At 54.2% G+C, this 55,954-nt stretch carries 54 protein-coding genes and 3 pseudogenes (1 of these 57 cut by a window edge); 25 read left to right on the top strand and 32 right to left on the bottom strand.

What is annotated here, in order from left to right; translation table 11 throughout:
• Positions 1-219 carry the 3' portion of a DUF3828 domain-containing protein gene (locus ACOT0L_RS08570; protein WP_003857021.1) on the top strand. It extends 207 nt beyond the left edge of the window, so 219 of the gene's 426 nt are visible here — the last part of the coding sequence; its start codon lies beyond the left edge, outside the window; its stop codon occupies positions 217-219.
• Positions 220-286: 67 nt separating this feature from the next.
• Here the strand turns inward: ACOT0L_RS08570 and fusA are convergent, their stop codons facing one another.
• Entirely contained in the window at positions 287-2,389 is a 2,103-nt protein-coding gene (fusA, locus tag ACOT0L_RS08565) for an elongation factor G (protein ID WP_063853470.1), read from the bottom strand.
• 161 nt (positions 2,390-2,550) lie between these two features.
• On the opposite strand from fusA, the gene ACOT0L_RS08560 reads away from it, so the two are divergent.
• Positions 2,551-2,853 (top strand): ArsR/SmtB family transcription factor, encoded by a 303-nt coding sequence (locus ACOT0L_RS08560; RefSeq protein WP_022648218.1) that lies wholly within the window; start codon positions 2,551-2,553, stop codon positions 2,851-2,853.
• Here ACOT0L_RS08560 and ACOT0L_RS08555 read toward each other — a convergent pair.
• Positions 2,848-3,783 (bottom strand): LysR family transcriptional regulator, encoded by a 936-nt coding sequence (locus ACOT0L_RS08555; protein ID WP_022648219.1) that lies wholly within the window; start codon positions 3,781-3,783, stop codon positions 2,848-2,850. The two genes, ACOT0L_RS08560 and ACOT0L_RS08555, sit on opposite strands and share 6 nt — an antisense overlap.
• An 85-nt stretch (positions 3,784-3,868) precedes the next feature.
• Between ACOT0L_RS08555 and ACOT0L_RS08550 the strand changes: the two genes are divergently transcribed.
• Positions 3,869-4,345, top strand: coding sequence for a GNAT family N-acetyltransferase (locus tag ACOT0L_RS08550; RefSeq protein ID WP_022648220.1), 477 nt, complete (start codon positions 3,869-3,871; stop codon positions 4,343-4,345).
• A gap of 140 nt (positions 4,346-4,485) precedes the next feature.
• Here the strand turns inward: ACOT0L_RS08550 and ACOT0L_RS08545 are convergent, their stop codons facing one another.
• The 12 genes and pseudogenes from ACOT0L_RS08545 to ACOT0L_RS08490 form a co-directional block, all read right to left on the bottom strand.
• The gene (locus ACOT0L_RS08545; protein ID WP_126502982.1) at positions 4,486-5,121 is read right to left on the bottom strand and encodes a helix-turn-helix domain-containing protein; all 636 of its coding nucleotides are present in this window, start codon (positions 5,119-5,121) and stop codon (positions 4,486-4,488) included.
• A 90-nt stretch (positions 5,122-5,211) separates the two neighbouring features.
• Positions 5,212-6,213, bottom strand: coding sequence for a Kdo(2)-lipid IV(A) acyltransferase (locus ACOT0L_RS08540; RefSeq protein WP_126502981.1), 1,002 nt, complete (start codon positions 6,211-6,213; stop codon positions 5,212-5,214).
• A gap of 185 nt (positions 6,214-6,398) precedes the next feature.
• Complete coding sequence (gene pptA / locus ACOT0L_RS08535) at positions 6,399-6,629, bottom strand: tautomerase PptA (RefSeq protein WP_022648223.1); 231 nt, start codon at positions 6,627-6,629, stop codon at positions 6,399-6,401.
• 37 nt (positions 6,630-6,666) lie between these two features.
• A complete protein-coding gene (locus ACOT0L_RS08530) occupies positions 6,667-7,284 on the bottom strand; it encodes a glutathione S-transferase family protein (RefSeq protein WP_022648224.1) in 618 nt (205 codons plus the stop codon).
• A 166-nt stretch (positions 7,285-7,450) separates the two neighbouring features.
• The gene (locus tag ACOT0L_RS08525; RefSeq protein WP_126502980.1) at positions 7,451-8,338 is read right to left on the bottom strand and encodes an ABC transporter substrate-binding protein; all 888 of its coding nucleotides are present in this window, start codon (positions 8,336-8,338) and stop codon (positions 7,451-7,453) included.
• A 9-nt stretch (positions 8,339-8,347) separates the two neighbouring features.
• A complete protein-coding gene (locus ACOT0L_RS08520) occupies positions 8,348-9,121 on the bottom strand; it encodes an amino acid ABC transporter ATP-binding protein (RefSeq protein ID WP_022648226.1) in 774 nt (257 codons plus the stop codon).
• Complete coding sequence (locus tag ACOT0L_RS08515; RefSeq protein ID WP_022648227.1) at positions 9,105-10,031, bottom strand: amino acid ABC transporter permease; 927 nt, start codon at positions 10,029-10,031, stop codon at positions 9,105-9,107. Before ACOT0L_RS08515 ends, ACOT0L_RS08520 begins: the two co-directional genes overlap by 17 nt.
• Positions 10,032-10,040: 9 nt before the next feature.
• The gene (locus ACOT0L_RS08510; protein ID WP_126502979.1) at positions 10,041-10,550 is read right to left on the bottom strand and encodes a GNAT family N-acetyltransferase; all 510 of its coding nucleotides are present in this window, start codon (positions 10,548-10,550) and stop codon (positions 10,041-10,043) included.
• Positions 10,551-10,559: 9 nt separating this feature from the next.
• Positions 10,560-12,823: pseudogene (locus ACOT0L_RS08505) on the bottom strand (NtaA/DmoA family FMN-dependent monooxygenase).
• Between the two features lie 16 nt (positions 12,824-12,839).
• On the bottom strand, positions 12,840-13,961 hold the full coding sequence (locus ACOT0L_RS08500) for an amidohydrolase (RefSeq protein WP_017382285.1): 1,122 nt from the start codon (positions 13,959-13,961) through the stop codon (positions 12,840-12,842).
• Positions 13,958-14,959 (bottom strand): MsnO8 family LLM class oxidoreductase, encoded by a 1,002-nt coding sequence (locus tag ACOT0L_RS08495; RefSeq protein WP_022648232.1) that lies wholly within the window; start codon positions 14,957-14,959, stop codon positions 13,958-13,960. Before ACOT0L_RS08495 ends, ACOT0L_RS08500 begins: the two co-directional genes overlap by 4 nt.
• 108 nt (positions 14,960-15,067) lie before the next feature.
• Positions 15,068-15,466, bottom strand: coding sequence for a (R)-mandelonitrile lyase (locus ACOT0L_RS08490; protein WP_022648233.1), 399 nt, complete (start codon positions 15,464-15,466; stop codon positions 15,068-15,070).
• Between the two features lie 112 nt (positions 15,467-15,578).
• Here ACOT0L_RS08490 and ACOT0L_RS08485 point away from each other — a divergent pair, with 112 nt between their 5' ends.
• Positions 15,579-16,469, top strand: coding sequence for a LysR family transcriptional regulator (locus ACOT0L_RS08485; RefSeq protein ID WP_126502977.1), 891 nt, complete (start codon positions 15,579-15,581; stop codon positions 16,467-16,469).
• A gap of 327 nt (positions 16,470-16,796) precedes the next feature.
• A complete protein-coding gene (gene ansP, locus ACOT0L_RS08480) occupies positions 16,797-18,293 on the top strand; it encodes an L-asparagine permease (protein WP_022648235.1) in 1,497 nt (498 codons plus the stop codon).
• Positions 18,294-18,385: 92 nt separating this feature from the next.
• Here ansP and ACOT0L_RS08475 read toward each other — a convergent pair whose 3' ends face one another.
• Positions 18,386-19,447 carry a YncE family protein gene (locus tag ACOT0L_RS08475; RefSeq protein WP_022648236.1) on the bottom strand — a complete coding sequence of 354 codons (1,062 nt, stop codon included), beginning with the start codon at positions 19,445-19,447 and terminating at the stop codon, positions 18,386-18,388.
• A 247-nt stretch (positions 19,448-19,694) separates the two neighbouring features.
• Here ACOT0L_RS08475 and pqqU point away from each other — a divergent pair, with 247 nt between their 5' ends.
• Positions 19,695-21,812: a TonB-dependent receptor PqqU gene (gene pqqU / locus ACOT0L_RS08470; protein ID WP_126502976.1), complete on the top strand. Its 2,118-nt coding sequence runs from the start codon at positions 19,695-19,697 to the stop codon at positions 21,810-21,812.
• 132 nt (positions 21,813-21,944) lie between these two features.
• Here pqqU and ACOT0L_RS08465 read toward each other — a convergent pair.
• The 3 genes and pseudogenes from ACOT0L_RS08465 to ACOT0L_RS08455 form a co-directional block, all read right to left on the bottom strand.
• Positions 21,945-22,613: pseudogene (locus ACOT0L_RS08465) on the bottom strand (GntR family transcriptional regulator).
• Between the two features lie 256 nt (positions 22,614-22,869).
• On the bottom strand, positions 22,870-23,904 hold the full coding sequence (locus ACOT0L_RS08460; protein ID WP_063145853.1) for an NADP-dependent oxidoreductase: 1,035 nt from the start codon (positions 23,902-23,904) through the stop codon (positions 22,870-22,872).
• A 66-nt stretch (positions 23,905-23,970) separates the two neighbouring features.
• Positions 23,971-24,546, bottom strand: coding sequence for a helix-turn-helix domain-containing protein (locus ACOT0L_RS08455; protein ID WP_017382277.1), 576 nt, complete (start codon positions 24,544-24,546; stop codon positions 23,971-23,973).
• 148 nt (positions 24,547-24,694) lie between these two features.
• Between ACOT0L_RS08455 and ACOT0L_RS08450 the strand changes: the two genes are divergently transcribed.
• Both ACOT0L_RS08450 and ACOT0L_RS08445 read left to right on the top strand, forming a co-directional pair.
• A complete protein-coding gene (locus ACOT0L_RS08450; RefSeq protein WP_063145852.1) occupies positions 24,695-25,213 on the top strand; it encodes a GNAT family N-acetyltransferase in 519 nt (172 codons plus the stop codon).
• Positions 25,210-25,659 carry a DMT family transporter gene (locus ACOT0L_RS08445; RefSeq protein ID WP_022648242.1) on the top strand — a complete coding sequence of 150 codons (450 nt, stop codon included), beginning with the start codon at positions 25,210-25,212 and terminating at the stop codon, positions 25,657-25,659. The genes ACOT0L_RS08450 and ACOT0L_RS08445 overlap by 4 nt, the downstream gene beginning before the upstream one ends.
• A 3-nt stretch (positions 25,660-25,662) precedes the next feature.
• Here the strand turns inward: ACOT0L_RS08445 and ACOT0L_RS08440 are convergent, their stop codons facing one another.
• A complete protein-coding gene (locus ACOT0L_RS08440) occupies positions 25,663-25,896 on the bottom strand; it encodes a YdcY family protein (protein ID WP_022648243.1) in 234 nt (77 codons plus the stop codon).
• Between the two features lie 99 nt (positions 25,897-25,995).
• Positions 25,996-27,594, bottom strand: coding sequence for an ABC transporter substrate-binding protein (locus ACOT0L_RS08435; RefSeq protein WP_126502975.1), 1,599 nt, complete (start codon positions 27,592-27,594; stop codon positions 25,996-25,998).
• 282 nt (positions 27,595-27,876) lie between these two features.
• Here ACOT0L_RS08435 and ACOT0L_RS08430 point away from each other — a divergent pair, with 282 nt between their 5' ends.
• The 3 genes from ACOT0L_RS08430 to ACOT0L_RS08420 are packed head-to-tail and all read left to right on the top strand — an operon-like array spanning position 27,877 to position 34,371.
• Positions 27,877-29,214 (top strand): SrfA family protein, encoded by a 1,338-nt coding sequence (locus ACOT0L_RS08430; protein WP_126502974.1) that lies wholly within the window; start codon positions 27,877-27,879, stop codon positions 29,212-29,214.
• Positions 29,215-29,218: 4 nt separating this feature from the next.
• Positions 29,219-32,200 carry a virulence factor SrfB gene (locus ACOT0L_RS08425; protein WP_126502973.1) on the top strand — a complete coding sequence of 994 codons (2,982 nt, stop codon included), beginning with the start codon at positions 29,219-29,221 and terminating at the stop codon, positions 32,198-32,200.
• A complete protein-coding gene (locus ACOT0L_RS08420; RefSeq protein WP_126502972.1) occupies positions 32,197-34,371 on the top strand; it encodes a virulence factor SrfC family protein in 2,175 nt (724 codons plus the stop codon). The genes ACOT0L_RS08425 and ACOT0L_RS08420 overlap by 4 nt, the downstream gene beginning before the upstream one ends.
• 33 nt (positions 34,372-34,404) lie before the next feature.
• On the opposite strand, the gene ACOT0L_RS08415 is transcribed toward ACOT0L_RS08420, so the two are convergent.
• Positions 34,405-35,163: an alpha/beta fold hydrolase gene (locus tag ACOT0L_RS08415; RefSeq protein WP_126502971.1), complete on the bottom strand. Its 759-nt coding sequence runs from the start codon at positions 35,161-35,163 to the stop codon at positions 34,405-34,407.
• Positions 35,164-35,249: 86 nt separating this feature from the next.
• Positions 35,250-35,423 (bottom strand): GhoT/OrtT family toxin, encoded by a 174-nt coding sequence (locus ACOT0L_RS08410; protein ID WP_003856960.1) that lies wholly within the window; start codon positions 35,421-35,423, stop codon positions 35,250-35,252.
• A gap of 243 nt (positions 35,424-35,666) precedes the next feature.
• Here ACOT0L_RS08410 and ACOT0L_RS08405 point away from each other — a divergent pair, with 243 nt between their 5' ends.
• From ACOT0L_RS08405 to ACOT0L_RS08395, 3 genes are read left to right on the top strand one after another with little or no spacing between them, the layout of a single operon-like run.
• Positions 35,667-35,993: a DUF1971 domain-containing protein gene (locus ACOT0L_RS08405; RefSeq protein WP_022648249.1), complete on the top strand. Its 327-nt coding sequence runs from the start codon at positions 35,667-35,669 to the stop codon at positions 35,991-35,993.
• 27 nt (positions 35,994-36,020) lie between these two features.
• Positions 36,021-36,374, top strand: coding sequence for a DUF1971 domain-containing protein (locus tag ACOT0L_RS08400; protein ID WP_022648250.1), 354 nt, complete (start codon positions 36,021-36,023; stop codon positions 36,372-36,374).
• Positions 36,375-36,377: 3 nt separating this feature from the next.
• Positions 36,378-36,560, top strand: coding sequence for a DUF1869 domain-containing protein (locus ACOT0L_RS08395; RefSeq protein ID WP_003856955.1), 183 nt, complete (start codon positions 36,378-36,380; stop codon positions 36,558-36,560).
• Between the two features lie 35 nt (positions 36,561-36,595).
• Here the strand turns inward: ACOT0L_RS08395 and patD are convergent, their stop codons facing one another.
• The 3 genes from patD to ACOT0L_RS08380 all read right to left on the bottom strand — a co-directional run bounded on the left by patD (position 36,596) and on the right by ACOT0L_RS08380 (position 39,855).
• A complete protein-coding gene (patD, locus tag ACOT0L_RS08390; RefSeq protein ID WP_126502970.1) occupies positions 36,596-38,020 on the bottom strand; it encodes an aminobutyraldehyde dehydrogenase in 1,425 nt (474 codons plus the stop codon).
• A 139-nt stretch (positions 38,021-38,159) separates the two neighbouring features.
• Entirely contained in the window at positions 38,160-39,584 is a 1,425-nt protein-coding gene (locus ACOT0L_RS08385; protein WP_126502969.1) for a PLP-dependent aminotransferase family protein, read from the bottom strand.
• An 82-nt stretch (positions 39,585-39,666) separates the two neighbouring features.
• Positions 39,667-39,855: a hypothetical protein gene (locus ACOT0L_RS08380; protein ID WP_017693360.1), complete on the bottom strand. Its 189-nt coding sequence runs from the start codon at positions 39,853-39,855 to the stop codon at positions 39,667-39,669.
• A 393-nt stretch (positions 39,856-40,248) separates the two neighbouring features.
• Between ACOT0L_RS08380 and ACOT0L_RS08375 the strand changes: the two genes are divergently transcribed.
• The 4 genes from ACOT0L_RS08375 to hslJ all read left to right on the top strand — a co-directional run bounded on the left by ACOT0L_RS08375 (position 40,249) and on the right by hslJ (position 43,349).
• Entirely contained in the window at positions 40,249-41,643 is a 1,395-nt protein-coding gene (locus tag ACOT0L_RS08375; protein WP_126502968.1) for a cytochrome ubiquinol oxidase subunit I, read from the top strand.
• A 5-nt stretch (positions 41,644-41,648) separates the two neighbouring features.
• Positions 41,649-42,659 carry a cytochrome d ubiquinol oxidase subunit II gene (cydB, locus tag ACOT0L_RS08370; protein ID WP_126502967.1) on the top strand — a complete coding sequence of 337 codons (1,011 nt, stop codon included), beginning with the start codon at positions 41,649-41,651 and terminating at the stop codon, positions 42,657-42,659.
• A complete protein-coding gene (locus ACOT0L_RS08365) occupies positions 42,659-42,787 on the top strand; it encodes a DUF2474 domain-containing protein (protein ID WP_017693358.1) in 129 nt (42 codons plus the stop codon). Before cydB ends, ACOT0L_RS08365 begins: the two co-directional genes overlap by 1 nt.
• Positions 42,788-42,911: 124 nt before the next feature.
• Positions 42,912-43,349 (top strand): heat shock protein HslJ, encoded by a 438-nt coding sequence (hslJ, locus tag ACOT0L_RS08360; protein ID WP_023300211.1) that lies wholly within the window; start codon positions 42,912-42,914, stop codon positions 43,347-43,349.
• A 1-nt stretch (position 43,350) separates the two neighbouring features.
• On the opposite strand, the gene ACOT0L_RS08355 is transcribed toward hslJ, so the two are convergent.
• Positions 43,351-43,617: a DUF333 domain-containing protein gene (locus ACOT0L_RS08355; RefSeq protein ID WP_003856935.1), complete on the bottom strand. Its 267-nt coding sequence runs from the start codon at positions 43,615-43,617 to the stop codon at positions 43,351-43,353.
• 271 nt (positions 43,618-43,888) lie between these two features.
• Between ACOT0L_RS08355 and nifJ the strand changes: the two genes are divergently transcribed.
• On the top strand, positions 43,889-47,413 hold the full coding sequence (nifJ, locus tag ACOT0L_RS08350; protein ID WP_126502966.1) for a pyruvate:ferredoxin (flavodoxin) oxidoreductase: 3,525 nt from the start codon (positions 43,889-43,891) through the stop codon (positions 47,411-47,413).
• A 387-nt stretch (positions 47,414-47,800) separates the two neighbouring features.
• Complete coding sequence (gene ompC, locus ACOT0L_RS08345) at positions 47,801-48,928, top strand: porin OmpC (RefSeq protein ID WP_126502965.1); 1,128 nt, start codon at positions 47,801-47,803, stop codon at positions 48,926-48,928.
• Between the two features lie 33 nt (positions 48,929-48,961).
• On the opposite strand, the gene ACOT0L_RS08340 is transcribed toward ompC, so the two are convergent.
• The 3 genes from ACOT0L_RS08340 to ACOT0L_RS08330 all read right to left on the bottom strand — a co-directional run bounded on the left by ACOT0L_RS08340 (position 48,962) and on the right by ACOT0L_RS08330 (position 49,922).
• A complete protein-coding gene (locus ACOT0L_RS08340) occupies positions 48,962-49,384 on the bottom strand; it encodes a GFA family protein (protein ID WP_023300213.1) in 423 nt (140 codons plus the stop codon).
• A 3-nt stretch (positions 49,385-49,387) separates the two neighbouring features.
• Positions 49,388-49,585: a hypothetical protein gene (locus ACOT0L_RS08335; protein ID WP_022648260.1), complete on the bottom strand. Its 198-nt coding sequence runs from the start codon at positions 49,583-49,585 to the stop codon at positions 49,388-49,390.
• Between the two features lie 205 nt (positions 49,586-49,790).
• Positions 49,791-49,922, bottom strand: a complete 132-nt coding sequence (locus tag ACOT0L_RS08330; protein ID WP_255248590.1) for a hypothetical protein — start codon at positions 49,920-49,922, stop codon at positions 49,791-49,793.
• An 81-nt stretch (positions 49,923-50,003) separates the two neighbouring features.
• Between ACOT0L_RS08330 and ACOT0L_RS08325 the strand changes: the two are divergent.
• The 5 genes and pseudogenes from ACOT0L_RS08325 to ACOT0L_RS08305 all read left to right on the top strand — a co-directional run.
• A pseudogene (locus tag ACOT0L_RS08325) lies at positions 50,004-50,189 on the top strand (tyrosine-type recombinase/integrase); the annotation flags it as partial.
• A gap of 418 nt (positions 50,190-50,607) precedes the next feature.
• Positions 50,608-51,285: an SOS response-associated peptidase gene (locus tag ACOT0L_RS08320; RefSeq protein ID WP_058652221.1), complete on the top strand. Its 678-nt coding sequence runs from the start codon at positions 50,608-50,610 to the stop codon at positions 51,283-51,285.
• Positions 51,286-51,462: 177 nt separating this feature from the next.
• Positions 51,463-52,308: a ParA family protein gene (locus ACOT0L_RS08315; RefSeq protein WP_032734475.1), complete on the top strand. Its 846-nt coding sequence runs from the start codon at positions 51,463-51,465 to the stop codon at positions 52,306-52,308.
• On the top strand, positions 52,301-52,699 hold the full coding sequence (locus ACOT0L_RS08310; protein ID WP_058652222.1) for a hypothetical protein: 399 nt from the start codon (positions 52,301-52,303) through the stop codon (positions 52,697-52,699). The genes ACOT0L_RS08315 and ACOT0L_RS08310 overlap by 8 nt, the downstream gene beginning before the upstream one ends.
• Complete coding sequence (locus ACOT0L_RS08305; protein WP_058652223.1) at positions 52,699-53,364, top strand: hypothetical protein; 666 nt, start codon at positions 52,699-52,701, stop codon at positions 53,362-53,364. Before ACOT0L_RS08310 ends, ACOT0L_RS08305 begins: the two co-directional genes overlap by 1 nt.
• Positions 53,365-53,397: 33 nt before the next feature.
• Here the strand turns inward: ACOT0L_RS08305 and ACOT0L_RS08300 are convergent, their stop codons facing one another.
• From ACOT0L_RS08300 to ACOT0L_RS08290, 3 genes are all read right to left on the bottom strand, one after another.
• A complete protein-coding gene (locus tag ACOT0L_RS08300; protein ID WP_126502964.1) occupies positions 53,398-54,666 on the bottom strand; it encodes a Y-family DNA polymerase in 1,269 nt (422 codons plus the stop codon).
• Between the two features lie 2 nt (positions 54,667-54,668).
• On the bottom strand, positions 54,669-55,088 hold the full coding sequence (locus ACOT0L_RS08295; protein WP_126502963.1) for a translesion error-prone DNA polymerase V autoproteolytic subunit: 420 nt from the start codon (positions 55,086-55,088) through the stop codon (positions 54,669-54,671).
• Between the two features lie 172 nt (positions 55,089-55,260).
• Positions 55,261-55,818: a recombinase family protein gene (locus ACOT0L_RS08290; protein ID WP_068795477.1), complete on the bottom strand. Its 558-nt coding sequence runs from the start codon at positions 55,816-55,818 to the stop codon at positions 55,261-55,263.
• Positions 55,819-55,954: the final 136 nt, after the last annotated feature.

Below are 55,954 nucleotides of genomic sequence, written 5' to 3'. Positions count from 1 at the left end.
GACAGTAACGACAAAGATATGCCCGATGCGGATATGTTTATCAAAGCGCAGGACTGGGATGATGACTGGAATCAGATAACCGTCTTACATTCTGATTTTGACGCCGTTTGCACAAACGTCTATGTCGCATTTGGTAAGAAGCAAGATCATGTTATTGCAGATTGTCTCGTTGAAGAGCAAGGAAAATGGAAAGTGCGCTCAGCGACGCTAATTAAGTAACAGGCATAAACTCCCTGTCGTAATAATAAAAACACATGGTAGCCAAATGACTACCATGTGCAATTAATTAACTCTTCACGCGCTTCGCAATAATCTCATCCGCCACATTCCGCGGAGCTTCCGCAAAATGATGGAACTCCATCGTATACGTCGCGCGCCCCTGGGACATCGAGCGCAGCGTGGTGGCGTAGCCAAACATTTCAGCCAGCGGGACGTCAGCGCGAATAATCTGGCTGCCGTACTGCTCTGCCATCCCCTGCACCATGCCGCGGCGGGAGGAGAGATCGCCCATAATGTTCCCGGCATACTCTTCCGGCGTTTCCACCTCAACGTGCATCACCGGCTCAAGAATAACCGGATCCGCCCGCCGCGCGCCCTCTTTGAAGCCGAGGATCGCCGCCATGCGGAAGGCCATCTCCGAGGAGTCAACGTCATGGTAGGAACCAAACGTCAGGGTCGCTTTCACATCGACAACCGGATAGCCCGCCAGCACCCCCGTATTCATGGCTTCTCTCAAGCCTTTTTCCACCGACGGGATGTACTCCCGTGGCACTACCCCGCCTTTGGTGGCATCTTCAAACACAAAACCACTTCCGGCTGCTATCGGCTCCAGACTCAGGACCACATGACCGTACTGCCCTTTCCCGCCGGACTGTCGGACAAATTTACCTTCAATATCCTTCACCGCTTTACGCAGGGTTTCACGGTAGGTGACCTGCGGACGACCAATGTTTGCCTCAACGCCAAACTCACGCTTCATGCGGTCAACGATGATTTCGAGATGCAGTTCGCCCATCCCGGAGATAATGGTCTGACCGGACTCTTCGTCCGTGTGCAGACGGAAAGACGGATCCTCCGCCGCCAGGCGCTGTAGGGCGATCCCCATTTTCTCCTGATCGGCCTTGGTTTTCGGCTCAATCGCCAGCGAAATAACCGGGTCCGGGAACTCCATCCGTTCAAGGGTGATCACCGCATTCGGGTCGGTCAGCGTGTCACCGGTGGTGACGTCTTTCAGCCCGACACAGGCTGCGATATCCCCTGTGCGCAGCTCGTCCACCTCATGGCGGTCGTTGGCATGCATCAGCACGATGCGCCCGATTCGCTCTTTTTTGCCCTTTACCGGGTTATAAACCGCGTCGCCTTTGCGCAGTATGCCGGAATAGACACGAATAAAGGTCAACTGTCCGACGTACGGATCGCTCATCAGCTTGAAGGCCAGCGCAGAAAATGGTTCATCATCGCTTGGGTGGCGCTCAGCGTGCTGTCCGTCTTCGTCTACCCCATCAATAGCGGGCACGTCCAGTGGAGACGGCATCAATTCAATCACCGCGTCGAGCATGCGCTGCACACCCTTGTTCTTGAAAGCGCTGCCGCACAGCATGGGCTGTATTTCACCGGAGATCGTCCGGATCCGTAACCCTTTGATGATTTCCGCCTCATCCAGTTCGCCCGTCTCAAGGTACTTATCCATAAGCTCATCGCTGGCTTCTGCCGCAGACGAGACCATTTTTTCTCGCCACGTCTGCGCGGTGCTCAGCAGATCGTCGGGCACCGGCGCGTAGGTGAACGCCATGCCCTGGGTCGCATCATCCCAAAGAATGGTGCGCATCTTGATGAGATCAACCACGCCGGTGAAGTGTTCCTCTGCGCCCACGGGGATCACAATCGGGACCGGATTAGCTTTCAGCCGCTCCTGCATCATCCGCACCACGCGGAAGAAATCCGCACCCGGGCGGTCCATTTTGTTGACGAATGCCAGACGCGGGACGTGATATTTATTCGCCTGACGCCAGACGGTTTCCGACTGCGGCTGCACGCCGCCGACGGAGTCATAAACCATCACCGCGCCGTCGAGCACACGCATGGAACGTTCCACCTCAATGGTGAAATCCACATGCCCGGGGGTGTCGATAATATTGATGCGGTGCGGTTCAAAGCCTCTGTCCATGCCGGGCCAAAAACAGCTCACCGCCGCCGACGTAATGGTGATCCCGCGCTCCTGCTCCTGCGCCATCCAGTCGGTGGTTGCCGCGCCATCGTGTACTTCACCCAGCTTGTGGCTCATCCCGGTGTAAAACAGGATGCGCTCAGTGGTGGTTGTTTTGCCCGCATCGATATGCGCGGAGATACCGATGTTGCGATAACGTTCGAGTGGAATGGGTCGGGGCATGATATTTCCTTACGTCTTCATGACGGGTTTGTGACGACCAGGATAGTCGCGTGTTTGTTCGTTTGTTATAATAGTCCTATTGTACGAGTATTATCGAACTATTTTTTAACGGTTGACCTATTGTTGATATAGCTCAATCTCACGCGAGACGCAGGAAAACGATGATCCCAAACCACCCGGAACCTGAACAAATACTGCTGGAAAATGTGCTGTTCGCCCTCGGCAATCCGCTGCGGCTGGCGATTATTCGACGGCTGGCCGACGGCAGTGAGCTGAGCTGCAACGCGCTGCGCCCGGACGAGGTGGTGAAATCAACCATGACTCACCACTGGCGTGTACTGCGCGACAGCGGCGTGATCTGGCAGCGCCCGCAGGGGCGCGAGAATATGATTTCACTGAGAAGAGAAGATCTGGACGCCCGCTTTCCGGGGCTGATGGCGATCCTGTTACAGTCGAAATCATAAGCGCTCTGACTGTTGCCCTTCGGCCAGCGCGCGCAGCGTAGCTTTGAGCCAGTTCGTGACGCCTCGTTTCCCGCTGCGCTTGTGCGAATAAATTTTTACTTCAAACGGACTGATGTGGAACGGTAAATCAAAAATTTTAATACGGGTAGCTGGCAGCAGCTTTTCAGCGGCGAATCGCGGTAACGCCATCAGCAGATCGCTTTCTGCAATAACAAACGGGGCGCTGAGCATAGACGGGGTTTTGATCGCAATGTGTCGGGTATAACCCATGCGTTCCAGCTGCAAATCCAGCACCCCCTGCTTCTCATTCCACGGCGTAACCACAAGATGCCGGGCGGCGAGATAATCCTCCAGCGTGAGCGCGCTCCGGCTCGCATTGCTAATCACCACATATTCATCTTCGAACCAACTGATCTCTTCCAGCTCCGGGTACCGGCGATCCTCAATGGTGCTGAATCCCAGGGCCAGATCCACCTCTCCTGCCAGTAATTCCGTCAACGCCGGGCTGTGCGGCAAATATCGTAATTCCAGACGCAAGCCAGGCGCCGCATGTTGAAGCGTATTCATGAGCGCAGGGAATATGCAGAACGCGGTAAAGTCCGTTATCGCGATCTGCAAACACGCTGTACTGATAGCAGGATCAAATTCCGGCTGCGGCGACAGCTCCTGGTCGAGATATTTCAGGGCCGATGCAATAACTGGCGCAAGCTGGGTGGCATAGACGCTGGGACACATTCGATGTCCTTCCCGGTAGAACAGCGGGTCGTTGAGCGAAACACGCAGCCGTGACAGGGCATGGCTGAGCGCCGAGGTGCTCATCGCCAGCTCATCTGCCGCAAGTCGAACGGAACTGTGGCGATAAATCGCGTCAAAAACCGGCAGAAGGTTTAAATCAAGGCGCCTTAAGGCTGGATGCATAATATTCATCATTTATTGATTTCATTGCACTTAATTCTTCTGACATTAGCCTTTATGCTTATCCCCATCAACTACAAACAAAGATAAAGGGAAAGGAATGAGCATTACGATTCGTCAGGCGCGACCTGAAGATGCAGCGGCAATATACGATATGATTTACGAACTCGCAGTCTATGAAAAAGCGCCAGAAGAAGTGGTCACCACGCCGGACGAAATCCGTAAAACGCTGTTTGGTGCAGACAGTAAAACCGAAGCGCTGGTTGCCGAATATGCAGGCCATGCTGTGGGGTATGCCGTTTTTTTCACCAGCTATTCCACCTGGCTTGGTCGCAACGGCATCTATATGGAAGATTTGTATGTCTCCCCGGAATACCGCAGCAAGGGTGCGGGAAAAGCACTGCTTAAAAATATCGCGCAATGCGCAGTGGAACGTCACTGCGGCCGGCTGGAATGGAGCGTGCTTGACTGGAACCAGTCTGCAATTGATTTTTATCTGAGCATCGGCGCGGTACCGCAGTCCGAATGGGTACGCTATCGTCTTGATGGCGAGGCATTGCGGGCATTTGCTGAGTAGCAATGCCATCGCGTGAAACGCCCCTCTTTCTAAGGGGCATAATGTCAATGAAAGCGTTGCTGAAGCACGGTATATCTGAGAAAGAGTTTACCGTCTTTTTTTGTTTTCTCTGAGACGTTCGACGATTCAGCGACCGAGGCTCATTCCGGCTGCGTCAGGCTGTAGACGGGGATCCGCCGGGTTGTCATCGTTAGCGTATCAAACACCTCAGTCTCTGACGTCACAATCCTCGTGCCCGTTTTTCTTAGCCTCTGCACATCGGCCGCGATGCGCTGAATGCCAAACCAGAAAAGCCCGTCGAGCGCCGTTACAGATAGTCCATTTTCGAGTGCCAGTTTGAGTCGTTCCCTGGGCGCTTTCACCTGCTGTGCAATTTGCCGGTAAGGTACTTCACTTCCGCCAGTGCTGTCGCTTCGCTGGATCCGCGTTTTCAGGTGATAGGTAAATTCGTCAGGAACGCCTTCCAGGTCCTGTTTAAGGCTGTAAACGCAGCCAAACCGCTTGCCGTTGAACAGGACATTTTTTTGACTGAGCTGGAACTCATTTCTGATCCCATCAATCAACTGCGGGGCGCGGGTGAGGAGTAACCGGAAGGGAAGCTCAAAGCTGGTCACATAATCCACATTCAGCAGCGCGTGACGCAAACGCTCTTCCGCACCGGATTTTTGCTCGCGACACTCGCGCATCACTTCTGCCCACTGGCGGGTCAGACGTTCTGGCTCGGCGACTTCGGTGAGGAGATATTTTTCAAGGTGATAGTCGACTCTTCCGGTCATATTTTGCATCCCGACAAGGTGGATGCGGTAATTCTATCCAGCGGCGCAGATTTTATAAAGGGCGGAGCGCAACGGCATCCGCCCCCTGTGTTACTGCTGGATACTCGACCGATCCGACATATCGCTGGCAGCGAAAGTTCTGACTGAGGACTGGACCTGTTTTTTTCGCGCATACCGGTCCGGTTGCCCTTCAGGACGCGTTTTGAAGCGACGATGCAGCCACATATATTGCTCGGGTGCCATCATCACCGCACGCTCAATCGCCCTGTTCATCTGCGTAGCCACGGCCACTTTATCGCCTCCCTGCAAGGTATCGCTAATATCGTCCAGGATAATCAGCTCATACCCTGTGCCGTCTGCTTTTCTGCGTGGTACAAACGGGATCACGGCCGGTCTGGCACTTTTCACCAGCATATAGCTCCCGGCAGTTGTCGCGGCGTCCGGGACGGCAAAAAACGGCACAAACACGCTATTCGTTTTTCCATAGTCGTGATCCGGGGCATACCACAGGATCTCGTTTTGCTTAAGCGCGCGGATCATGCCCTTCAAATCGTAACGGTCGAGCATGGTTTTATTGGAACGCAGACGACCGCGCGTCTGTAGCCAGTCGAGCAACGCATTGTTGTTGGGACGATAGACGCCAATACCCGCGTTGAGCATGCCAAAGATGCGTGCGCCTAATTCCAGCGTGAGAAAATGCATGCCAATGAGCACCACGCCCCTTCCTTGCGCCCTTGCCTGTTCCATATGTTCGTAGCCGGTCACGCTGAAGTGTTTGCGCACGCGCCAGTCAGGCCAGAACCACGCGATGCCCGTTTCGATGACGCCCATTCCAACCGATTCAAAATTACGCTCAAGCAAACGCTCGCGCTCACCCTCTTTCATCTCCGGAAAGCAAAGCTCAAGATTTCGTCTGGCGATTTCCACGCGGCGTGGAAGCAGACGCATGGCCAGACGCCCGAGTCCGTGCCCTGCTTTTAACAGAAGCGAATATGGGAGCTGGACCGTACACCAGAGTGCGGCGATGCCTGCCCAACTGAGCCAGTAACGAGGATGAATATAGGCGAGTGAAAACCGAGGTAATTTTGTCATGAAAAAATTATCCTTTTATTATCTGTACTTAATCTGGTGCAGTTGTAGTGCTTACCTGCTGATTTAACGAATATTGTTCGGAGGAGTGAATTGTAGCGGAAACGTTGTGCTGTTTATTATCGATTTTTGCGAAAGGAATGAAAGGCGGGGATCGCCGGGTGATACTGCACCACCCGGCAGGCGAGTTACATCGAATAGCCGGGCTTCTTAATCAGTTCATCCAGTTTAGGTCCAATCTCGGTATCCCAGACCTGCGCCTTCCAGTCAGCTTCCTGGACTTCGTGAAGCGCCACGGAGATTGAGCGATCTTTGCTGTTCAGATGACGGACTATCGTTTCGGCGATATCCGCCGCCAGGGCCGTTTTTTGTTCGTCAGTCAGATCGCGTGGAAAACATTTGATATCAACGTGAGGCATGGGCAGGGCTCCTTTTATAGGTTAGCGTTCCACGTTATCAGATTATGTCGTTAGCTTTTAGCACCTTGTGCAGTTCTGGCAACGCGCAGACGGCATCCGCGATGGCGGTGATATTAGGTGCGTTGGTGGTAAACCACTCATGACCTGGACCCCAGGTACGCACGACGGCAATATAGACGTCAAGCAGCGTAAGCTGTTGGCCAAAGGCATAAGGCGAGGCGCTGAGCTGGCTGTCAAACCACAGATAGAGGGATTTCCGGTACTCAATACAGTTTTTCTTCAGCTGTTCCGGGGCATCAGGCACCCAGCGTTCCGGGTAATCTGCATACGTAAAGGTGGGATAGACGTTCGCCACAAACCAGATGAGCAGGCGCTGAAACTGCTGGCGCTCGGCCTGCCCAACGGGCGGCGCGAGGTCGGGTCGTCTGTCGAGCACCATCAGGGCGATCGCCGCGGTTTCCGTCACGATCGCCCCGTTTTCCAGCTCCAGCGTCGGCACCTGGCACAGCGGGTTCAGTTTCAACAGCAATTCGCGCTGCGGGCCGGGCTGGTCAAACCCATCCACGTTGACGAACTGATACGGGATGTCTGCCAGAGTCAGCATCACTTCACTGATTGCCGATCCCCAGCCGGGTACGCCATAGAGTTTGATCATGTTGCCTCCTCAGGGATGAAAACCCTAAGTGTATACCCGTCATACTTCAAGTTGCAGGTGCGTTGGCTGCATTCACTCACCCCAGTCACGTACTTATGTACGCTCCCGGGGATTCGTTCCCTTGCCGCCTTCCTGCAACTCGAATTATTTAGGGTATAGAGCACCATTAGTAGGTTATCCCGGGTGGATTAACGTCTGAAGACGTCACCGCTTCGCCCGCTTCCCCCCAGCGCGCCAGCACCTTTTGATAATCCCCGCGCTTAATCGCACCGTCCAGCGCAGCCTGCAACGCATACACCAGCCCATTGCCTTTTTTGGTTGTGGTGGCGACATAGGCTTTCTTCGGGCCTAATCCCACGACGCGGGTTTTGCCGGTTAACGCGGCTTTGTAGGCCGAAACGGACTGCGGTCCAAAGAAGACATCCGCCCTGCCGGACTGAATATAGAGATTGCCTGAGGCGTCGTCGGTCAGATAAACCGGCAACGCAGGCTCGCGCCCGGCCTTTTTATTCTCTTCGTTCCAGCCCAGCAGAATACGTTCCTGATTGGTGCCTGACCCGACAATCACCTTTTTACCGGCCAGATCTTTCGCACTGGTGATCGACTGTACGTTGCTGGTGGATTTCACCGAGAAGGCCAGGGAATCGACGCGATAGGTTGCAAAATCGAACTTCTCCTTACGTTGCTCGGTGACGGCGATATTCACCATCGCCACGTCATAGCGCCCGGAAGTGATCCCCAGCGGCCAGTCTTCCCACGCCGTTGGCACCAGCTTCAGCTTCAGCCCCAGACTGCCCGCCAGCAACCGGGCGATATCCGGGTCGCTGCCAATACGGGTGCGGTTATCACTGGCCAGCAGCGCCAGCGGCGGAGAATTCAGGGCTGAAATCGCCACCGTGAGGGTACCCGGCTCAACAAATTTATAGTTCGCCGGGATTTTCGCCACTGCCTGTTGATCAACCGTCACCGGCAGCGGCTGTTCGTTGGCCTTTAAATCAATGCTGGCGTGACTCGCCGTCGTGAAGACCAGCCCCGCCAGGAGTCCATATTTCATCTGCGCTCCTTACAGCACTTTTGAGAGGAACTGGCGCGTTCGCGGATGCGACGGTCGGTTTAACACGTCGTCGCTGCTGCCCTGCTCCACAATTTTACCGTCGACCATAAATACCACCTGGTCCGCCACTTCCCGGGCAAAGCCGATCTCATGGGTGACCACCACCAGCGTAGTGCCGGAGCGGGCGAGCTTTTTAATCACGTCCAGCACTTCGCCAACCAGTTCCGGATCCAGCGCCGAGGTTGGTTCATCAAACAGCATCACGCGCGGGCGCAGCGCCAGCGCGCGGGCAATGGCGATGCGCTGCTGTTGGCCGCCGGAGAGGTGACGCGACCAGGCATCGGCTTTATCGCGCAGACCTACCACATCCAGAAGGCTGTAGGCGTTTTCAATAGCCTCTTTTTTACTGAACTTTTTATGCGCGATGGGTGCTTCAACCAGGTTTTCCAGCACCGTAAGATGCGGAAAAAGATTGAAGTTCTGAAACACGTACCCAACGTTGACGCGCTGTTTGAGGATCTCTTTCTCTTTGAGCTCGTAGAGTTTGTCACCCTGACGGCGATAGCCGATGTAATCCCCGTCAATCTGAATAAAGCCTTCGTCTACGCGCTCCAGATGGTTAATAGTGCGCAGCAGCGTCGATTTTCCCGAACCAGAGGGTCCGAGGATCACCGTCACGGAGCCCGGTGGGATCTCAAGCGTGACGTTATCGAGCGCTTTATGTCGGCCAAAAAACTTACTGACGCCGGTTATGGAAATGTGTCCTTCAGGAGAGGCTTGCATGAACGGGCTCCTGTGCTGACGAAGTGGTGACGGAACGCGCGCGGCTGGTCGCCCGGCTCTGGTTTACGGCGGAGCGGCGCTCGCTGCGGGCGAGTCCACGCTCAATAACATGCTGGATGGCAGACAGTACGGTGGTGATCACCAGATACCAGACGGCCCCCACCATCAACAGCGGGATCACCTCCTGGGTGCGGTTGTAGATCATCTGGATCGTGTAGAACAGTTCCGGCATCGCCAGCACGTAAACCATCGCCGTCCCTTTGGCGAGGCTGATGATTTCGTTAAACCCGGACGGCAGGATGGTACGCAGCGCCTGGGGGAGAATTATGCGCACGGTGCGACGCCACGCCGGCAGACCCAGCGCAGCGGCCGCCTCATACTGACCGTGGTCGACCCCAAGGAAGCCCCCGCGAATGATCTCCGCCGTATAGGCGCTCTGCACCAGCGTCAGCCCCACGATGGCGGTAGAAAACTGCCCGAGAACGTTGATGGTTTCAAAGCTGCCCCAGGTAATGCCGGTAAAAGGCACGCCGAGAGAGAGCGTGTCGTAGAGATAGGAGAAGTTATAGAGGATAATCAGCACCACGATCAGCGGCAGCGATCGGAACAGCCAGATGTAGCCCCACGCCAGGCTGCTCAACAGCCATGATGACGAGAGCCGAGCCAGCGCCAGCATGCCGCCAATCACCACGCTCAGTACGGTGCTTATCAACGTCAGCAGCAGCGTCTGTCCGACGCCTTCGAGGATCACCGGGTCAAAGAACCAGCGGGCAAATACCGCCCACTCCCAGCGCGGATTAAAGGCCACGGACTGGATCACGACAGCCAGCACAAACAGCGCCACCACGGCGCCAGCAGCGCGCAGCGGATAACGTGCCGGGACCACTTTTATGGTTTCAACGTTGCTCATCGTCGCTCCTTATGCGGTTTTGCTGAGCGCTTCGCGGATCAGCGTCTTGGTGAAACGCAGCCGACCGTCGAACGGCGGCTGGCTATACTCTTCCGGGTCGCGGTTGAGATCGAACTGCGGCTGATACCCCTGACTGAGATAGAGCCGCACCGCCTCCGGCTGACGAAACCCCGTAGTCAGGTAGATGTGGCTGTAGCCCGCCAGCACCGCCCGGCGCTCCAGCTCCTGTACCACGCGCGCGGCCAGTCCCTGCTGGCGCAGCGTTTTATTCGTCCATATACGTTTGATCTCTGCGGTATGTTCGTCGAAGGGCTTGTACGCCCCGGTGGCGACGATCTCACCCTCGCGCTCCAGGACGATAAACAGCCCCTGCGGCGCCAGGTACCACTCTGTCAGCTCGACTTCCGCATCCTTTGAAAAGTAGTCGCCGTAACGAGCGGCGTACTCACCGAAAAGCCCCGAGATAATGGGCTGAAGATCGGCATCTTCCGGCGAAACGTCACGAAATTGTTCCTGCATAGCGCCTCCTTAATCGCCCAGACCCGCCGGGTTAACTTCGGAACTGGAGATACGCTCCACGCCTTCCCCCCAGCGGTTTAGCACCTTGTCGTAATCTCCGTTCTTGATTGCGCCGTTCAGCGCGGTTTGTACCGGTTCGACCAGGCCGCTGCCTTTTTTCAGCGTCACCGCGATATGCGCCGCCTTCGGCCAGCCGCCGTCGACGCTGCCGACCAGTTTGGTTTTACCATTAAGCGCCGCTTTCCAGGCGCCGATCACGTTCGGGCCAAAGTAGGCGTCCGCGCGTCCCGACTGAAGCGCCAGCGTTTGGGCCGCGTCGTCTTTGGTGTAGATCGGCGTAAAGGGTTTAAGCCCTTTCTTGAGGTTCTCTTCGTTCCATGCCAGCAGAATGGCTTCCTGGTTGGTGCCGGAACCCACGATGATGCGCAGCCCGGCGATATCCTCTGCCTTCACAAGCGAGTTGATGGGACTGGTGGATTTCACGTAGAAGCCAAGTGAATCCTTGCGATAGGTGGCGAAGTCGAACTTCTCTTTGCGCGCTTTGGTGACGGTGATGTTGCTGATAGCCGCATCGTATTTCCCGGAGGCCACCCCCAGCGGCCAGTCCTCCCAGGAGGTGGGAACCACGTTCAGCTCCAGCCCAAGGCTGTCCGCTACCAGACGCGCAATGTCGACCTCACTTCCCAGCAGGGTTTTGTTGTCGTCGGAAAACACCGTCAGCGGCGGTTGATTCAGTCCCGCCACCGCCACGGTAAATTTCCCCGGCACGGCAAAGCGATAGTCTTTCGGCAGTTGCGCGATCGCATCGCTGTTTTTGGCGGTATTGATCGGCGTTTTATTGGCCTCAATGCTCACGCCGGTGCCGTTAATATTGACGTTCTCTGCCCAGACGACAGGGGTAAAGGCCAGCGCAAGCGCCAGAATAAGCGATGATTTCTGCATAGCGTTTTTCTCTTTTATTGTTGTGTGAACTGATTTTTGGGCTCGTCTAAGCCCAGACTTTCGCGCAGCGTGGTGCCGGGATAGTCGGTGCGGAACAGGCCGCGCGCCTGTAAAAGGGGGACCACCTGGTCGACAAAGCGCGGGAAGGTGTCCGGCGTACCGCCCTGAATGATGAAGCCATCCGCCGCCTTCTCTTCGAACCAGGCCTGTAAACCATCGGCCACCTGCTCCGGTGTGCCGGAAAAACGCGGGCGCGGCGATGCGGCTTCCAGCGCGACCTGACGCAGAGTTAAGTTGCGCTCACGGGCGTTACGCTTGATTTCATCGGTGGTGCTGCGGAAGCTGTTTTTGCCCAAATCGCCAATATCCGGGAACGGCGCGTCGAGGGGATACTGGCTGAAGTCGTGATGCTCGAAATAACGTCCGAGGTAATTCAGCGCATCATTAATGGAGACCAGTGCCGCCGTGGTTTGATACTGGTTTTCTACGTCATCGGCGTCGTTTCCAACAATCACGCTGACGCCCTGGAATATATGTAAATCCTCTGCGCGACGGCCGTGACTTTCCAGCTGCTGTTTAACATCGCGGTAAAAAGCCTGGGCTTCTTCCAGCGTGTCATGGTGGGTAAAGATGGCGTCAGCGTGTTTTGCCGCCAGCTTTTTACCGTCGTCGGACGCACCAGCCTGAAAGACAATCGGACGTCCCTGCGGCGTGCGGCCAATATTCAGCGGGCCGGAAACCTGGAAGAAATCACCGTGGTGATCCAGAGTATGCAGTTTCGACGCATCAAAGAACTGTCCGCTCTCTTTATTGCGGATAAAGGCATCCCCTTCCCAGGAATCCCACAGCCCCTTCACCACGTCGAGATACTCATCGGCAATGCGGTAGCGCAGCGCATGCTCCGGGTGTTTTTCGCGGGAGAAGTTCTTGGCTGACCCTTCCAGCGGTGACGTCACCACGTTCCAGCCCGCGCGTCCGTTGCTCAGGTGATCGAGGCTGGCGAACTGGCGTGCAGCGGTGAAAGGCTCGCTGTACGAGGTGGATAACGTGCCGACCAGCCCCAGGCGCGAGGTGATACTCGCCAGCGCGGACAACAGCGTCAGCGGCTCAAAGCGGTTTAAAAAATGCGGAATGGATTTCTCGTTAATATAAAGACCGTCGGCCACAAATATAAAGTCGAGCTTGCCCTCTTCTGCTTTTAAAGCCGTTTCTTTGACGAAATCAAAATTAATGCTGGCATCCGCGACCGCCGCCGGGTGGCGCCAGGCAGACATATTTCCGGATGCACCATGCAAAATGGTCCCCAGCCGCAATTGACGATGTGCAGACATATTCACCTCAAATTAATTAAACGTGTTGCAGGGCTTTTTCCGCGAGCTGAGCAAAATAGCGGGCAGCGGGTTCGATTAATGCTTCGTCCGGGTTAAATGCCGGGTGATGTAACCCAAACGGACTGTTGCTGCCAATGCTGACAAACGCGCCGGGTATGTTTTGCAGATAGACCGCGAAATCCTCCCCGCCCATGTGCAGTTCCGCATGCCGGGTTTCATATCCCGCTTCGCGCGCGACCGAGGTGGCAAACCCCGCCCAGTGTTCATCGTTCACCAGCGCGGTGGGCCCGGCGTACCAGGTGATGTTGATCTGCGCGCTAAAGGCGCTGGCAAATCCGGCGGCGATTTCACCGACGCGCGCTTTCACGTTCTGCTGCACTTCCGTACGGTGCGTGCGCAGCGTGCCCTCCAGCTCAACGCTTTCCGGCAGCACGTTCCAGGTATTCCCCCCGGCGATGCGCGTCACGCTCAGAACAACCGAATCCAGCGTATTGACGTTACGGCTGGCAACGCTTTGCAGCGCGGTCACCAGCTGGCTTGCCAGCACGATGGCGTCGTTGCCTTCATGGGGACGTGCGGCATGCGCGCCTTTGCCGGTAACATGAATAACGAAGCGATCGACGTTCGCATAGAATGGGCCGCCGCGCGTAGCAAACTCGCCGACCGGCAGTGAAGGCTCGTTATGCATTCCGAAAATCGCGCGTACGTCACGTAACGCCCCGGCCCGCACCATACTTTTTGCTCCGCCGAAATTCTCTTCCGCAGGCTGGAACAGGATCCGCACGCGACCGTTGAGCGAGGCTTCCCGCTCCTTTAGCTTTAACGCAGCGCCGAGGATCACGCTGGTGTGGATGTCATGGCCACAGGCATGCATCACCCCCGCACGCCGGGAGCTAAACGGCACCCCACTGCGCTCGTCGATGGGTAACGCGTCGATATCGGCACGCAGCGCAACCAGTGCGTTGCCCGTGCCGATCTCCGCAACCAGCCCGGTCTGGAGATCGTAAGGCAGCGGTGCAATACCGGCCGCCGTCAGCCACTCGCGCAGGCGCGCCGTTGTTTCGACCTCCTGACCGGAGAGTTCAGGGTTCTGGTGCAGCTCACGGCGCCAGGCAATCAGTTGTTCGCTAAAGCTCATACGGTCACCTCCCTGTTAAATCGCGCCTCGGCCAGCAGTCGCAGTGACTGCGCGCGCGTTGCGCCATCAGCGACCGGCGTGTCGATGATAAATTCGTCAATTCCCCACTGCTGATGCAGCGCGTTGAGCTGTTCAAGCACCGACGCCGCCGTTCCGGCCAGCAGAGACTGCGCCCGACGCGCGATGCGCACCGGGTCACTCCCCGCCTGCCGCGCAAAGGCGTAGGCCTGTTCTTCGCTGGCCACGGTGACGCGCTGTCCGTTTACCAGCTCCACGCCCCACACTTCAACCTTCTGCGCCAGCGCATCGGCCTCAGCCTGGGTTGGGGCAACAATGACCTGCACGGCCACAATCACCTCCCGGACGCTGTGTTGACGCCACGCTGTGACGACCTCGCGCAGCAGCTCAGGATCACCGTTCAGATGGGCGGCAAAGACAAAATGCCAGTCGAGGGAGGCCGCCAGTAGCGCGCTTTCGGTACTGGCGCCCAGCAGAAATCCCCGGGCAGGCACCGGCGGCAGCGGCGTGGCGCGAACGTCCTCCTCCGCTGACTGATTTTCAGGGCGGATCCAGCGATCAAGCTGCGTCAGTTGTTCAGTAAAGCTGCCTTTTTCCTGCGGATTTAGGCCGTACTGCAAGGCGCGGGTAGAGAGCGGCAGACCGCCGGGCGCTTTGCCAACGCCCAGATCAACCCGGCCCGGCGCAATGGCGGCCAGTACGTTAAAATTTTCGGCGACTTTATAGGGGCTGTAATGTTGCAGCATGACGCCGCCTGAGCCCACGCGAATACGTTTTGTTTGCCCGAGGATCCAGGCAATCAGCAGCTCCGGCGAGGGGCTGGCAAGCTGCGGGGTATTGTGGTGTTCGGCAATCCAGAAGCGGTGATAACCCAGCGTTTCTGCCTGTTGCGCCAGTGCTAAGGTTCGCGCCAGCGCATCGGCGGCTGTTTCGTGTTCTGCGACGGGGCTTTTATCCAGAATGCTGATTCGCCATGACATGTTGCGTTCTCGTTTGACTTAACATGTCGTCATTATTAAAGGCGGATTTCACCTCTGAGAAACAATTAATTTACATTTGGATTGCCGGAAATCAGCTATAGCTTACCGCTACTCGTTCGGATACTGCTCGTCGGTGACCTTCTCCAGCCATGCCACCGGGCTCCCGTCGACAGCTTCTGCGATGGCGATATGGGTCATGGCCGTCTGCGCGCTTGCGCCGTGCCAGTGCTTCACGCCGGGTGGGATCCAGGCGATATCACCCTGATTCAGCGGTTCCGCCTCTTTCCCCCACTCCTGTAACCAGCCGCGCCCCTGCGTCACGATCAGCGTTTGTCCAAGAGGATGCGTATGCCAGGCGGTACGTGCGCCGGGTTCAAAGGTGACGGTCGCGCCGCCGACTTTTGCCGGTTCAGTCGCCTGGAAAGGTGCGTCAATGCGCACGCTGCCGGTAAACCAGGCCTCTGGCCCATGAACGGAAGGTAGCGAACCGCTACGGATAATTTTCATGATCTACTCCTCGTTTGCTATTGCGTTAACAGTAGCGTAAAGCCATGGGGAGCATTAGAGTGCATAATCAGAAAGGAACTATGAGTTCAATTCATAAATAGGATAAGCCGCCATGTTAAAAGACAACTTCAACGATCTGCTCTCCTTTATGGTTGTCGCCCGGGAGCGCAGTTTTACCCGCGCCGCGGCGCAGCTTGGGGTATCTCAGTCGGCGCTCAGTCACGCAATGCGCAATCTGGAAGCGAGGCTGGAAGTCCGTCTGTTAACCCGCACCACCCGCAGCGTGGCCCCTACCGAGGCCGGCGAGCAACTCTTCATGCGCTTAAGCCCCCATCTGCTGGAGATCGAGCAGGAACTTACCGCGCTGCGTGATACCCGCGACAGACCTGCCGGGAATATTCGCCTAACCGCCGGGGAGCACGCCATGTCTGCCGTGCTGTGGCCTGTGCTTAAACCCTTTATGGCGCAGTATCCTGACATCAACGTTGAAGTCACGGTGGACGATGGGCTGACAGATATTGTCGATGGCCGCTTTGACGCGGGGGTGCGTCTGGGTGAGCAGGTGGCGAAAGATATGATTGCGGTACGTATTGCGCCGGACATGCGCATGGCGGTCGTCGGGTCGGCAGACTATTTGCATCGTTTCGGGGTACCGGAAACGCCGGAGCAGCTTGATCAGCACCGCTGCATTAATATGCGCCTGCCCACACGCGGCGGATTATATGCCTGGGAATTTGAACGGGACGGACGTGAGCTGCGCGTGCGGGTTGACGGCCAATTGATCCTAAACAGCCTGCCGCAACGCATTGATGCCGCCGAAAACGGTCTGGGGCTGGCGTACGTCCCGGAAGATGCGGTTCAGGACGCCCTTGCTGAGAGCCGGTTAGTGCGTGTGCTTGAAGCCTGGTGCCCGGCTTTTACGGGATACCATCTGTACTATCCGAGCCGCCGCCAGCACACTACCGCGTTTGCATTACTTATTGCAGCCCTGCGGCATTCATAAGCTCTACCTATAAGTAACTATTAAGTAAACCTGATGATTAAATCAGCATTCGCAGACCTTTTTGCCTAAAAAAACGTCACGATTCAGCGCGTTGTGATCGCAGTCTGCTCTGACCACACGATTTCCTTCGACGAGCATCACTTTCGTCACGGTTATATTTTGCGTCGCTTATCAATTGCGGGTAGGATGCCTCGCCATGTTTTGCCTTATCCATACACAGAATGACTGGAAAGGCAGCATGTGTCTGCGCAGAAGCAATCGTTTGTTTCGGCTTCTGCCAGGCAGGACTATCACGTTAATGGTTCAGACAGGCAAACAGGTAACTCAATGAAAACAAGCAATAAAAGCGCAGCCGATCATCATGCTGCTAAACGTCGCTGGTTGAACTCTCATGAAGAGGGCTATCACAAGGCGATGGGCAACCGTCAGGTTCAGATGATCGCCATCGGCGGCGCTATCGGTACAGGTCTTTTTTTAGGTGCAGGCGCACGTCTGCAAATGGCTGGCCCCGCTCTCGCCCTGGTCTATCTGGTGTGCGGTATCTTCTCTTTCTTCATTCTTCGCGCCCTCGGCGAGCTGGTGCTCCACCGCCCTTCCAGCGGCAGCTTTGTCTCTTACGCCCGTGAATTTCTCGGTGAAAAGGCCGCGTATGTCGCGGGCTGGATGTACTTCGTTAACTGGGCAATGACCGGTATCGTCGATATCACCGCCGTTGCGCTGTACATGCATTACTGGGGCGCGTTTGGCGATGTGCCGCAGTGGGTGTTCGCCCTCGGGGCGCTGGCAATCGTCGGGACCATGAACATGATTGGCGTGAAATGGTTCGCCGAGATGGAGTTCTGGTTCGCGCTGGTGAAGGTGCTGGCCATTGTGATCTTCCTGGTGGTCGGGACCGTATTCCTCGGCACCGGTAAACCGCTGGACGGCAACGCCACCGGCTTCCACCTGATTACCGATAACGGTGGTTTCTTCCCGCACGGCCTGCTGCCAGCGCTGGTTCTGGTCCAGGGCGTGGTATTCGCCTTTGCCTCCATCGAACTGGTCGGTACGGCGGCAGGTGAATGTAAAGATCCGCAGACGATGGTGCCAAAAGCCATCAACAGCGTGATCTGGCGTATCGGTCTGTTCTATGTAGGCTCCGTGGTATTGCTGGTACTGTTGCTGCCGTGGAATGCATACCAGGCGGGGCAAAGTCCGTTTGTGACCTTCTTCTCTAAGCTGGGCGTGCCGTACGTGGGCAGCATCATGAACATCGTGGTACTGACTGCCGCGCTTTCCAGCCTGAACTCCGGGCTCTATTCGACGGGCCGTATCCTGCGCTCCATGTCGATGGGGGGCTCTGCGCCGAAGTTTATGTCGAAGATGAGCAAGCAGCAGGTGCCTTACGCGGGTATTCTGGCTACGCTGGTGGTGTATATCTTTGGCGTGTTCCTGAACTATCTCGTGCCGTCTCAGGTGTTTGAGATCGTGCTGAACGTCGCTGCGCTGGGCATCATCGCCTCCTGGGCCTTTATCGTGGTGTGTCAGATGCGTCTGCGCAAAGCAATTAAAGAAGGGAAAGCGGCTGACGTCAGCTTCAAGCTGCCGGGCGCGCCGGTAACATCCTGGCTTACCCTGCTATTCCTGTTGAGCGTGCTGGTGCTGATGGCGTTCGACTACCCTAACGGCACCTACACCATCGCTACAATCCCGCTGCTGGCGGTGCTGTTGATTGCTGGCTGGTTTGGCGTGCGTAAACGCGTGAATGAAATCCACAGTACCGCCCCGGTTCATCCTGGAGATGATAAACAGGATGGTCCGCTGGTGGAAGAGACGTCGCGTTAATAAAAAAGCCGGGTGGCGGCTACGCCTTACCCGGCCTGCATTTCATTGTTTTCCAGGCCCGGTAAGCGCAGCGCCACCGGGCAATTCCCACCTTAAAGCGCGATACGAATCACATCGTCAGGCTGAGTGGCTTCCTGCTGACGGGTAGACTTCTGTTTCACCGTCACGTACAGCGTTTTACCGTCCGCAGACAGCGCCAGGCTGTTCGGGTAAACCGGCGTATCGAAGGTTTTGGTCACTTTGTAAGTTTTGGCGTCAATCACGCTCACCTTGCCCGCCTCGCGGTGCGTCACATAGGCTTCGTTACGCGCCGGGTTAAACAGTACGGCCAGCGATTCTGGCGCGGCGATTTTCTGCATTACGCTGCCATCTTTCAAATTCACCACCAGCACTTCAGGCTGTTTTGAATCCGTCACAAACGCACGTTGGCCGGCAGTGTCCAGGCTCAGGTTCAGGTAGAAGTGCTCTTTTCCGTCTTCCTGTACTTTCTTACGGCTGAGGATTTTGTTGGTCGCGGTATCAATGGTCACCAGCTCACCGTCCGCATTGGTGGTATACAGGCGTTTTGCCTTCGCATCCAGCGCCAGTCCGGTGCTGAACGTGCCGGTGTTCGTGATGGTGTCCTTCAGCTTCAGCGTTGCGCCATCAACAACCCAGATCACGCTCTCCTTGCCGATGCCGGTAATGTATACCGTATTGGTCGTGTCATCGGCCACCAGCTGGCGCGGCTGAAGCGGCTTCACCGTGTCGCTACGTTTGCGATCGTCCAGCACCAGGCGCCCTTTCACCTCGCTCGTTTTGGCGTCAATCGCCGTCACGGCACTGTTGACGGTGTTACCGAACCACAGCGTCTGGGTGGCGTTATCGATCGTGGCGCCAAACGGCTTGAGATCGTTATGAATCGCCTGCGTCACTTCCAGCGTGACCGGATCCAGACGATAGACCACGCCGCCCTTATCGGTTTTGCGGCTTTGTGACGTCGCAACCCACAGCGCGTTTTCCTGCTGGCTGACGGCCATTTCATACGCGCCCTTGCCGACCGCTTTGCGCAGCATCTCTTCAGCGGCATGAACCTGGAACGTACCGGCAAACAGTAAAGAACCCAACAGCAGAGACCCACGCAGGCGCGGCGAGCACAGATGACGTAAAGACATAACAATTCCTTTTTAAATGAGGATATTTACCGCTGACATCGCTTCCGGCGGGCAAAGTCATCGCTTTGCCGTTATTTTAATGAGAATAGTAATCATTAATGAGTTGAATGTGGAGTATTTCTTTCCTGCAAAACCTTACATTCACGAAATGTGCGGTTATAGTTTTCATAACATTTACAAAGGATTTAACATATATACACAGGTTCCAGTTGATTTGGTTCGAATTTTTTCTTAACCGGCTTACTCCATGAAAATTATTACTGCCCATAAGGCCTCACTCCCCCTGTTGTTCGTTCCCGTCATTTTTGGCCCGCTGAGTGCGATGGCCGCGGATGAACAGACCATGATCGTCAGCGCCACGCCGCAAACCGTCTCAGAACTGGACACCCCGGCCGCAGTCAGCGTGGTGAGCGGCGAGAATATGCGACATGCCACACCGCGCATCAACCTTTCTGAATCCCTTGGGAGCGTACCTGGCCTGCAAATCCAGAACCGCCAGAACTATGCTCAGGATCTGCAACTTTCCGTTCGCGGATTCGGCGCGCGCTCAACCTTCGGCGTACGCGGGATCCGCATGTACGTGGACGGCATTCCGGCAACCATGCCCGATGGCCAGGGGCAGACATCAAACATTGACCTCAACAGCATAGAGAGCGTCGATGTGCTGCGCGGCCCCTTCTCTGCCCTGTACGGTAATGCCTCCGGCGGCGTGATCAATATCAACACCCAGACCGGACAACAGCCAGCCACCATTGAAGCCAGCAGCAATTACGGCAGCTACGGCACCTGGCGTTACGGTATGAAGGCCACCGGGGCGGTGGGTGATGGTACTCAGGCGGGCGATGTGGTTTACGCCGTATCCACTACCCGTTTCACCACCCATGGCTATCGCGACCACAGCGGCGCGCGCAAAAACCTCGCCAACGCGAAACTGGGCGTGCGCATTAATGATGTCAGCAAGCTGACGCTGATTTTTAACAGCGTGGACATGAAAGCCAACGATCCGGGCGGACTGAGCTATCAGGAGTGGCAGAACAACCCGCGCCAGTCACCACGTGGCGATCAGTACAACACGCGTAAGACCATTAAGCAGACCCAGGCCGGGATCCGCTACGACCGTCAGCTGAGCGAACAGGACGACCTCAGCGTGATGATGTATGCCGGTGAGCGTGAAATGACTCAGTACCAGTCCATTCCGGCGTCCACTCAGCGCGAGAATCCTGCGCATTCGGGCGGTGTGATTGATATGCAGCGTCACTATCAGGGTATTGATACGCGCTGGACCCACCGCGGTGAGCTGCTGGTTCCGGTGACATTTACCACCGGGCTGAACTACGAAAATATGAGTGAAAATCGTCGCGGGTATGAGAACTTCGTGATGGACAACGGCGTGCCGGATTATGGCGTGAAGGGTAATAAACGCCGTGACGAACGCAATCTGATGTGGAACCTGGATCCCTACCTGCAAACCCAGTGGCAGCTAACGCAAAAACTGTCCTTAGAGGCGGGCGTACGTTATAGCTCCGTCTGGTTTGACTCCAACGATCGTTACATTACCCCGCAAAACGGTGATGACAGCGGCGACGCCAGCTACCACAAATGGCTCCCGGCAGGTGCGGTGAAATACGCCGTGACCGACGCATGGAACCTGTATGCCGCGGCAGGACGGGGATTTGAGACGCCGACCATCAACGAACTTTCCTACCGTTCTGATGGCAAAGGTGGCCTCAATATGAACCTGCAACCGTCCACCAACAACACCTATGAGATTGGCAGCAAAACCCGCATCGGCAATGGCATCCTGACGGCGGCGCTGTTCCGCACGGATACCGACAATGAGATCGTGGTGGACGAAAGCAAGGATGGTCGCACGACTTATAAAAACGCGGGAAAAACGCGCCGTCAGGGTGTGGAAATTGCGCTCGACCAGCAGTTTGCCGAGAACTGGAAGCTGAAGATGGCGTGGACCTATCTTGATGCCACCTACCGCACCAACGTCTGTAGCAATGCAGACTGTAGCGGCAACCGGATGCCGGGGATCGCCCGTAACATGGGATATGCGTCGTTTGGCTGGGAGCCTGAGGAAGGCTGGTACGCGGGGGCAGATGCCCGCTACATGAGCGATGTCATGGCCAACGATACCAACACCGCTAAAGCGCCCTCTTATACCGTAGTGGGCCTGAATACCGGGTATAAACTCAACTACGGCAAATGGGGAATGGACGTCTTTGGTCGCGTCGATAACCTGTTCGATAAAGAGTACGCCGGTTCAGAGATTGTTAACGCTGGCTACAACCGCTATTACGAACCTGCCCCTGGTCGTAACTATGGCGTGGGCCTGTCGGTCTCTTATCGTTTTGAGTAAACCATTCTCCGGCAGCGCACGTTGCCGGTAAAAAAATAGGCAAAATAACATCATTCCCGGTTGCCTGATGCGCCGGGAATATAATCAAGGACGTTTGATACAAATAAACAAATAAGTGCGCCAGAGGGATCCTTAACTGTAGTATTGCCGTTGCAGAAGAATATTGGCTTCATCAATGGCTTTGTCGATCGCTTCCCGGCTGGCCGTCACATCCCTTTGCTCAAGCGCAGAAAGCAGATCGTCATAATGATAGGTCGCTGCGGGAACCTCGCTTAACTCTTCATGCAGATAGTGAATGCACGGACCAATCCGTACCCAGAGCTGCTCAATGAGCGAGTTAAGGGTCGGCATCTCGGCATACTGATAGAGCGTGAACCGGAACACGCGGTTGGCATGGATCGCTTTCTGTACATCGCCCTGATGCATGGCGGCACTGAAGTTATCTGACAGCGCGCGTAACGCATCCAGTTTGGTCTCGGTCATATTCTGGCACGCCGCCGCAACGGCCATGGGTTCAAGCTGCTTTCTGATGGCGTTAATTTCGTTATAGCGTTACAGCGTCACTTCTGGCACCAAAAACGCCTGCGCTGGCGTGGCCTGTAATGCCCCCGCCGACACCAGGCGCAGCAGGGCTTCGCGCACCGGTGTGATACTGGTGCCCAATTTATCCGCAATCTCTTTTGTAACGAGTCGAGCCCCAGGTTTTAATGAGCCCGTAATTAATGCTCCCTTTAAACTGTTCTCTACTTGCAAAGTCAGACTGATTCTTTGTGCTTTTTCCATATGTTCCAAATCAAGCATGTTTAATTCCCGTAGCCAAACAAAATGCCATTTTCAGCGTCTGTTTAAAAAAACATCGCCGGTAAGATATATCCTGTATCGTCATGCCTGGTATGAGGGGCGCGCGTAATATTAAAATCGTTCAAATAATATTGCATTTTTTACTTCTGGCTCAGCTGGGCCGAGGCGCGCAAAGCTTATGGATTAATTAAAGACAATATATCGTATCTTCACAAATAATTATGGCGGACACTGCCCGCCATAACCGATGCTCTGTTTAGTCGGCCGCCACGCGGATCACAACCTTGCCGAAGTTTTTCCCCTCAAGCAGGCCAATCAGGGCGTCCGGCGCCGCGTCCAGCCCTTCCGTTACCTGCTCGCGATAGTGAATTTTGCCTTCCTGCACCCAGCGGCCCATTTCCTGCTGGAACTCGTCAATACGATGACCATAGTCCTGCGCGATAATAAAACCCTGCATACGGATGCGTTTTTTCAGGATGGTCCCCATCAGTAGCGGTAAGCGGTCCGGACCCTCCGGCAGGTTGGTCGCATTGTAGCCGCTGACCAGTCCGCAAACCGGCACGCGCGCGGAGGTATTCAAGAGCGGCAGCACGGCGTCAAAGACTTTACCGCCGACGTTTTCGTAATACACATCAATGCCCTGCGGGCAGGCTTTTGCCAGTTGTTCGTCAAAATCATCCGCATGGTGATCCAGACAGGCGTCGAAACCGAGCACGTCGACCGCATGACGGCATTTTTCGTCCCCGCCAGCCACCCCGATGACCCGGCATCCTTTGATTTTACCGATCTGCCCCACCGTTGCGCCGACCGGCCCCGTGGCCGCCGCCACGACAAGGGTTTCCCCTGCCTGAGGCTGGCCGATATCGAGCAGCCCCATATACGCGGTGAAGCCCGGCATCCCTAGCACGCCGAGTGCCCATGAAGGATGCGACGGGTTTTCACCCAGCTTCACCAGCCCCTGCCCGTCGGATAGTTCATACTCCTGCCAGCCGCTGTAACCCAGAACCCATTCACCCTCTTTATAATCCGGATGACGGGAGGTCTCGACGCGGCTTACCGTGCCGCCCACCATCACCGCGCCAATCTCGACCGGAGGTGAATAGGATGGCGCATCGCTCATACGGCCTCGCATGTACGGATCAAGCGAGAGCCATACGGTGCGTAATAACACCTGCCCCTCTGCGGGCGCGGGGATCGGCTGCTCTTCCAGGCGGAAATTATCGGCAACCGGCGCGCCGTGTGGACGGGAAGCCAGTACCCAGCGTCGGTTTTGCGTAGTAGATTGACTCATTCATCGCTCCTTACTGCTGAAAATGTCATTCAAGTCTGGCACGTTATCCTGCGGATCGCCTGTGCATTATGAGCCGGACTGATTAAGCCGCACGACCAGATAAAGGCACGATTCATCCGTTTCGTTGATAAACCGGCAGTCGTTTGGCGGCCCGAGTTCCAGACAATCTCCGGCCTTCATTTCATGGCGAGTATCCCCCTCCAGAAAGACCAGTTCACCTGCCTGCAACCAAATCAGCTGTCGTGCCAGCGCATAAGAGGAGGCGGGCATCGGCACATCGCTGCCTGCGGGTAGCTCCACCTGGACGAGGTCGATAGGCATATCGCTGCGCGGCGACACATGGCGACGCAAATAGTGGGTTTGCGGATCGCGCCAGACGGGCTGGTTCGCCAGACGTAACAGTTTGCCCTCCTGCATTTCCGCGCGCGCAATAAGCGTAGACATGCTAATACCGAAGGCACCGGATAACCGCGCAAGCAGCGTCGCCGTTGGGCTACTGTCACCCCGTTCAATCTTATGGATCATGGCGCGTGAGATACCTGCCCGTTCGGCCAGTTCGCTTAATGACCAGCCCCGCGACTCGCGTTCAAGGCGTATGCGGGCGCTAATGCGTTGATTCATATTGTCTGTCATTGTATTCATGACGTCATACTATAGTGTACGGATGGTTTTTCGGGGCAGTTTTGTGACAAAAAAATAGGGATTTTGTCGTAGCGATGCAATATAAGAACTGTGTAATATTGTGAGTAAATCGTACTACTATAGTGAACAACACAGCCAGAGGTTACCCATGATTGTTCGTCATGCCTGCAAAGAAGATTGTGCCGCTATCGGTGAAATTTATAACCATGCGGTGCTGCACACCGCCGCCATCTGGAATGATAAAACTGTCGACATCGATAACCGTATCGCATGGTTTGAGGCGCGTACTCTGTCGGGTTATCCAGTGCTGGTCAGTGAAGAAGACGGAGTGGTGACGGGATACGCCTCATTTGGCGATTGGAGAGCGTTCGACGGATTTCGCCACACGGTGGAGCACTCGGTGTACGTTCATCCCGAACATCAGGGCAAAGGCATTGGCCGGCTGCTAATGACGGAGTTAATCAAGGAAGCCCGCCAGATCGGTAAACACGTGATGGTTGCCGGTATTGAGGCGCAGAACCAGGCGTCAATTCATCTGCACGAAACCCTGGGCTTTATTACCACCGGCAATATGCCGCAGGTGGGAACCAAATTCGGTCGCTGGCTGGACTTAACCTTTATGCAGCTCCAGCTTGATGAGCGCAGCGATCCGGATGCTCTGCCATGAATCAATCGTTGACGTTAGCGTTTCTGGTAGCCGCCGGGATTGGGCTGGTGGTGCAAAACACCCTGATGGTGCGCATTACGCAATCTTCCTCCACCATTCTTATCGCCATGCTGCTGAACTCGCTGGTGGGGATTGTGCTGTTTGTCAGCATTTTGCTGGTGAAAAATGGCCTGGCGGGGTTTAACGAACTGGCGTCAACGGTGCGCTGGTGGACGTTGATCCCCGGCCTGCTGGGGTCTTTTTTTGTCTTTGCCAGTATTAGCGGCTATCAGAATGTGGGCGCGGCAACGACCATTGCCGTCCTGGTGGCAAGCCAGCTGATTGGCGGCCTGGTGATGGACATCCTCAAGAGCAACGGCGTTCCCCTGCGCGCGCTGGTTGGCCCGGTCTGCGGCGCAGTGATGCTGGTGGTCGGCGCCTGGCTGGTGGCGCGGCGCCAGTTTTAACCCTTACAGAATAGTCCCACCCTGCGTAAGGTGGGCATGGCGTGCCTCCGCCTCTTCTTTATGCTGCTTACCATGATGCGCAATCGCGGTGCGCAGGCGCTGCTGCTGGGTATAGCGATCTTCACGGCTGAGCTCTGCATCATCGCTTAATTCGATCAGCAGTTCGTTCATGTGAGTAATTACGCTCTCTTCGATGGTGGCATCGACGCGGGCGATAACATCATTTAAATGTGACATTGTCACTCCTTTTCACGTGCCCGGTGGCGCTACGCTTACCGGGCCTACATTTGACACCCGAGGCCGGGTAAGGCATAGCCGCCACCCGGCAAAATACGATCAGTTCAGCTTCGCTTTCGAGAAGTCACTGCCCATCAGACTCACGCTGTACCCGCTCACGTTGCTGCGGGTCGCGTAGAACGTTTTGCCGTTAGCTAACGCAATCCACGGTGCCTGCTGGTAGAAAATCTCCTGTGCCTGGCCATACAGCTTCGCACGTTCGTCCGGGTTGCTGGTCAGTTTGGCCTTTTGCACCAGCTCATCATACCCCTTATCACACCAGCGCGCGGCGTTAGATCCGGTTTTGATGCTGTTACAACCCAGCAGCACATCGGCGAAGTTGTCCGGATCGCCGTTATCAGACATCCAGCCGAACAGCGCGGAATCATGCTCGCCTTTGCGCATGCCGGAGAGATATTCCCCCCACTCGTAAGAGACGATTTTCGCCTTCACGCCCACCTTCGCCCAGTCAGCCTGGATCATCTCTGCAATGCGTCGGGAGTTCGGGTTGTACGGACGCTGAACCGGCATGGACCAGAGGGTCACTTCCGCGCCTTTCTCCAGACCCGCCTGCTTCAGCAGCGCTTTCGCTTTTTGCGGATCGTAGCCGTAATCCTTCAGGTCTTTATTAAAGCCGAGCATGTTCGGCGGGATCGGCGATTTAGCGACCGTACCAGACCCCATAAAGACCGCGTTCACAATGGCCTTTTTGTCCGTCGCGTAATTCAGAGCCTGGCGCACCAGCACGTTATCAAACGGTTTTTTCTCTGTGTTGAACGCCAGGTACCCCACATTCAGCGCATCCACCGAGTGCAGCGTCAGGTCTTTGTTTTTCTTGATCGCTTCAAACTGCACCGGCGACGGCGCAGGAATGATCTGACACTCGTTCGTTTGCAGCTTCGCCAGACGCGTCTCAACGTTTGGCGTGATGGAGAAGATCAGGTGTTTGGTCGGCACCTCACCGTCCCAGTAGTTCGGATTGGCGACGTAGCGGATCAGCGAATCCACCTTGTACTGCTGAAGCACATACGGCCCGGTGCCGATTGGCCAGGTGTCCACATTTTCAGGCGTGCCCTTTTTCAGCATCGCGTCCGCGTACTCGGCAGAGAGGATCGAGGCGAAGTCCATTCCCCAGTCGGCCAGGAAAGCCGCGTTGGGTTCGCTCAGCGTGAACTGAACGTGATAATCGTCGATCTTTTTCACATCCTGAATGAGCTTGTCGAGGCCCACGTCATTAAAGTATTCGTAATTACCCTGGGAAACATTGTGATAGGGATGCTTAGGGTCTTTCTGACGCATAACGGAGAAAATAACGTCATCAGCGTTAAAATCACGGGTCGGTTTGAAGTATTTATTGCTGTTGAATGTCACCCCTTTACGCAGGGTAAACGTGTATGTTTTGCCGTCTGGCGAAATGGTCCACGACTCCGCAAGAGAAGGCACCGGCGTGTTTTTTACCGGGTCGAAGTTAATCAGACGGTTATACAGCGTTTGCGAGCTGGCGACAAACGAGGGGCCAGAGCTGGCGATCTGCGGGTTAAACGACTCCGGCGACGCCTCGGAGCAGTAGATAATGGTGTCTTTGTTTGCCGCCCATGCGGCGCTTGCCGGTAGCAGCGCGCTCAGCGCGAGGGCGAGCACGGTTTTCCCTGTAAACATAATTATTACCCTTTCGGTTTTATTATAGTGAACAGTAATAACAGCACAGACGTTTTGGCCTGACAAATAACGAATCACTATCAGGTTATTCTAAAGCCGTACATTTCGCTGGTTTTAGCATCAGCCCGCAGAAACCGATTTGCCTTAAGGTCCATTATTCGTCAAGCACAACCGTTACGATCAATGCCGCAAGAAATCGTCCCTTTTGTCGTCTCCTCCGCCGTTTGCTTGCTTACCTGTTTCGTTAAAGTAATGGCGTGAAGAAGTCTACAGGACCAAATCGTGGCAAAAACACTTTTACGCAGCGGTAATCTGGATGATTTTCAGGCCGTTGGCGGCGGCGGACAGGCCGTTTTTGAATCAGCGCTGCAAATCCGCGAAGCGCTTCGGTTGCGCAAACAGCAGGCTATCGTCGATTGCCTGGCCATTCCCCAGGTCAATGACGGCGGCGATCGCGTTGACTGGTACTCCCCGGTTGAGGGAACCGTCTCCAGCTGGAAGGCGGCGGATGAAGACGAGCGTTTTCGCGCCCTGCGCTATCTGGAAAACACGCTCGCCAGCATGGAGTCGCTGAGTAAAAAATGCCTTCAGTCACCGAAAACGGCGCAGCAACTGTTTGGATCTCTGCTCTCTAAAGCGTTCCAGTTTCCCGGTGAAAACTTTGTTTTCCTGGTGGATGGCAAACCGGTGATCTGCTTCTGGGGTTTCGTCAATCTTAACGAAAACGGGCGCGACGACGTGCTGGACTGCCTGCGCGAATCGTTGGTCCCTGAACCTGAACCCGTGATGATTAACGAACCTGAACCTGAACCCGAGCCAGAACCGGCCCCGGTGGTGACCTTCGAGCAGGCCGACGCGCCGCTTATCACGCCTGTGGCTACCGTCCGTATCACCGAAGATGAGCTGTATACGCCAGAGCCGGTGCGCATGAACACCGTGCCGTCAGAGCCCGCACCAGCGGTGGTGCAGAAAAAACGTCGCTCCCCCCTGTGGTTGCTGCCGGTTGCCGCCGTCATTATTGCAGCCATTGCCACGCCGCTGCTCTGGCCAAAACAGGCCCCGACCGCAGCGCCAGTTACCTCACCAGCGCCAGCACCTGTCGCCATTGCTCCGGCCCCCGTGAAGACGGTTGAGCCGCTTGAGCTGAAACTCCCACTGCATCAGGCAGAAGTGGTAGAGCCGAAGGTGAAGACGCCTGCCCCGGCAGCCGAACCGGTGGTCATTACCGCGATACCGAAAGATGCCATGGTAATGGAAGCAAACCAGGTCAAAGCGGGGTTAACGCGCTTCCTGAACGGCACCTGGCGCGCGTTTCTCGATGTGCAGGATCCGCTCACCGGCAAACCGCCGTCTCTGCGCTACCAGATCCAGAACAATAAAGGTTTCGCCCGGGTCGTGCATGGCGACAACATTGTCTGCCGGGTAGACGTCTTTTCCGGATTACACAGCAACGGTGAGCTGTTGATCAAAACGCGCGGAAACGCTCGTTGCACCGACGGTTCACGCTATCCGATGCCGGAAGTGACCTGTAAGGCAGGTGCCAGCGACGTGGCGGAATGCACCGCACGTTACGATGCCAACACCGTCGTTCCTCTGACGTTCAAGAAAGCAGGTGTCTGATCCTATGCTGGTTAATCTTTGCGACTATAAACAGAGCGTGACGCTGATTGCTAACAGCGGCGTACAGTTTCTCGATTTTGGCCTGACTCCGCAGGACACCGCCAGCAACGGGCGTTTCGTGCGTAAAACGGCAAATGGCCCGCTGCTGCGCCTGGATTTTGACCTGGTCAACGGCCGGTACACGCTGCCTGCCACCGATGGCGGGAAGCCGGAAGTGGTCAAGCCTGAAAGCACCATTCCACTGCATGACTCCCTGACCGTGCTGGACGGTGTCTGGCTGCCGCTTCCTTTCCTGCGCTTTAACCCGCCGCGGACGTTTGTTGATGGCCCCGATAACTGGGCGCGCGTCCAGTTACGGAAGCTGTCCACGCCCGACGCGGCTGGCAATACGCACCGGGTCACCGTCGCGCTCGACAGCCAGATTGCGGAGCATGCGACGTCTGCCCTGTCGCCGGTTGAAAACGACATTCTTAACGGCACGCGTTTCGCCCTCGCCTGGCGCGACAGTGAGGTTGAGAGTTTCCTCGACCAGACCTGGATTGACGGCTGGCTGCGCGAAGCCTTTACGCAGTTTGCCGACGGGGTTGAAAAACGCTCCGAGCGCGAGCAGCATCAGGCCATGCGCAGCTTTGAATATCAGGCACACTGGCTCAACCTGCTCTCCATGCTCGGGGAACAACTCACCGTGCCGGAAGTGAAGTTTGTCACCCATACCCTGAGCACCCCTGCTATTCCTGTCGATCTGATCCTTGACGTAGGCAACACCCACACCTGCGGCGTGATTATTGAAGATCATGGTGATGCCAACGACGGCCTGCGCCAGACGGCTGAACTTCAGGTACGATCTCTGAGTGAGCCACAGTTCCTGAATGAGCCGCTGTTTACCAGCCGTCTTGAATTTTCCGAAGCGCGTTTTGGCAAGCAGCACTTCTCGGTGGAAAGCGGCCGGGAGGATGCATTCGTCTGGCCGTCCATTGTCCGCGTGGGTGATGAAGCGCGTAAGCTGGCAATGCAGCGTCTGGGCACGGAAGGCAACAGTGGAATTTCCAGCCCGCGTCGCTATCTGTGGGACGAGACGCCGGTGGTGCAGGACTGGCGCTTTAGCCAGATGAACAGCAAAACCCAGCGCGAACCGCTGGCAACTGCGTTTCCGCTGATGAACCTGATGAACGACGACGGGGAACCACTCTTTACGCTGCCGCAGGATGAGCGTCTGCCGGTGTTCTCTCCGCAGTACAGCCGCAGCACCCTGATGACGCACATGCTCTGCGAGCTGCTGGCTCAGGCGCTTGGCCAGATTAACAGCGTGGCCACCCGCTTGCGGCTCGGCTTCCCGGCCTCTCCCCGCCAGATGCGGACGCTGATCCTCACCCTGCCTTCGGCGATGCCGAAACAGGAGCGCGAGATTTTCCGGCGCCGCATGTTCGAAGCCATCGCCATCGTCTGGAAAGCGATGGGCTGGCACCCGCAGGATGAAGATTTTGCCAGCCGTAAACAGCAGGAAAAAAGCGTGGTGCCGGTCCCTGAGATCCAGATGGAGTGGGACGAGGCCAGCTGCGGCCAGCTGGTGTGGCTGTATAACGAAGCCATTTCCCACTTCGGTGGCCAGACCGAGGCCTTTTTCGCCTCCCTTGCCCGTCCGGATCGCGCGCCTGAGCCTGGCGTCCAGCCGGGGCGCGCTCTGCGCGTGGCCTCGATTGATATCGGCGGCGGCACGACGGATATGGCCATCACGCACTATCAGCTAGACGATGGTACCGGTAATAACGTCAAAATCACCCCGCAACTGCTGTTCCGCGAAGGGTTCAAGGTCGCTGGCGACGACACGCTGCTGGACGTGATCCAGCGCTACGTTTTGCCCGCATTGCAAACCCAGCTTCAGAAATCCGGCATAGCCGATGCTTCCCAGCTGATGGCATCCCTGTTCGGCGACTCCGGGCGGATCGATACCCAGGCGGTCCTGCGCCAGCAGACGGCACTTCAGCTCTTTATGCCGATCGGCCACGCGATCCTGGCGGCGTGGGAATCGAGCGATGTTGACGATCCGCTGGCCGGGCTGCATGCCACCTTTGGCGATCTGCTTGCGCAAAAACCGACCCGCAACGTGATGAACTATCTCCGGCAGGCGATCGACCATGCGTTGCCTGCCAGCTCAGAACACTTTGATCTGTTCAGCGTCCCGCTGCACGTCAGTTTCCGCGAGATGCAGGACGCGATGCTGGCGGGTCAGTTCACGCTTGCCGCCCCGCTGCATGCGGTATGTGAGGCGATCTCTCACTACAGCTGCGATATTCTGCTGATCACGGGACGGCCAGGCTGTCTGCCAGGCGTTCAGGCCTTGATTCGCCACCTGCAACCGGTGCCCGTCAACCGCATCGTCTGGCTGGATAAATACCAGGTTCATGAATGGTATCCGTTCAGCCAGCAGGGACGGATCGGCAACCCGAAATCCACCGCCGCCGTGGGTGCGATGCTCTGTAGTCTGGCGCTGGATCTTCGTCTGCCGCGCTTTAACTTTAAAGCAGCAGATATTGGCGCGTACTCTACGGTGCGCTATCTGGGCGTGCTGGATAACACCATCAATACCCTGCGGGACGAGAACGTCTGGTATCACGATATCGACCTCGATAAGCCCGGCGCGAAACTGGACGCCCGTCTGCACTTCCCGCTACGCGGCAACGTCACGCTGGGCTTCCGGCAACTGGGCAATGCCCGCTGGCCCGCGACGCCGCTCTATACCCTGAGCATCAACTCTGCCGAGCTGGCGAAAGCCATTGCGGGCGACGGCGTACTGAACGTGCGCCTGAAGCTGCGTGGCGGCAATAAGCAGGAGGGGCCGGAATCTTTCGAGCTGAGTGATGCCTGGCTACAGGACGGCACGCCAGTGCCGCCGGACGCCCTGACCTTTAAACTGAATACTCTGGCCGATCGCCGACACAGCGGCAGCCACTACTGGATCGACAGCGGGAGCGTATACCTCAAATGACTGCGACGACTGCCACCACTCAGGCCTTAATCGGGTGGATCAACGAGACGCGACAGCACGCCCCGATGCTGGATAACGAAGCTGACGCCCTGCTTGCCCGCCTTAACGCCGCGCGCGCGCGTGAAGAGGCCCTCGAACGTGCCCTTGTCTGCCAGGGCAGCATCGGCTTATACGGCCACTCGCAGGCCGCGAAAGCGCATCTGCTGGCCTCCCTGTGCGGCAGCGGCGACGAACGGCTGAACGTTACGCCGGGTCAACGCACGTTTGATTACTTCTCGCATATTAACCCCGGGCATGCGCCGACCAATATGGCCGTGCGTTTCACCAGAGCGACCAGCGAGGTCGCAGACGACGCGTTTCCCCTGCGCCTGAGCCTGGTAACGGAGGCCGAGCTGGTACAGCTGTTTATCGCCCGCACCACGTTGGATCCGCAGATCCGTGCGGTGGATAAATCGGTGATTGAAGCCCGGCTTGAGAAGTGGCGTACGCTGCGTCAGCCGCACAGCGTGCCGGGAATAACGGCGCAGGAAGTCGCGACCGTTGCCCGGTTCTGGCAAACCGTAGTACCCGGCGCTAAGCAGCATATTGATGATGCCCTGTGGCACCAGTTTGCCCTGCTGGTTCCGTCGCTTGATCTCAGCACCCGCGCCAGCGTCTGGTCTCTGCTGTGGGGTGAGCAGCAGGAGTTAACCCAGCAGTGGCTTAAACTCGCCCAGGTGCTGCATCAAACCAGCCATGCCAGCGCGCTTGCGGCGCCGTTGAGTCTGCTGGTGGACAGTTTTGGTCTGCCGTGTGAAGGTTTCCTTACTCACGGGGCCTTTACCGTGCCGGAAGCGCAGGAAACATTGCTTCATCCGGTAAATAACGGCGAGTTGCTTAATGCCATTAGCCTGCCCGTCGATGTGCTGGCCTGCCTGACCCGCGAAGTGGTGCTGCCCGTTGAAAACTGCGTTCTGGATAACGTAGATATTATTGATATTCCGGCCATTTCTGAGGAAAACACGCCGCTGATGACGCAGGCAAAATGCCTGTGGTTGCTGGAGCATTATCGTCAGCACATACAGCCGGATGTCCTGGTTATCTGCAATGCGACGGCCCACCACCAGCAGACGGCAAAAACGGCCAGGCTCCTGCAAAACTGGGTCAAAGAGACGCAGCCGGTTGAAGAATCCGCGTTGCCGGGGCTGGTCTGGGCCATTACCCCTCATGATGCGCGGTTTACCACAAAGCAGAATCTGGACGAAGCGGTGCAGCAGTTGCTGGGCCAGCCGGGTCTGCGCTGGGGCACGCTTCAGGCGCTCGATAGCCACAGTATGCAGCGGGTAATTGAGTGGCTGTCGCAGGCTACCCTGCCGGCACAGCGCCAGAAGCGTCTCCGCGCGCTGAAAAGGCTGTTACAAGAGTCGCTGTCGACGCTGATGCGCGCATACGTCGCGCCTCTCACTCAGGAGCCAGGCGCAGGGCGGGCAATGGCCGAAAAAATGGTCCGAACGCTGCAAGGCAGTGCCGCTCGTCATGGTGAACTGCTTGAGGGGCTTCTGCCGCCGTTAAACGCGTTTGAGACGCTGCTGACCGTCCACCAGCCTCGTGAGGAACAGGTCAACGGCCTGTTTAACGATGTTATCGATCTGTTTGCGGAAGAGACGCAGGAAAATCCAGGCGCGTTGCAGACCAAAGACAAAGCGCGGCTGGCCCATAACGTGTGGGTTAACCATCTTCGTCAGTGGAGTCGCAACGACGCGGCGGTCGCCCGTCTGGGCCTGGACCCAGAGGTATTGCAGCAAATTGCGGATGTGCTGATCGTTACCAGCTACCGGCTGGATCTGCCGCTGCAACTGCAACGTATTGCAGAAGCAGATAAAAGCAGTGCTGCGCAGCTGCATGCCGCGACAGGCAATTTCGTTAGCTGGCTTGGCTATGAACTGACGCCCGTTTCTGAACGGCCTGCAAGCCGGATCCGCAAAGGTCAGCCAATTTTTGTGACGCCAGTTGTGAGCTGCGCTTCACCCCGGCTTACCCGACTTGGCGAGCAGCCTGTTCATGCGGCGACAGCCTATGTTTATGACTGGCTGGTTGCGCTCTACACCCGCGCGATTGAGAATGTGGATTATCAGTGCCCGTATGACATTAAGCCTGCTGCGCGGAAAGCCTTGTCTGCCTTGCTGTCTTAATCATTGCAGCCCGCAGCAATGCGGGCTACCCCTTCATGATCCGTTTATGAAGCCAGACAAAGCCTGAGCCAACGCTGACGGGTTTTCCCAGGACATTGAATGGCCGGCATCAGGGATAATTTTTACAGCAACGCCTTTTTGTTGCAGGCGATTAAAATCGTCATCAGGCAGGGACCACTCACCAAAAACTAACATGACCGGGCAGCTCAATGACAAAAACAGGTGTTCCCAGTCGGGTTTAACGCCCTTGACCAGGCTCGTTGCGCCGCGCCAGACGGCCCAGGGGGCATTGCTTTGAAGGCTGCCAGACCACGCCGACGTTTCCGCCCGCAGCATGTCATCATAGCCCTGTTCCAGAAATTGTTGTTCCGTTTGGGCCGCAATTGCCCGGCTGAACATCCCGCCACCCGCATGAAAATTGGGTTCAGACACTATCAGGCCTTTAACGCGTGACTTTAGCAGCGTTGCCGTTTCGATCGCGATACTCCCCCCCATGCTATGACCATAGAGCCAAAGACTATCCAGGCCGAGATGGTCTAACAGTTCAACCACCACCTGCGCCTGTTCACTTGTGCGATAACGGTAGTTGTCAGGTTTGTCACTGTAACCGCTACCGGGGAGATCGATCAGAATGGCTCTGCGCCCCCCGAAACGGGTATCACAGACAATACGAGGATATTCATACGACGATGCACAGCCCAACCCGTGGATAAACACAACCGGGTCACCGAAACCGGGAAGATCCTGCCAGCGCACCGTGCAGCCTGCTTGCTGTGAATAGAAACTGTTCATAAGCACTCCATGTATGACGGACTGTATATTTATACAGCCTCAATGTATGGAATGCTATGTCTGGATGCCGATTCTTGAAGCGTGCTTCAGAAAAGAGAGATTAACAGGGCAACAGGAAAGCTCATCGGCCAGGTGGAGCCCACCAGGAATGCGCTCAACAGGCGAATACGTTTACGATCTTTAGACAGGAACCAGGTAATTAATGCGCAGATGGAGGCCATGATTGCGTAGAAAACCAACATCTTTTGATACAACGTCATTCTGTTTACCTGAGCCGAAAAATAACCGCACACAATATGCGTCATATGTTGACACAGATCAAGTTTTTTCGTTACACAATAACCACTTAATTATTAATGATAATAACAACTGAGTACCTTGTGTAACAACGCCGGGTAAAGCAAAACGGTTATTATTGATAAGATGCATATAAAATGCACTTTTTGGTAAATCCATCCCTGCAGAAAGCAGTCTAATAAAAGCAGGCTTTTAAGGGAGGAAACATGCTACGCATTCCGCAGAGTTGCATTCACACCCGTTCCACGCCTTTCTGGAACAAAGAAACGGCCCCCGCCGGCATTTTTAAACGTCACCTTGATACGGGCACGCAGCCGGGCGTTTACCCTCGCCTGTCGGTGATGCGCGGCGCGGTGCGTTATCTGGGCTATGCTGATGAATTTACACCTGAGCCTGACAGCGAGCTCGTCATTGAAGCGGGTCGTTTTGGCGTTTTCCCGCCAGAGAGATGGCACCACATTGAGGTGATGACCGACGATACCTTGTTCAATATTGAATTCTTTGTTGAACCTGAGGTGCTTAAGTCCCTTTAAGCGTCCGACAACATGAAGGAAACTATTATGTTACGTATTCCTGAAAACTTTGTTCATACCCGCTCGACGCCGTTCTGGAATAAAGAGAGCGCCCCAAAAGCGCTTTTTACCCATCACAACACCAAAGCCGGCGTGTACGGTCGGTTGTCCGTCATGCAGGGTGCGGTGCGTTACTTTGGCTTTGCCGATGGCGATGCCACCGAACCCGATCTGGAAGTGATCATTGAGGCCGGTTCTTTTGGCATCTCGCCACCGCAAAAATGGCACCGCATTGAGCTACTGACCGACGACACGTATTTTAATATCGACTTTTTCGCGGATCCTGCCGTCACGCTCAGCGGTGCGGGTATCGGTAAAGTGGTCAACACGCATAAGGAGTAAATAATGGGTAAGGCTACCTATACCGTGACCGTCACCAATAACAGCAACGGCGTGTCGGTGGATTATGAAACAGAAGCGCCAATGGAGCTGTTGATCCCGGACGTCGCGGCAGATGTCGTGAAGGATCTGGTGAACACCGTTCGCGCCTACGATACGGAAAATGAACACGAGGTATGTGGCTGGTAAGCTGAATCGCCCGGCACTGCGCCGGGCATGAGGGTTTAGTGTTTGATCATCACATGTCGGACTACCGTGTAATCCTCAAGTCCGTAGACCGACATATCTTTGCCGTAACCGGATAACTTCATCCCGCCGTGCGGCATTTCGCTCACCAGCATAAAATGGGTATTGACCCAGGTGCAGCCATACTGCAACCGTGCGCTGAGGCGATGGGCGCGTCCGACGTCTTTTGTCCAGACGGACGAGGCCAGGCCGTATTGCGAATCGTTAGCCCAGTTCAGCACCTGCGCTTCATCCTCAAATTCTGTCACGCTGACCACCGGGCCAAACACTTCTCGCTGGACGATCGCATCTTCCTGCTTCGCCCCGGCCAGCAGCGTTGGCTGGAAGTAATATCCTGCCCCCTCTTTTTTACTGCCACCGGTGACGACGCGGATATGTCCAAGGGTTTTGGCTTCGTCCACGGCAGCACAAACGCGGGAAAGATGCGCTGCGGAGCTGAGCGGGCCCAGCTCGGTTGAAGCATCGTCCGGCGCGCCCATTTTCAGGCTGGCAACGGCTGCGCCCAGCTTTTCGACCAGCGCGGGGTAAATCCCCTTCTGGGCATAGATACGACAAGCTGCGGTACAATCCTGACCAGCATTGTAGAAACCAAACGTACGCACGCCTTCAACCACGGCATCCAAATCTGCATCGTCAAAGACAATGACCGGCGCTTTTCCGCCCAATTCCATATGGGTACGTTTAACTGAAGATGCGGTATGCCCGATAATATGTTCTCCGGTAGCAATAGAGCCGGTGAGAGAAACCATACGGACTTTTTCGTGACCGGTCAGCGGATCTCCTACGGTTTTGCCGCGACCAAACAGCACGCTCAACACGCCTGGCGGGAAGATATCTTTCGCCAGTTCCGCCAGCTTCAGCGCCGTCAACGGGGTGATTTCAGACGGCTTGATGACGACACAGTTTCCCGCCGCCAGCGCGGACGCCAGCTTCCACGCCGCCATCATCAGAGGATAGTTCCAGGGCGCAATAGAGGCGACAACGCCAACCGGGTCGCGGCGAATCATTGAGGTATGTCCTTCGAGGTATTCTCCGGCAGCCAGCCCATTCAGGCAGCGGGCGGCCCCGGCAAAGAAGCGAAACACATCGACCACGGCCGGGATCTCATCTCCCTGGACACAGTGCAGCGGTTTCCCGCAATTTAGCGACTCCAGTTGTGCGAACGCGTCAGCGTCGGCTTCTATCACATCAGCCAGTTTCAACAAACTTTCGGCGCGCGTTTTGGGCGTCGTTTGCCCCCACTCAGTGAACGCGCGATCGGCAGCCTGGACGGCAGCGTCCACCTGTGCTGCCGACGCTTCAGCAATCTCCAGCAATACTTCACCCGTGGCAGGATTGTAAACCGCCTGCTTCTCACCCTCGCCGGTCACCAGTTCACCATTAATCAGCAGTTGATTTTGCATAGCATCGTCCTGTTGAAATCGACATAGTTTTCGCTGTCAGCACACGTTCTGGCGGGTCGATGCGTGACAACGTCACGTCACCAATCCGCACTCCCTTACTAAAGGTAGACCGCGCGTCATGTCGCTTCAGGAATTTTCATCAAGGTGTGACTGGGGGCAGCATCATTTCGCGAATTAACGCCGCCAGTTGGACGACCGCCTGCTCCTCCCGCTCGCCCCATCCCCATGAGGTATTGAAACGGAAAAACGGTGTCCAGATATTGGAGGTGGAAAACATTTTGCCGGGCGCAATGCTGATTTGATGAGTTAATGCCTTTTCACTCAACTGCCCCGCATCCAGCTGTTCAGGCAGTTCCAGCCATAAAAAGTAGCCGCTGTCGTTATGATGGATCTTGACGCCAGCAGGCATATGGCGCAAAAGCGATTGCCAGGCCTGCTGTTTGCGTTCAGCAAGCGTGCGCCGCAGGCGACGAAGGTGGGCGTCGTAACGTTTGGTCGCCAGGTAATCCACCAGCGCCAGCTGCATGGGGGAGCTGGTGGATAACGTACTCATCAGCTGTAACTGCTGAATACGGCGCGCATGTTTTCCCGCCGCCACCCAGCCAATACGGAAACCGGCCACCAGACACTTAGAGAATGAGGAGCAGTGCAACGTCATATCCTGCTTATCCCAGGCCTTTGCCGGAAGCGGCTTTTCGCGGCCAAAGTAGAGTTCGCTGTAAACATCGTCTTCAATCAGCGTGACGTTATGCCGGGTTAATAAGGCCACCAGCTGAGCTTTCTTTTCTGCACTCAGCGTGAAGCCGAGCGGGTTCTGACTGTTGGTCATCAGCCAGCAGGCTTTCACCGGATAATCATTTAACGCCTGCTCAAGGGCACTGAGATCGATGCCCTCACGCACGTCAGTAGCAACCGACAGCGCTTTCAGTTTCAGACGTTCAAGTGCCTGGAGTGCGCCATAAAAACAGGGGTTTTCAACGATAACCCAGTCACCTGGTTCAGTGACAGCCTGCAAACTAAGGTTGAGTGCTTCGAGCGCGCCCGCGGTGATCACAATTTCGTCCGGGGAGATATTCATCCCCTGCTGAGCGTAGCGACGGGCAATGGCATGACGTAAGTCGATGTTACCCGGCGGTAGGTTTTCAATCACGCTGATGGCCGTGGCCGTTTTACTGACATTAGCCAGCGAGCGGTTGAGTTGCTGAAGCGGGAATAGGCGCGGATCGGGAAATGCCGAGGCAAAAGGGACAACGGAGGGGTCGCGGCTGGCCTGTAGTACGTCGAAGATATAGGTGTTGATGTCAACTACTTCATCGCGCATCACCTGCGCGGGCGGTGCTGGCTGGTGTGTGGTCGGACGGGCGGCAACGTAATAGCCTGACTGCGGTCTGGCAACAATGCGCCCCTGACTTTCCAGCATCTGATACGCGTGGCCCACGGTCATGAAACTCATGCCGCTGCTTGCCACCTGCTCTCGCAGAGAAGGCAGCTTATCGCCCGGCAACCATACGCCAAGCTCAATCTGCGAGATAATTTGTTGCGCCAGACGCTGGTATTTTTTCATCAGATTCTCCTTATTGCTGACAGTGTATATCAGCAGGAGAAAAAGAGAAGAATTTGCTAACTGTTATGGGAAACGCGGTAGATTACTTGCGGTACTCAGTAATGTGATTCTGAGCAGAACGCGCTGCGGCCAGGTGGTCGAGCGTGATCATCGACGATTTGCAGAAAATGCATTTTGCGCCGAACGGATTTTTGTCAGACACATCAAAAGCTGAGGTGCGGTACTGCGAGCCATGACAGCATGGGCAGCGGAAATGGATATAAGAAGTCATAGGATTCTCCTGTAAACGTAAAAACGTAAATTACTCATGAGCCGATCAGGCAAAAGTTGGTTCGATACAAAACTAATCGGAATGTAGATAAAGACCCAAGAGAGGCTGCGGAGAGGCACAACGTGATGAGAACTGCTTTATAAAACTACGTCAGATATTTATTTGGATTCAAAACCAGAAATCCATTAACGCATGTTGCAGGCGACAAAGCAAGCTGTTTAATGCGTAAAAATCATAAAAAGAAATTTTTTATTCTTCCTTGTTAGCTATATCAGCCAGATAAAGTTCACCTTTTCCCACAACTGTTATAGATAAATTATCAATTTCTGCTTCTGATATCTCATTTTCCCCCTCTTTATCATAACAGCACACCGTTTAACATTGAGGCAGTGCATGTTTGGTCCAGATGCGTTTCATCTTGCGCGAATACAGTTCGCCTTTACCGTATCCTTTCATATTATTTTTCCGGCGATAACCATTGGCCTGGCGAGCTATCTCGCCGTGCTGGAAGGGCTGTGGCTGAAAACAAAAAACCCCGTCTGGCGTTCGCTGTACCATTTCTGGTCGAAGATCTTCGCCGTCAACTTTGGGATGGGAGTGGTCTCCGGCCTGGTGATGGCTTATCAGTTTGGCACCAACTGGAGCGGGTTTTCGCAGTTTGCGGGCAGCATTACCGGCCCTCTGCTGACCTATGAAGTGCTCACCGCGTTCTTCCTTGAGGCGGGGTTCCTCGGGGTAATGTTGTTTGGCTGGAATAAGGTCGGGCCGGGGCTGCACTTCTTTTCGACCTGCATGGTGGCACTGGGGACCCTCATGTCTACGTTCTGGATCCTCTCGTCAAACAGCTGGATGCATACACCGCAAGGGTATGAAATCATCAACGGTCAGGTCGTTCCGGTGGACTGGTTTGCCGTGGTGTTTAACCCCTCCTTCCCTTACCGCCTGCTGCACATGTCGATAGCGGCATTTCTCAGCAGTGCACTGTTTGTCGGAGCCTCCGCGGCCTGGCATTTGCTGCGCGGAAACAACACCCCTGCCATTCGCACCATGTTCTCCATGGCGTTGTGGATGACGTTGATCGTAGCCCCTGTTCAGGCACTGGTGGGTGATATGCACGGGCTTAATACCTTAAAACACCAGCCCGCGAAAATAGCCGCCATTGAAGGCCACTGGGAGAATCCCCCGGGTGAGCCTACTCCGTTGCTGCTGTTTGGCTGGCCGGATATGGAGCAGGAACGGACCCGTTTTAGCCTTGAAATTCCCGCTCTCGGCAGCCTTATCCTGACCCACAGTTTCGATAAACAGGTTCCGGCATTGAAGGAGTTCCCAAAAGACGATCGCCCGAACGCCACCATTGTCTTTTGGTCTTTCCGCATCATGGCCGGTTTAGGGATGTTGATGCTCTTCCTGGGCATGGTGGCGGTCTGGCTGCGTTACAAACAGCGCCTCTACACCTCACGTTCCTTCCTGTGGTTTGCCCTGCTGATGGGACCGTCCGGGCTGATCGCGATCCTCGCCGGATGGGTAACAACGGAGGTCGGCCGCCAGCCGTGGGTCGTCTATGGACTACAGCGTACGAAGGATGCGGTTTCCGCGCATGGCGATCTGCACATGAGCATCAGTTTGCTGGCCTTCTTCGTGGTTTATACCGCGGTATTCGGCGTGGGTTACAGCTATATGGTGCGTCTGATTAAAAAAGGGCCGCAGCCCCATGAATCCTTCGCGACTGAATCCGATGGCCGCCCTGCTCGTCCGCTTTCTGCCGTCACCACTGAATTTAAGGAGTAACCGTAATGGGTATCGATCTTTCCATTATCTGGTTCGTGATTATCGTTTTCGCCACGTTGATGTATATCGTGATGGACGGTTTTGATCTGGGGATAGGCATCCTGTTTCCGGCAACGCCGAATGCGGACGACCGCGACGTGATGGTCAACAGCGTGGCTCCCGTCTGGGACGGCAACGAAACCTGGCTGGTGCTTGGCGGTGCGGCCCTGTTTGGCGCCTTTCCTCTCGCCTATGCGGTTATCATCGACGCGCTAACCATTCCACTGACAATAATGCTGATCGGGCTTATATTTCGTGGGGTCGCCTTCGAATTTCGCTTCAAGGCCACTCCGGCGCACCGCCCGTTCTGGGATAAGGCCTTTATTGGCGGGTCAATTGTGGCGGCCTTCAGCCAGGGCATCACCGTCGGCGCGGTCATCCACGGGTTCAGCGTCACCGGTCGCGCTTACAGCGGTGGTCCGTTTGACTGGTTTACCGCGTTCAATCTTTTCTGCGGTGCGGGTCTTGTGGTGGCTTACGCGCTGTTAGGATCAACGTGGCTGGTAATGAAAAGTGAAAATGCCCTGCAACAGCGGATGCGTCAGGTATCGAAAGTGCTTCTGCTCCTGCTTCTGGTATTCATTGCGGTAATCAGTATATGGACCCCTCTCGCCCAACCAGCCATTGCTGCGCGCTGGTTTACGCTGCCGAATCTGTTTTATCTGCTGCCCGTTCCTGCGCTGGTTGCGATCCTGAGTCTGTGCCAGTGGCGCTGCCTGAACGATCCTGCGAGCCATACTCTGCCGTTTATCATGACGTTAGGGCTGGTTTTTCTTGGCTTTAGCGGGCTTGGGATCAGCATCTGGCCGCATATCATCCCGCCGGACATTACCCTCTGGCAGGCCGCTGCGCCAGCCCAAAGCCAGGGCTTCATGCTGGTGGGCGCACTGTTGATCATTCCTGTGATTCTGGTCTACACCTTCTGGAGTTATTACGTTTTTCGCGGAAAAGTACAGCATGGGGAGGGTTATCACTGATGCAACAACCAGTATGGAAACGTTTGATGTGGCTTGCCATCATCTGGGGCGGCAGCGTCCTGGCACTGGCCTGCGTAAGTATGCTCTTTAAAATGCTGATGGCCGCAGCCGGATTTAAATCGCACTAATACACTCACCGGGTGCGTTGCCGCCCGGTCCTTATCTCGCACTTTCAGATAAACCCCATTAACACCCTGGAGGGTATGGTTACACTGAAAAAATATTTACAGCATTGATAGTTTGAGAAGAAAAATGAAAAAGCTCGCGGCAGTAAGTTTAATCAGCCTCGCACTGGCGGGATGCGTTAATCCCGGTAAAGCCTCCGTTCAGACCGATCAGTTAGAGAATCACCGTTTCGTGCTGGAAAACGTTGATGGCAAAGCGGTTAAGGGCCTGAAAACGCAGCCTGAAATTCGGTTCAGCGCGCAGCCCAGTATCAGCCTGATTAACAACATTGCCGTCTCCGGCACAATGTGCAACGGCTTCAACGGCCAGGGAAAATTGTCCGAAGGAGAGTTGACGGTCAAAACGCTGGCAATGACGCGGAAACTCTGCACCGAGCCGCAGCTTAATGAACTTGATCAGACCCTCGCCGATATGCTACGCACAGGCGCTCAGGTAGACCTGACCGAAGACCAGTTAACGCTGGCGACAGCCAATAAGTCTTTAATGTTTAAGCGAGTTGAATAACTCAGTAACTCCCGCACGATCCTACGGCAAGCGACTGCTCACTACAGCGTTTGCCGTTTGGCAACGCGCACATGCCGATAGCGGAGCCGTCGAGCTGACGGGCAACGGAGAGTGACCCTCCGATCATTGCGCAGTTGGCCTGGCCTGAACTGGACATAGCCGCTCGCATACCTGGCGTAACGTGTGCCGCTGTCGCCTGCTGTACAGGTTCATTGCTGCATGCCGACAACAGTAACGCGGCACATCCGACCCAAAATGCAGAACGCATACCTTCCTCCCCATAGTTAAAGCGAAACCTATGCATAATAGGCATCACGCGCCGCATCGTCGAGAGCGGATGTGCGTATTTATGCGCTCTGGTAACAATTTCTCGCAATTTTTTATCGCGAATTGCCATCCAGTCATTGATACAGCGCATACCAAGGACACAAAAGCGAAAATCGTAAAACCTGAGCTTTGCTAAAATACACAGATAATATTCAGGGTCTGTCGTCGTTTTACAGGCCCTTCATTTTTGCGCAATGTAAGGGTGTTGTCCTATGCAAACTATTGACGGCAATGGTGCAGTCGCGTCTGTTGCGTTTCGCACCAGCGAAGTTATCGCCATCTACCCCATCACCCCAAGCTCCACTATGGCTGAACAGGCTGACGCCTGGGCTAGTAATGGGGTAAAAAACGTCTGGGGCGATGTCCCGCGGGTTGTTGAGATGCAGTCCGAAGCCGGCGCCATTGCCACCGTGCATGGTGCGTTGCAGACCGGTGCCCTGTCGACCTCGTTCACCTCGTCTCAAGGGCTGCTGTTGATGATCCCCACGCTTTACAAGCTGGCAGGACAATTAACGCCGTTTGTCCTGCACGTCGCCGCACGTACTGTAGCCACACACGCGCTCTCTATTTTTGGCGACCACTCAGACGTGATGGCCGTGCGTCAGACCGGCTGCGCTATGCTCTGCGCCAGCAGCGTGCAGGAAGCACAGGACTTCGCGCTGATTTCGCATATCGCCACGCTGAAAAGTCGAGTGCCATTTATTCATTTCTTCGATGGTTTTCGCACCTCTCACGAGATCAATAAAATCGTTCCGCTGCCGGATGACACCATACTGAACCTGCTGCCGCAGGCTGACATTGATGCCCATCGCGCTCGGGCCCTCAATCCGGAACATCCGGTGATCCGGGGTACCTCTGCCAACCCGGATACCTATTTCCAGTCCCGCGAGGCGACAAACCCGTGGTACAACGCGGTATATGAGCACGTCGAACAGGCGATGGACGATTTTTCCGCTGCGACGGGTCGCGCATATAAGCCATTTGAATATTACGGTCATCCGCAGGCCGAGCGCGTGATCGTCCTGATGGGCTCCGCCATCGGCACCTGCGAAGAGGTGGTCGATGAGCTGCTTACGCGTGGTGAAAAAGTTGGCGTGCTAAAAGTTCGCCTCTACCGTCCATTCTCTGCGAAACATCTGCTCGCAGCCCTGCCGGAAAGCGCGCGTGCCGTGGCGGTACTTGACCGCACCAAAGAGCCTGGCGCGCAGGCTGAACCCCTTTACCTTGATGTAATGACCGCTCTGGCTGAGGCGTTTAATCACGGTGAACGCGAAACGCTGCCGCGCGTCATTGGCGGGCGTTATGGTTTGTCTTCCAAAGAGTTCGGGCCGGAATGCGTCCTGGCCGTATTTGCTGAACTGCGCGAGGCAAAACCGAAGCCGCGCTTTACGGTTGGCATTTATGATGACGTGACTAACCTTTCTCTCCCTTTGCCGGAAAACACCCTGCCCTCGAATGCGAAACTGGAAGCGCTGTTCTACGGTCTGGGCAGCGACGGCAGCGTCTCGGCGACCAAGAACAACATCAAAATTATCGGTAACTCCACGCCGTGGTATGCGCAAGGGTATTTCGTTTACGATTCCAAAAAAGCGGGCGGGTTGACCGTCTCGCACCTGCGCGTCAGCGAACATCCAATCCGCTCGGCATACCTGATTTCTCAGGCGGATTTTGTTGGCTGTCATCAGCTCCAGTTTATCGATAAATACCAGATGGCCGAGCGCCTGAAGCCCGGCGGTATTTTCCTGATCAACACCCCGTATAGCGCCGATGAGGTCTGGGCACGACTGCCCCAGGAAGTCCAGGCGGTGCTAAACCAGAAACAGGCGCGCCTGTATGTCATTAACGCCGCGAAGATCGCCCGCGAGTGCGGCCTGGCCGCGCGTATCAATACGGTTATGCAGATGGCGTTCTTCCACCTGACCAATATTCTGCCGGGCGACAGTGCGCTGATGGAGCTCCAGGGGGCGATAGCCAAAAGCTACAGCAGCAAAGGTCAGGAGCTGGTTGAGCGCAACTGGCAGGCGCTGGCGCTGGCCCGCGAGTCGCTGTTCGAGGTGCCGTTGCAGCCGGTCAATACCAGCAGCCCGAACCGGCCGCCAGTGGTGTCTGACGCTGCCCCGGATTTCGTCAAAACCGTTACGGCGGCGATGCTTGCCGGGTTGGGCGACACTCTTCCCGTCTCTGCGCTTCCGCCTGATGGCACCTGGCCGATGGGCACGACCCGCTGGGAAAAACGCAACATTGCCGAAGCGATCCCTATCTGGAAAGAAGAGCTGTGCACCCAGTGCAACCACTGCGTGGCGGCCTGCCCGCACTCGGCCATTCGCGCCAAAGTGGTGTCGCCAGAAGCGATGGCGGACGCACCGGAAAGTCTGCACTCGCTGGATGTAAAATCCCGTGATATGCGTGGCCAGAAATATGTTCTTCAGGTGGCACCAGAGGACTGTACCGGCTGTAACCTGTGCGTCGAGGTGTGCCCGGCGAAAGATCGTCAGGATCCCTCAATCAAAGCCATTAATATGATGTCGCGTCTGGAACATGTTGAAGAAGAGAAAGTGAATTATGACTTCTTCCTCGACCTGCCCGAAATCGATCGCAACAAGCTGGAACGCATTGACATTCGTACCTCGCAGCTCATCACCCCCCTCTTCGAGTACTCCGGGGCGTGTTCCGGATGCGGTGAAACGCCGTACATCAAACTGCTTACCCAGCTTTACGGCGACCGGATGCTGATTGCCAACGCGACGGGCTGCTCGTCAATCTATGGGGGGAACCTGCCGTCCACGCCTTATACCACCGACGCGTACGGCCGCGGCCCGGCTTGGGCAAACTCACTATTTGAAGATAACGCAGAATTTGGTCTGGGATTCCGCCTGACGGTCGATCAGCACCGCGCCCGCGTAATGCGTCTGCTGGAACAGTGTGCCGATAAAATCCCGGCAGAGCTGAATGACGCCCTGCATGCGGAGGCCACGCCTGACGTTCGTCGCGCACAGGTTGCTGAACTGCGCCACGCGCTTCAGGGTGTTGAAGGGGCTGAACAACTGCTGACCGATGCTGACGCGCTGGTTGAAAAATCTATCTGGCTGATCGGTGGCGACGGATGGGCCTACGATATTGGTTTCGGTGGTCTTGATCACGTCCTGAGCCTCACCGAAAACGTTAACATTCTGGTGCTTGATACTCAGTGTTATTCCAACACCGGCGGACAGGCCTCGAAAGCAACGCCACTGGGTGCGGTCACGAAATTTGGTGAGCATGGCAAACGAAAGGCGCGTAAAGATTTGGGCGTCAGCATGATGATGTATGGACACGTCTACGTCGCGCAGATTTCGCTGGGCGCGCAGCTTAACCAGACGGTGAAAGCCATTCAGGAAGCGGAAGCGTATCCTGGCCCGTCGCTGATCATCGCCTATAGCCCGTGTGAGGAGCATGGCTACGATCTGGCGCTTAGCCACGACCAGATGCGTCAGCTTACCGCAACCGGCTTCTGGCCGCTGTACCGCTTTGACCCGCGCCGTGCCGATGAAGGAAAATTACCGCTGGCGCTGGATTCACGTCCGCCTTCAGACGCCCTTGCCGAAACCTTACTTCAGGAGCAGCGTTTCCGCAGGCTGAACGCCCAACAACCAGAAGTAGCAGAGCAGCTATGGAGGGACGCGGCAGCGGATCTTCAGAAGCGTTATGACTTCCTTGCACAGCTGGCGGGGAAAGCGGAAAAATCAACCAGCGAATAACCGTTATGCCCGGCTTGTCCGGGCATTTTTTTGCCATAAAAAAGCCCGATGCACGTGCACCGGGCTAATCCAGATGTTCGGTGAAAATTGCCTCAACGTTCTGAACAATATTCACGTGAATTATGGATGAAAAAATCTTAAAGGCATATAACGGCGTGGAGATTACCTTGTTTTCCACGTAATTAATAATTTTTATTTTGTATCGATTATAACGATTAATTCACGGCATCAATTGTTATTTCAAACGCATCATTTGCTTTAGATTTTACTCAACCCGTAACAATTATATTTTATTCATCAGCCCTCTGTGTGATTTAGCATGGGACAGCTTTCCAGCCCGGAAAGTTCACTAAGCAATAAAAAAATAACTGCAAAGGAATAATCAAAATGCAAAGAAAAGTACTGGCACTGATGATCCCCGCTTTGTTAATGGCTGGAGCCGCTCACGCAGCTGAAATTTATAATAAAGACGGCAATAAACTGGATCTGTATGGCAAAGTAGATGGTCTGCATTATTTCTCTGACGACGCGTCAAAAGATGGCGATCAAACCTATATGCGTCTGGGTTTTAAAGGTGAAACCCAAATCAACGACATGATGACCGGCTTCGCACAATGGGAATACAACATTCAGGCAAACAACACCGAAGGTTCTGACAATCAGTCCTGGACGCGTCTGGCCTTCGCGGGTGTGAAGGTAGGCGACTACGGATCCTTCGATTACGGCCGTAACTATGGCGTCCTGTACGACGTAGAAGGCTGGACCGATATGCTGCCAGAATTTGGTGGCGACTCTTATACTTATGCCGATAACTTTATGACCGGTCGTGCAAACGGCGTGGCGACCTACCGTAACACCGACTTCTTTGGTCTGGTGCAGGGTCTGAACTTCGCGGTGCAGTATCAGGGTAATAATGAAGGTAATAACTGCGATGAGAATTTCTGCTCTACCAATGAAGGGACCAACAACGGTCGTGATACACGTCATGAAAATGGTGACGGTTACGGTATCTCCGCAACCTACGATTTCGGCATGGGCTTCAGCGCAGGCGCGGCATATGCTTCATCTGACCGTACTAACGATCAGGTAAATTACACTACTGCGGGCGGTGATACTGCGGATGCATGGACCGCAGGCCTCAAATACGATGCCAACAACATTTACCTGGCTGCAATGTATTCCGAAACCCGCAATATGACGCCGTACGGCGACAATGCAGATGCGGTTGCAAATAAAACCCAGAACTTTGAAGTGACCGCACAATATCAGTTTGACTTCGGCCTTCGTCCGGCTGTTTCCTATTTACAGTCCAAAGGTAAAGATCTGGGCAATGGTCAGGACGATAAAGACCTGGTGAAATACGCTGACGTCGGTGCTACCTACTATTTCAACAAAAACATGTCCACCTATGTTGATTATAAAATCAACCTGCTGGATGAAGATGATTCATTCTACAAAAACAATGGCATCGGTACGGATGACATCGTAGCGTTAGGTCTGGTTTACCAGTTCTAATCCCGTTAGCCCGCAGCGATCTGCGGGCTAATTTTATCTCTGTTTCGCCTGTTCTTTGCGAAAAGAGAGATAGCCAATTACCCCGCTGTCGCCATCCATAGGGTGATTTATCCCATCCATTACCGCCACTTCCGGGAAGTCGAATGGCGTAACATTTTCCAGACAGGCGACATTCACACCATATTCATTGGGATTGGAACGTCGTTGATGGAACGTGTAAATACCGCAAACCGAGCAGAAGAAATGGCGCGCCGTGCCGGTGTTGAAACGGTACTCTGTGAGCGTGTCCGCGCCCTGCGTCACCTTAATACCCGTCAACGGCGCGGAAACCACTACTGCCCCGCGCATCCTGCAAAACGAGCAGCTACATCGCCGTGCGGTATTCAGGCCGTCCGTCAGCTCAACAGTAAATTTCACCGCCCCACAATGACACTGTGCATGACGAATTTCAGCCATCGCTTATACCCCTTTTCTCACTAACTCAGCCGCTTTCAAAAAGACCTCATCCTCGACACCATCCCCCTTCTGCCTGCCGAGCCTCACCAGCTCATCGACAATACTTTCACGGTTGATGATCTTCTGCGCTGAAACCAGCCCGATAACGGCGGCACCAATCGCCAGCCCAACTAATCCTGTCTGTTCGTCTTTATTTTTCATAGAAGCGCTCCCTTGTTCCCCTCAAAAGCGTAGCAGGAGAACTGTAAAACGTGCTGGAACGCGGGGATGAGATCGGTGCTTTATCTCACCTTCTCGTCCGGCAAAACAGGGGGGGTCTGAGCGGGTATCGGAATATCGTGAATAGCGTTGCGCATAGCGAGGCCGTAATGGGTGTTAAAATCGCCTTCGTAAAGGCGGCTGGTCATTACTCTGGATCTTTATCGCCTGATTCAGGCGCTGAGCCAGGATCATCTTTCGGTTTTCTTCCATCCTTTTCCGGGTTATCCGGGCTGGGATTATAATCAGGATGGTCACCATTAACGGGACGGTCAGACATTTTCACCTCCGTTTTTACTGCGTAAGCTGTAAGTGTAGACAACCCGTTAGTCTTAACCAAACTTCTTTGAGGGGCTCATTTGTAAATCGTGCTGGCATTCGGCGCTGCAATCCGTACCATACACGACACACTTTCGCATGCTGGTTTTTACCGGTAGCCGCAAACCCGTCTTTTATCGCTAACCAGATGGGGCACGTAAATGCGCAGATGGTGTATGAAATCTATGCTACATGGATAGAAGAGATGAACACGAAGCTGACGCTTTGAAATCGTTTTCTCACCCTGTGCCCCATTTGAGATCTGAGTAACGAATAGATGCAACAAAATCAAGAGATTAACAAGAAAGAACAGTACAACCTGAATAAGCTACGCTGATTTTTCCAAATCATTGATATCATTTATTTTCTCTACTTATTCAATTAGTTATAACATAATAACTTCCCCCTAAAGCTACCCATAACTACATTTTTCGTGCCCTTTTTTTGCCCCTATTCTGCATTTTGCCCCCAAATTTGCCCCCAAATAACCTTCTTTTGCGTAGCTCCTTCCAGTTTCGCAACACACCGCTTTACACCTCTCTGCCTGATCAGCATACTCGCCACGAATCCGTTTGTAAGACTTAACCAGCGCGCTGATTTTTCTCCCTGCCCTATACTTTCAGTCTGACATCCGACTGGAGGTTTCTATGTGTGGACGTTTTGCACAAGCCCAAACCCGTGAAGAATATCTTTCTTACCTGGCCGATGAAGCCGATCGTGATATCGCATATGACCCAGAGCCTATTGGTCGGTACAACGTGGCGCCCGGTACAAAAGTCCTGCTGTTGAGTGAACGCGACGAACAACTGCACCTCGATCCGGTGCTCTGGGGTTACGCGCCTGGGTGGTGGGATAAGCCGCCACTGATTAACGCGCGCGTTGAAACTGCAGCCACAAGCCGTATGTTTAAGCCGTTATGGCAACACGGTCGGGCGGTCTGTTTTGCGGATGGCTGGTTCGAATGGAAGAAGGAAGGAGACAAGAAACAGCCCTACTTCATTCACCGCGCCGACGGACAACCAATATTCATGGCCGCGATCGGCAGCACGCCGTTCGAACGCGGTGACGAAGCTGAAGGTTTTCTCATCGTAACGTCTGCAGCTGATAAAGGTCTGGTCGATATTCACGATCGGCGGCCACTTGTTTTGTCGCCAGAAGCGGCCCGGGAGTGGATGCGCCAGGATATAGGCGGGAAAGAAGCTGAAGAGATAGCGGCCGACGGTGCAGTGCCCGCTGAAAAGTATATCTGGCACGCCGTGACGCGCGCCATTGGTGACGTGAGGAATCAGGGTGCCAATTTAACATCCCCGTTAGATATCATTTAACCGGAATGGTTATGTGATGCCATATACAACCTAAGACCCTGATATAACTCCAGTCTATACAACATAAAAAAATCATATATGATATGGTGACAAGTCGTCGCGCAGTTTAAAATTCAAGCTAAAAAATGTTTTCATTATAGTGAATTTATTGCACGCTACATAATTAAGGATGAAAAAATGACTGCACCAGTAATTAGTTTTATAAACATGAAAGGTGGGGTTGGTAAAACAACTTTATGCGTTGGGATTGCTGAATTTTTAGCCAATTATATGGGGCGCAGGGTTCTAGTTATCGATATCGATCCTCAATTTAATGCCACTCAGTCCTTAATGGGGCATTATGATCGAGTTGAAGAATATATGACTGCCCTTCGACCTAATAATCAAACTATTCGAAAAATTTTTGAGCTTCCAAATTCATTAATGGAGGATGAAAAGAAAGCGACACCAGAACAGGTCATTACAAAAGTATCAGACAATCTTGATATTATCTTAGGTGACATAAACATTATCTTTGATACTAACCAAGAAGGCATTAGAATAAAAATGTTGCGTAAATTTATCAATGAAAATGATCTAAAAGAAAGTTACGACTACATTTTTATCGATAGCCCTCCAACGATTTCATTATTTACAGACACGGCACTCCTTGCTTCTGATTATTATCTTACACCGGTTAAAATTGATCATTACTCGGTGCTAGGGGCAAGCAGTTTAAATAGCGTTATACGAAATATGCGCACACATCATGAGAAAGAAATCAAGCAGGTCGGTTACATTTACACAAATACTGACGCTGAAATGACCAATAAAACAAGGGAAATTAAAGAACAATTCGAGAGCCATACACAGTTTACGAATTTCTATTTCTTTGAAAACCAATTAACCTACGTGCGAGATTTAATGGTGGGGTATCAAGGAAATATTCCTTCTTGTTACTCAAAGTCGCGCCAAGATATAGAAAATATCTGTAATGAATTTATTAGCAGAGTGGCTCATTTGGAAGGTGATACAAATGAATAAGCAACTAATCAGAGCTATTAATAAAGCTCACCATATGCCTATGGCTAAAGAAAACTTCTTAGGCCTAGTAATTATGTTGATTCTTTCAAAAGATGTTTTTAGATCAAATTTCGATGTTGCCGAATTTATTAACAAAACATTCAAAATATCTTTTTTGAAATATGCTGTAAGATCAAGAACTTTGATGTGCGCTAAAATTTGCAGGCATATCAATGAATTAAGTGAAGATGACGTAAAAATGACATATGTGCATTTCTTAAATAACATTAATACATTAGTCATTAAGTTTGATGATGAAATTAAATCAAGCCAAAAATCTACATCTAAAAATAAGCATGCCATAAGGAATTTAAATATATGGATTGATGCAAACAAAAAGGATAAAGAATAATGCTCACGCATGATCCTTTCAATATTGCAAGAGATGTAAACAACTTTAAAACAGAGGTGCAACAGCACCTCACATCCACTGATGAAATAAATAAATCAGTATCAATATTTAGGCAAATAAGCCTTTGCAACACCATGTTAAGCCACACCCCTAACCTAAATCATTCTTCATATATAAAAGGTTTTATATATGATACTTTAAACTCTTTAATTGCCATTATAAAAAAAAGAGAGCGATATCTCCAACTAAATTTCAGATCGATGGTGGAGCATGTGGCCAGAATAAGTCTCAATAAAAACTATAATGGTGGGGATTTTGACCAAACTGTACGTCGCAAAGACTTTGACTTCTTAAAAGCCCATCAGAATGATGAAGGCTGGGCTTATTTACATAATGTCTATATTAACGCCTGTTATTATGTTCATTCTTCACCACAAGCGAACTTAAATGTCACATCAACATTTATATCACTTATGGAGGGAGATTGTAATTCAACACAGCATAAAATGGTGACAAAACTTCATGAAGTAGTATCAGCGCTTATGAAGATCATAATAAAATATTATCATCAGCATATCTCAAACATTTTCTTTAGAAATATGAAGGATTTAAAGAAAATAATGGGGAATAGCCTTTATTTATATTATACCAGTTTAGACAATTAATTGTTTTACGTTCTTTTTATAGAACGTAAATAACTACCTAACCACTAGAACGTCAGAAAATCTAGTTGTATAACGTGGCGAGAGATGCTCTCGCTTCATCTGCCACTGCTTCTGTATGCCCTGCCCGGCAAAGTAGAGCGTTCCTTTCCCGTCTTTCGCGTTCAAGTGATCGAGCACCTCCATCAACTTATCGCTTCCTGCGCGTGGAGCGTTCTCATCGAAAAGGTTCAACTGCGCCACCCCTTGACTGAAAAAATCTCCCAGCATGATTCCAGCCTTTTGATAGCGGTGTCCATCCTTCCAGATTTTGTCCAAGCACTTTACCGCGGCGTTGATAATGTCGCGGGAATCCTGAGTGGGAGTAAAAAGCTTCATTGATGCACTGTTACCGTAGTATGGCTCGTTAAGTGCAAAGGGAGAGGTTTTCACGAATGCAGAAATAAAGCGGCAATACTGATGCTCGCCGCGAAGCTTTTCGGCGCCACGCGCCGCATAGCTGCAAATAGCCTGTCGCATCTGCTCATAGTCCGTGACGCGTTCGCCGAATGAACGGCTGCAGACAATTTCTTGCTTTGTCGGTGCAAATTCCTCCAGATCGAGGCATGGCTCGCCGCGTAACTCACGGACCGTTCGTTCGAGGACGACATTGAAGTGCTTCCGAATAATCCACGTGCTTTGTTCAGAAAGGTCGAGGGCAGTTTTTATGCCCATGGCGTTCAGCTTCTTGCTGATGCGCCTACCGACGCCCCACACATCCTCTACAGGTACTAGGGCAAGGAGTCGTCGCTGGCGATCGATATTGGATAGGTCCACTACCCCGCCCGTTTGCCGCTGCCATTTCTTCGCGGCGTGGTTGGCCAGCTTCGCCAGTGTCTTCGTCTGGGCAATGCCAACCCCGACCGTCAGATGCGTCCGCTTCAGAACCGTAGCGCGGATCTCTTTGCCGAACTCCGTCAGGTCCCGGCAGTTGCGAACACCTGTCAGGTCGCAAAAAGCTTCGTCGATACTGTAAATTTCAACGCGGGGGCTTATTTCCTCAAGCGTCGTCATTACCCGGTTAGACATATCAGCATAAAGCTCGTAGTTGCTGCTGAAGCACACAACTCCTGCGCGCCTGAAAAGCTCCTTTTGCTTGAAGAATGGCTCCCCCATAGGGATTCCGACCGCTTTTGCTTCTGCGCTACGTGCGATTACACAGCCATCGTTATTTGAGAGAACGACAACCGGCCGCCCTCTCAGGTCCGGCCTGAATACAGTCTCGCATGATGCGTAGAACGAATTCACATCACAGAGGGCAAACATATTCAGCTCGCAGATTTAACGATGAAAGTAACAACGCCAAACACGTCCAGTGTGTCTTCGCTACCAATAACAATCGGACTGTAGGCGCTGTTCATAGGATTGAGTTGCACGGTCGGGCGCAGCTGCAGGCGTTTCACAGTAAATTCCCCTTCTACTGCTGCGATGACAATGTCACCGTGCTCAGCAGTGCGCGAACTGTCCACCACCAGCAGATCACCGTCGCTGATCCCGGCTTCGATCATAGAGTCGCCGGCCGCCTTAACGAAATATGTCGAGCTGGGGTGGGAAACCAGTAACTCATTGAGATCGATACGCTGTTCAACGTAATCAGCCGCTGGGCTTGGGAAACCACACTGCACTAAGTCACTGAAAAGCGGAAGAGCAATAATTTCTCGCAGTTCTGCAGGCCTGATAAATTCCATAATGCACACCTCAAATACTGTTTTTATATACAGTAGTTTCATTTGAGTATGCGCGCAAGACATAGAGTCTGTCATGGCTGATTAAAGCTTCACCGTTTCGTTTCTAAGTTTCTACGTCGCTTCGAATTATGAGTTTTGTAAATTTTATGGCCGCAACTTTATGTGAGCAAAATTAAGCCGACTTTGAAGCGGGAAATTTTTTATAAAGCGTGCATACGGCAACGTCATAAATTATCGCTACCTGCTTCCTGTCCATGCCGTTCGCAATCAGTCGGCCCGCCTGGTCCCATTGTTCTTGCGTAAGCTTCGGACGCCTGCCGCCGATTCGTCCTTTCTCACGTGCTGCAGCCAGACCTGCCCGAGTGCGCTCAACAATCAACTCCCTCTCCATTTCCGCCAGGGCTGACATGATATGGAAGATGAAGCGCCCCATCGGGCTGGATGTATCGATACTGTCCGTGAGGCTCTTAAAGTGGATACCGCGCTGCCGGAGCTCGTCCACCAGAAGAACCAGATTACGCATGCTGCGCCCAAGGCGATCCAGCTTCCAAACCACCAGCGTATCCCCCTCATTCAGTGCCTTGAGAAGTTTTTTGAGTGCTGGCCGATTTGCCACTGTTCCGCTCATTTTTTCTTCAAAAATCTGCTCACATCCTGCGCGTTCGAGCGCTTGTCGCTGAAGATCCGTATTTTGGTCATTTGTTGACACCCTTACGTAGCCAATTTGCATATTTTTCACCCAATATTTTCTGCAAAAAAATCAGGTGAAGTTATCGGCATGGATGCCGCAGGGCAATCTATAAAACGTCGGTTTGGGAAGTAGCGCGACTAAGGACGTCGGAACGGACTCCGGTAATGTCATGCAA

The organism is Enterobacter cloacae complex sp. XAL002 (genome assembly GCF_049236805.1).
Taxonomy (GTDB): domain Bacteria; phylum Pseudomonadota; class Gammaproteobacteria; order Enterobacterales; family Enterobacteriaceae; genus Enterobacter; species Enterobacter intestinihominis.
This window is presented reverse-complemented; position numbering and strand designations above follow the sequence as displayed.

What these genes read in the sequence shown, in the direction of transcription:
- fusA (WP_063853470.1), bottom strand. Translation starts at nt 2,389, where the DNA reads ATGCCCCGACCCATTCCACTCGAACGTTATCGCAACATCGGTATCTCC.
- ACOT0L_RS08560 (WP_022648218.1), top strand. Translation starts at nt 2,551, where the DNA reads ATGATCCCAAACCACCCGGAACCTGAACAAATACTGCTGGAAAATGTG.
- ACOT0L_RS08555 (WP_022648219.1), bottom strand. Translation starts at nt 3,783, where the DNA reads ATGATGAATATTATGCATCCAGCCTTAAGGCGCCTTGATTTAAACCTT.
- ACOT0L_RS08550 (WP_022648220.1), top strand. Translation starts at nt 3,869, where the DNA reads ATGAGCATTACGATTCGTCAGGCGCGACCTGAAGATGCAGCGGCAATA.
- ACOT0L_RS08545 (WP_126502982.1), bottom strand. Translation starts at nt 5,121, where the DNA reads ATGACCGGAAGAGTCGACTATCACCTTGAAAAATATCTCCTCACCGAA.
- ACOT0L_RS08540 (WP_126502981.1), bottom strand. Translation starts at nt 6,213, where the DNA reads ATGACAAAATTACCTCGGTTTTCACTCGCCTATATTCATCCTCGTTAC.
- pptA (WP_022648223.1), bottom strand. Translation starts at nt 6,629, where the DNA reads ATGCCTCACGTTGATATCAAATGTTTTCCACGCGATCTGACTGACGAA.
- ACOT0L_RS08530 (WP_022648224.1), bottom strand. Translation starts at nt 7,284, where the DNA reads ATGATCAAACTCTATGGCGTACCCGGCTGGGGATCGGCAATCAGTGAA.
- ACOT0L_RS08525 (WP_126502980.1), bottom strand. Translation starts at nt 8,338, where the DNA reads ATGAAATATGGACTCCTGGCGGGGCTGGTCTTCACGACGGCGAGTCAC.
- ACOT0L_RS08520 (WP_022648226.1), bottom strand. Translation starts at nt 9,121, where the DNA reads ATGCAAGCCTCTCCTGAAGGACACATTTCCATAACCGGCGTCAGTAAG.
- ACOT0L_RS08515 (WP_022648227.1), bottom strand. Translation starts at nt 10,031, where the DNA reads ATGAGCAACGTTGAAACCATAAAAGTGGTCCCGGCACGTTATCCGCTG.
- ACOT0L_RS08510 (WP_126502979.1), bottom strand. Translation starts at nt 10,550, where the DNA reads ATGCAGGAACAATTTCGTGACGTTTCGCCGGAAGATGCCGATCTTCAG.
- ACOT0L_RS08500 (WP_017382285.1), bottom strand. Translation starts at nt 13,961, where the DNA reads ATGAGCTTTAGCGAACAACTGATTGCCTGGCGCCGTGAGCTGCACCAG.
- ACOT0L_RS08495 (WP_022648232.1), bottom strand. Translation starts at nt 14,959, where the DNA reads ATGTCATGGCGAATCAGCATTCTGGATAAAAGCCCCGTCGCAGAACAC.
- ACOT0L_RS08490 (WP_022648233.1), bottom strand. Translation starts at nt 15,466, where the DNA reads ATGAAAATTATCCGTAGCGGTTCGCTACCTTCCGTTCATGGGCCAGAG.
- ACOT0L_RS08485 (WP_126502977.1), top strand. Translation starts at nt 15,579, where the DNA reads ATGTTAAAAGACAACTTCAACGATCTGCTCTCCTTTATGGTTGTCGCC.
- ansP (WP_022648235.1), top strand. Translation starts at nt 16,797, where the DNA reads ATGAAAACAAGCAATAAAAGCGCAGCCGATCATCATGCTGCTAAACGT.
- ACOT0L_RS08475 (WP_022648236.1), bottom strand. Translation starts at nt 19,447, where the DNA reads ATGTCTTTACGTCATCTGTGCTCGCCGCGCCTGCGTGGGTCTCTGCTG.
- pqqU (WP_126502976.1), top strand. Translation starts at nt 19,695, where the DNA reads ATGAAAATTATTACTGCCCATAAGGCCTCACTCCCCCTGTTGTTCGTT.
- ACOT0L_RS08460 (WP_063145853.1), bottom strand. Translation starts at nt 23,904, where the DNA reads ATGAGTCAATCTACTACGCAAAACCGACGCTGGGTACTGGCTTCCCGT.
- ACOT0L_RS08455 (WP_017382277.1), bottom strand. Translation starts at nt 24,546, where the DNA reads ATGAATACAATGACAGACAATATGAATCAACGCATTAGCGCCCGCATA.
- ACOT0L_RS08450 (WP_063145852.1), top strand. Translation starts at nt 24,695, where the DNA reads ATGATTGTTCGTCATGCCTGCAAAGAAGATTGTGCCGCTATCGGTGAA.
- ACOT0L_RS08445 (WP_022648242.1), top strand. Translation starts at nt 25,210, where the DNA reads ATGAATCAATCGTTGACGTTAGCGTTTCTGGTAGCCGCCGGGATTGGG.
- ACOT0L_RS08440 (WP_022648243.1), bottom strand. Translation starts at nt 25,896, where the DNA reads ATGTCACATTTAAATGATGTTATCGCCCGCGTCGATGCCACCATCGAA.
- ACOT0L_RS08435 (WP_126502975.1), bottom strand. Translation starts at nt 27,594, where the DNA reads ATGTTTACAGGGAAAACCGTGCTCGCCCTCGCGCTGAGCGCGCTGCTA.
- ACOT0L_RS08425 (WP_126502973.1), top strand. Translation starts at nt 29,219, where the DNA reads ATGCTGGTTAATCTTTGCGACTATAAACAGAGCGTGACGCTGATTGCT.
- ACOT0L_RS08420 (WP_126502972.1), top strand. Translation starts at nt 32,197, where the DNA reads ATGACTGCGACGACTGCCACCACTCAGGCCTTAATCGGGTGGATCAAC.
- ACOT0L_RS08415 (WP_126502971.1), bottom strand. Translation starts at nt 35,163, where the DNA reads ATGAACAGTTTCTATTCACAGCAAGCAGGCTGCACGGTGCGCTGGCAG.
- ACOT0L_RS08410 (WP_003856960.1), bottom strand. Translation starts at nt 35,423, where the DNA reads ATGACGTTGTATCAAAAGATGTTGGTTTTCTACGCAATCATGGCCTCC.
- ACOT0L_RS08405 (WP_022648249.1), top strand. Translation starts at nt 35,667, where the DNA reads ATGCTACGCATTCCGCAGAGTTGCATTCACACCCGTTCCACGCCTTTC.
- ACOT0L_RS08400 (WP_022648250.1), top strand. Translation starts at nt 36,021, where the DNA reads ATGTTACGTATTCCTGAAAACTTTGTTCATACCCGCTCGACGCCGTTC.
- ACOT0L_RS08395 (WP_003856955.1), top strand. Translation starts at nt 36,378, where the DNA reads ATGGGTAAGGCTACCTATACCGTGACCGTCACCAATAACAGCAACGGC.
- patD (WP_126502970.1), bottom strand. Translation starts at nt 38,020, where the DNA reads ATGCAAAATCAACTGCTGATTAATGGTGAACTGGTGACCGGCGAGGGT.
- ACOT0L_RS08385 (WP_126502969.1), bottom strand. Translation starts at nt 39,584, where the DNA reads ATGAAAAAATACCAGCGTCTGGCGCAACAAATTATCTCGCAGATTGAG.
- ACOT0L_RS08380 (WP_017693360.1), bottom strand. Translation starts at nt 39,855, where the DNA reads ATGACTTCTTATATCCATTTCCGCTGCCCATGCTGTCATGGCTCGCAG.
- ACOT0L_RS08375 (WP_126502968.1), top strand. Translation starts at nt 40,249, where the DNA reads ATGTTTGGTCCAGATGCGTTTCATCTTGCGCGAATACAGTTCGCCTTT.
- cydB (WP_126502967.1), top strand. Translation starts at nt 41,649, where the DNA reads ATGGGTATCGATCTTTCCATTATCTGGTTCGTGATTATCGTTTTCGCC.
- ACOT0L_RS08365 (WP_017693358.1), top strand. Translation starts at nt 42,659, where the DNA reads ATGCAACAACCAGTATGGAAACGTTTGATGTGGCTTGCCATCATCTGG.
- hslJ (WP_023300211.1), top strand. Translation starts at nt 42,912, where the DNA reads ATGAAAAAGCTCGCGGCAGTAAGTTTAATCAGCCTCGCACTGGCGGGA.
- ACOT0L_RS08355 (WP_003856935.1), bottom strand. Translation starts at nt 43,617, where the DNA reads ATGCGTTCTGCATTTTGGGTCGGATGTGCCGCGTTACTGTTGTCGGCA.
- nifJ (WP_126502966.1), top strand. Translation starts at nt 43,889, where the DNA reads ATGCAAACTATTGACGGCAATGGTGCAGTCGCGTCTGTTGCGTTTCGC.
- ompC (WP_126502965.1), top strand. Translation starts at nt 47,801, where the DNA reads ATGCAAAGAAAAGTACTGGCACTGATGATCCCCGCTTTGTTAATGGCT.
- ACOT0L_RS08340 (WP_023300213.1), bottom strand. Translation starts at nt 49,384, where the DNA reads ATGGCTGAAATTCGTCATGCACAGTGTCATTGTGGGGCGGTGAAATTT.
- ACOT0L_RS08335 (WP_022648260.1), bottom strand. Translation starts at nt 49,585, where the DNA reads ATGAAAAATAAAGACGAACAGACAGGATTAGTTGGGCTGGCGATTGGT.
- ACOT0L_RS08330 (WP_255248590.1), bottom strand. Translation starts at nt 49,922, where the DNA reads ATGTCTGACCGTCCCGTTAATGGTGACCATCCTGATTATAATCCCAGC.
- ACOT0L_RS08320 (WP_058652221.1), top strand. Translation starts at nt 50,608, where the DNA reads ATGTGTGGACGTTTTGCACAAGCCCAAACCCGTGAAGAATATCTTTCT.
- ACOT0L_RS08315 (WP_032734475.1), top strand. Translation starts at nt 51,463, where the DNA reads ATGACTGCACCAGTAATTAGTTTTATAAACATGAAAGGTGGGGTTGGT.
- ACOT0L_RS08310 (WP_058652222.1), top strand. Translation starts at nt 52,301, where the DNA reads ATGAATAAGCAACTAATCAGAGCTATTAATAAAGCTCACCATATGCCT.
- ACOT0L_RS08305 (WP_058652223.1), top strand. Translation starts at nt 52,699, where the DNA reads ATGCTCACGCATGATCCTTTCAATATTGCAAGAGATGTAAACAACTTT.
- ACOT0L_RS08300 (WP_126502964.1), bottom strand. Translation starts at nt 54,666, where the DNA reads ATGTTTGCCCTCTGTGATGTGAATTCGTTCTACGCATCATGCGAGACT.
- ACOT0L_RS08295 (WP_126502963.1), bottom strand. Translation starts at nt 55,088, where the DNA reads ATGGAATTTATCAGGCCTGCAGAACTGCGAGAAATTATTGCTCTTCCG.
- ACOT0L_RS08290 (WP_068795477.1), bottom strand. Translation starts at nt 55,818, where the DNA reads ATGCAAATTGGCTACGTAAGGGTGTCAACAAATGACCAAAATACGGAT.